At 70.3% G+C, this 56990-nt stretch carries 53 protein-coding genes and 5 pseudogenes (1 of these 58 running past the window's edge); 33 read left to right on the forward strand and 25 right to left on the reverse strand.

Going from position 1 to position 56990, the window contains the following annotated elements; all coding sequences use genetic code 11:
• Window positions 1–240: 240 nt before the first annotated feature.
• A complete protein-coding gene (locus AB0I79_RS39695; protein WP_357884832.1) occupies window positions 241–906 on the forward strand; it encodes a TrkA family potassium uptake protein in 666 nt (221 codons plus the stop codon).
• Window positions 907–1126: 220 nt separating this feature from the next.
• Here AB0I79_RS39695 and AB0I79_RS39700 read toward each other — a convergent pair.
• Window positions 1127–1321: pseudogene (locus tag AB0I79_RS39700) on the reverse strand (potassium transporter TrkG); the annotation flags it as partial.
• 143 nt (window positions 1322–1464) lie between these two features.
• Between AB0I79_RS39700 and AB0I79_RS39705 the strand changes: the two are divergent.
• Together AB0I79_RS39705 and AB0I79_RS39710 are read left to right on the forward strand one after the other, a co-directional pair.
• Entirely contained in the window at window positions 1465–2913 is a 1449-nt protein-coding gene (locus AB0I79_RS39705; RefSeq protein WP_357884834.1) for an FAD-dependent oxidoreductase, read from the forward strand.
• Complete coding sequence (locus AB0I79_RS39710) at window positions 2910–3518, forward strand: TetR/AcrR family transcriptional regulator (RefSeq protein WP_357884836.1); 609 nt, start codon at window positions 2910–2912, stop codon at window positions 3516–3518. The genes AB0I79_RS39705 and AB0I79_RS39710 overlap by 4 nt, the downstream gene beginning before the upstream one ends.
• 21 nt (window positions 3519–3539) lie before the next feature.
• Here AB0I79_RS39710 and AB0I79_RS39715 read toward each other — a convergent pair whose 3' ends face one another.
• On the reverse strand, window positions 3540–4217 hold the full coding sequence (locus tag AB0I79_RS39715; RefSeq protein WP_357884838.1) for a DUF998 domain-containing protein: 678 nt from the start codon (window positions 4215–4217) through the stop codon (window positions 3540–3542).
• Window positions 4218–4343: 126 nt separating this feature from the next.
• On the opposite strand from AB0I79_RS39715, the gene AB0I79_RS39720 reads away from it, so the two are divergent.
• Window positions 4344–4796, forward strand: a complete 453-nt coding sequence (locus AB0I79_RS39720; protein WP_357884840.1) for a transcriptional regulator — start codon at window positions 4344–4346, stop codon at window positions 4794–4796.
• Complete coding sequence (locus AB0I79_RS39725) at window positions 4793–6001, forward strand: FAD-dependent monooxygenase (protein ID WP_357884842.1); 1209 nt, start codon at window positions 4793–4795, stop codon at window positions 5999–6001. Before AB0I79_RS39720 ends, AB0I79_RS39725 begins: the two co-directional genes overlap by 4 nt.
• A 97-nt stretch (window positions 6002–6098) precedes the next feature.
• Here the strand turns inward: AB0I79_RS39725 and AB0I79_RS39730 are convergent, their stop codons facing one another.
• The 6 genes and pseudogenes from AB0I79_RS39730 to AB0I79_RS39755 form a co-directional block, all read right to left on the reverse strand.
• Window positions 6099–6989, reverse strand: a complete 891-nt coding sequence (locus tag AB0I79_RS39730) for an alpha/beta hydrolase (protein ID WP_357884844.1) — start codon at window positions 6987–6989, stop codon at window positions 6099–6101.
• 32 nt (window positions 6990–7021) lie between these two features.
• On the reverse strand, window positions 7022–8287 hold the full coding sequence (locus AB0I79_RS39735) for a cation:proton antiporter (protein WP_357884846.1): 1266 nt from the start codon (window positions 8285–8287) through the stop codon (window positions 7022–7024).
• The gene (locus tag AB0I79_RS39740) at window positions 8277–9257 is read right to left on the reverse strand and encodes a hypothetical protein (protein WP_357884848.1); all 981 of its coding nucleotides are present in this window, start codon (window positions 9255–9257) and stop codon (window positions 8277–8279) included. The genes AB0I79_RS39735 and AB0I79_RS39740 overlap by 11 nt, the downstream gene beginning before the upstream one ends.
• A gap of 124 nt (window positions 9258–9381) precedes the next feature.
• Window positions 9382–9861 carry a hypothetical protein gene (locus tag AB0I79_RS39745; protein ID WP_357884850.1) on the reverse strand — a complete coding sequence of 160 codons (480 nt, stop codon included), beginning with the start codon at window positions 9859–9861 and terminating at the stop codon, window positions 9382–9384.
• Window position 9862: 1 nt separating this feature from the next.
• A pseudogene (locus tag AB0I79_RS39750) lies at window positions 9863–10760 on the reverse strand (ABC transporter ATP-binding protein).
• Window positions 10753–11097 carry a hypothetical protein gene (locus AB0I79_RS39755; RefSeq protein ID WP_357884852.1) on the reverse strand — a complete coding sequence of 115 codons (345 nt, stop codon included), beginning with the start codon at window positions 11095–11097 and terminating at the stop codon, window positions 10753–10755. Before AB0I79_RS39755 ends, AB0I79_RS39750 begins: the two are co-directional and overlap by 8 nt.
• A gap of 61 nt (window positions 11098–11158) precedes the next feature.
• Here AB0I79_RS39755 and AB0I79_RS39760 point away from each other — a divergent pair, with 61 nt between their 5' ends.
• Both AB0I79_RS39760 and AB0I79_RS39765 read left to right on the forward strand, forming a co-directional pair.
• Entirely contained in the window at window positions 11159–11611 is a 453-nt protein-coding gene (locus AB0I79_RS39760; RefSeq protein WP_357884853.1) for a MarR family transcriptional regulator, read from the forward strand.
• Window positions 11608–12813 carry a glycosyltransferase gene (locus AB0I79_RS39765; protein ID WP_357884858.1) on the forward strand — a complete coding sequence of 402 codons (1206 nt, stop codon included), beginning with the start codon at window positions 11608–11610 and terminating at the stop codon, window positions 12811–12813. The genes AB0I79_RS39760 and AB0I79_RS39765 overlap by 4 nt, the downstream gene beginning before the upstream one ends.
• Window positions 12814–13002: 189 nt before the next feature.
• On the opposite strand, the gene AB0I79_RS39770 is transcribed toward AB0I79_RS39765, so the two are convergent.
• Window positions 13003–13185, reverse strand: coding sequence for a hypothetical protein (locus tag AB0I79_RS39770; RefSeq protein ID WP_357884860.1), 183 nt, complete (start codon window positions 13183–13185; stop codon window positions 13003–13005).
• Between the two features lie 587 nt (window positions 13186–13772).
• The gene (locus AB0I79_RS39775) at window positions 13773–14354 is read right to left on the reverse strand and encodes a class I SAM-dependent methyltransferase (protein ID WP_357884862.1); all 582 of its coding nucleotides are present in this window, start codon (window positions 14352–14354) and stop codon (window positions 13773–13775) included.
• A gap of 985 nt (window positions 14355–15339) precedes the next feature.
• On the opposite strand from AB0I79_RS39775, the gene AB0I79_RS39780 reads away from it, so the two are divergent.
• Together AB0I79_RS39780 and AB0I79_RS39785 are read left to right on the forward strand one after the other, a co-directional pair.
• On the forward strand, window positions 15340–15612 hold the full coding sequence (locus AB0I79_RS39780; RefSeq protein WP_357884864.1) for a hypothetical protein: 273 nt from the start codon (window positions 15340–15342) through the stop codon (window positions 15610–15612).
• A 777-nt stretch (window positions 15613–16389) separates the two neighbouring features.
• Window positions 16390–16623 carry an alkaline phosphatase D family protein gene (locus AB0I79_RS39785; RefSeq protein ID WP_357884866.1) on the forward strand — a complete coding sequence of 78 codons (234 nt, stop codon included), beginning with the start codon at window positions 16390–16392 and terminating at the stop codon, window positions 16621–16623.
• A 75-nt stretch (window positions 16624–16698) separates the two neighbouring features.
• Here the strand turns inward: AB0I79_RS39785 and AB0I79_RS39790 are convergent, their stop codons facing one another.
• Entirely contained in the window at window positions 16699–17097 is a 399-nt protein-coding gene (locus AB0I79_RS39790) for a DoxX family protein (protein WP_357884868.1), read from the reverse strand.
• A 237-nt stretch (window positions 17098–17334) separates the two neighbouring features.
• On the opposite strand from AB0I79_RS39790, the gene AB0I79_RS39795 reads away from it, so the two are divergent.
• From AB0I79_RS39795 to AB0I79_RS39805, 3 genes are all read left to right on the forward strand, one after another.
• The gene (locus AB0I79_RS39795) at window positions 17335–18096 is read left to right on the forward strand and encodes an SDR family NAD(P)-dependent oxidoreductase (RefSeq protein ID WP_357884870.1); all 762 of its coding nucleotides are present in this window, start codon (window positions 17335–17337) and stop codon (window positions 18094–18096) included.
• A 167-nt stretch (window positions 18097–18263) separates the two neighbouring features.
• The gene (locus tag AB0I79_RS39800) at window positions 18264–19490 is read left to right on the forward strand and encodes a cytochrome P450 (RefSeq protein WP_357884872.1); all 1227 of its coding nucleotides are present in this window, start codon (window positions 18264–18266) and stop codon (window positions 19488–19490) included.
• 276 nt (window positions 19491–19766) lie between these two features.
• Window positions 19767–20561, forward strand: coding sequence for an SDR family NAD(P)-dependent oxidoreductase (locus AB0I79_RS39805; RefSeq protein ID WP_357884874.1), 795 nt, complete (start codon window positions 19767–19769; stop codon window positions 20559–20561).
• Window positions 20562–20910: 349 nt separating this feature from the next.
• Here the strand turns inward: AB0I79_RS39805 and AB0I79_RS39810 are convergent, their stop codons facing one another.
• Complete coding sequence (locus AB0I79_RS39810; protein ID WP_357884876.1) at window positions 20911–21984, reverse strand: hypothetical protein; 1074 nt, start codon at window positions 21982–21984, stop codon at window positions 20911–20913.
• 509 nt (window positions 21985–22493) lie between these two features.
• Here AB0I79_RS39810 and AB0I79_RS39815 point away from each other — a divergent pair.
• The 3 genes from AB0I79_RS39815 to AB0I79_RS39825 all read left to right on the forward strand — a co-directional run bounded on the left by AB0I79_RS39815 (window position 22494) and on the right by AB0I79_RS39825 (window position 24610).
• The gene (locus AB0I79_RS39815) at window positions 22494–23015 is read left to right on the forward strand and encodes a hypothetical protein (protein WP_357884878.1); all 522 of its coding nucleotides are present in this window, start codon (window positions 22494–22496) and stop codon (window positions 23013–23015) included.
• 5 nt (window positions 23016–23020) lie between these two features.
• Window positions 23021–23764, forward strand: a complete 744-nt coding sequence (locus AB0I79_RS39820; protein WP_357884880.1) for a hypothetical protein — start codon at window positions 23021–23023, stop codon at window positions 23762–23764.
• Between the two features lie 330 nt (window positions 23765–24094).
• On the forward strand, window positions 24095–24610 hold the full coding sequence (locus tag AB0I79_RS39825; RefSeq protein ID WP_357884882.1) for a hypothetical protein: 516 nt from the start codon (window positions 24095–24097) through the stop codon (window positions 24608–24610).
• A gap of 418 nt (window positions 24611–25028) precedes the next feature.
• Here the strand turns inward: AB0I79_RS39825 and AB0I79_RS39830 are convergent, their stop codons facing one another.
• Entirely contained in the window at window positions 25029–25928 is a 900-nt protein-coding gene (locus AB0I79_RS39830) for a CHRD domain-containing protein (RefSeq protein WP_357884884.1), read from the reverse strand.
• Between the two features lie 440 nt (window positions 25929–26368).
• Window positions 26369–26827, reverse strand: a complete 459-nt coding sequence (locus AB0I79_RS39835) for a hypothetical protein (RefSeq protein ID WP_357884886.1) — start codon at window positions 26825–26827, stop codon at window positions 26369–26371.
• Between the two features lie 1081 nt (window positions 26828–27908).
• Between AB0I79_RS39835 and AB0I79_RS39840 the strand changes: the two genes are divergently transcribed.
• The 3 genes and pseudogenes from AB0I79_RS39840 (at window position 27909) to AB0I79_RS39850 (ending at window position 30655) form a co-directional block, all read left to right on the forward strand.
• Window positions 27909–28577, forward strand: a complete 669-nt coding sequence (locus AB0I79_RS39840; RefSeq protein ID WP_357884888.1) for a hypothetical protein — start codon at window positions 27909–27911, stop codon at window positions 28575–28577.
• A gap of 338 nt (window positions 28578–28915) precedes the next feature.
• Window positions 28916–29751, forward strand: a pseudogene (locus AB0I79_RS39845) (recombinase family protein).
• A gap of 103 nt (window positions 29752–29854) precedes the next feature.
• Window positions 29855–30655 carry an endonuclease/exonuclease/phosphatase family protein gene (locus AB0I79_RS39850; protein WP_357884890.1) on the forward strand — a complete coding sequence of 267 codons (801 nt, stop codon included), beginning with the start codon at window positions 29855–29857 and terminating at the stop codon, window positions 30653–30655.
• A 59-nt stretch (window positions 30656–30714) separates the two neighbouring features.
• Here AB0I79_RS39850 and AB0I79_RS39855 read toward each other — a convergent pair whose 3' ends face one another.
• Window positions 30715–31077, reverse strand: a complete 363-nt coding sequence (locus AB0I79_RS39855; protein WP_357884892.1) for a hypothetical protein — start codon at window positions 31075–31077, stop codon at window positions 30715–30717.
• A 217-nt stretch (window positions 31078–31294) separates the two neighbouring features.
• Here AB0I79_RS39855 and AB0I79_RS39860 point away from each other — a divergent pair, with 217 nt between their 5' ends.
• Window positions 31295–31843, forward strand: coding sequence for a hypothetical protein (locus AB0I79_RS39860; protein WP_357884894.1), 549 nt, complete (start codon window positions 31295–31297; stop codon window positions 31841–31843).
• 3 nt (window positions 31844–31846) lie between these two features.
• Complete coding sequence (locus AB0I79_RS39865; protein WP_357884895.1) at window positions 31847–31996, forward strand: hypothetical protein; 150 nt, start codon at window positions 31847–31849, stop codon at window positions 31994–31996.
• A gap of 158 nt (window positions 31997–32154) precedes the next feature.
• Here the strand turns inward: AB0I79_RS39865 and AB0I79_RS39870 are convergent, their stop codons facing one another.
• Together AB0I79_RS39870 and AB0I79_RS39875 are read right to left on the reverse strand one after the other, a co-directional pair.
• Complete coding sequence (locus tag AB0I79_RS39870; protein ID WP_357884897.1) at window positions 32155–33765, reverse strand: hypothetical protein; 1611 nt, start codon at window positions 33763–33765, stop codon at window positions 32155–32157.
• An 891-nt stretch (window positions 33766–34656) separates the two neighbouring features.
• On the reverse strand, window positions 34657–34968 hold the full coding sequence (locus tag AB0I79_RS39875; RefSeq protein WP_357884899.1) for a hypothetical protein: 312 nt from the start codon (window positions 34966–34968) through the stop codon (window positions 34657–34659).
• Between the two features lie 274 nt (window positions 34969–35242).
• Between AB0I79_RS39875 and AB0I79_RS39880 the strand changes: the two genes are divergently transcribed.
• The 6 genes and pseudogenes from AB0I79_RS39880 to AB0I79_RS39905 all read left to right on the forward strand — a co-directional run.
• Window positions 35243–35497 (forward strand): hypothetical protein, encoded by a 255-nt coding sequence (locus AB0I79_RS39880; RefSeq protein ID WP_357884901.1) that lies wholly within the window; start codon window positions 35243–35245, stop codon window positions 35495–35497.
• A 235-nt stretch (window positions 35498–35732) separates the two neighbouring features.
• Window positions 35733–36179, forward strand: a pseudogene (locus AB0I79_RS39885) (alpha/beta hydrolase); the annotation flags it as partial.
• A 77-nt stretch (window positions 36180–36256) separates the two neighbouring features.
• The gene (locus tag AB0I79_RS39890) at window positions 36257–36655 is read left to right on the forward strand and encodes a hypothetical protein (RefSeq protein WP_357885190.1); all 399 of its coding nucleotides are present in this window, start codon (window positions 36257–36259) and stop codon (window positions 36653–36655) included.
• 562 nt (window positions 36656–37217) lie between these two features.
• Entirely contained in the window at window positions 37218–37640 is a 423-nt protein-coding gene (locus AB0I79_RS39895) for a hypothetical protein (protein WP_357884903.1), read from the forward strand.
• On the forward strand, window positions 37633–41892 hold the full coding sequence (locus tag AB0I79_RS39900) for a caspase family protein (protein WP_357884905.1): 4260 nt from the start codon (window positions 37633–37635) through the stop codon (window positions 41890–41892). The genes AB0I79_RS39895 and AB0I79_RS39900 overlap by 8 nt, the downstream gene beginning before the upstream one ends.
• A gap of 197 nt (window positions 41893–42089) precedes the next feature.
• Window positions 42090–42205: pseudogene (locus AB0I79_RS39905) on the forward strand (Tn3 family transposase); the annotation flags it as partial.
• A gap of 237 nt (window positions 42206–42442) precedes the next feature.
• Here the strand turns inward: AB0I79_RS39905 and AB0I79_RS39910 are convergent.
• Complete coding sequence (locus AB0I79_RS39910) at window positions 42443–43042, reverse strand: TetR family transcriptional regulator C-terminal domain-containing protein (RefSeq protein ID WP_357884907.1); 600 nt, start codon at window positions 43040–43042, stop codon at window positions 42443–42445.
• 97 nt (window positions 43043–43139) lie between these two features.
• On the opposite strand from AB0I79_RS39910, the gene AB0I79_RS39915 reads away from it, so the two are divergent.
• The 4 genes from AB0I79_RS39915 (at window position 43140) to AB0I79_RS39930 (ending at window position 48969) form a co-directional block, all read left to right on the forward strand.
• Window positions 43140–44630 carry a carboxylesterase family protein gene (locus AB0I79_RS39915; protein WP_357884909.1) on the forward strand — a complete coding sequence of 497 codons (1491 nt, stop codon included), beginning with the start codon at window positions 43140–43142 and terminating at the stop codon, window positions 44628–44630.
• 792 nt (window positions 44631–45422) lie between these two features.
• Window positions 45423–45614, forward strand: coding sequence for a hypothetical protein (locus AB0I79_RS39920; RefSeq protein ID WP_357884911.1), 192 nt, complete (start codon window positions 45423–45425; stop codon window positions 45612–45614).
• 431 nt (window positions 45615–46045) lie between these two features.
• Window positions 46046–47002 (forward strand): SDR family oxidoreductase, encoded by a 957-nt coding sequence (locus AB0I79_RS39925; protein WP_357884913.1) that lies wholly within the window; start codon window positions 46046–46048, stop codon window positions 47000–47002.
• Between the two features lie 1364 nt (window positions 47003–48366).
• Complete coding sequence (locus tag AB0I79_RS39930) at window positions 48367–48969, forward strand: TetR family transcriptional regulator (RefSeq protein WP_357884915.1); 603 nt, start codon at window positions 48367–48369, stop codon at window positions 48967–48969.
• Window positions 48970–49032: 63 nt separating this feature from the next.
• Here the strand turns inward: AB0I79_RS39930 and AB0I79_RS39935 are convergent, their stop codons facing one another.
• The 6 genes from AB0I79_RS39935 to AB0I79_RS39960 form a co-directional block, all read right to left on the reverse strand.
• Window positions 49033–49155, reverse strand: coding sequence for a hypothetical protein (locus tag AB0I79_RS39935; RefSeq protein ID WP_357884917.1), 123 nt, complete (start codon window positions 49153–49155; stop codon window positions 49033–49035).
• A gap of 182 nt (window positions 49156–49337) precedes the next feature.
• Window positions 49338–50957, reverse strand: coding sequence for a tannase/feruloyl esterase family alpha/beta hydrolase (locus AB0I79_RS39940; RefSeq protein WP_357884919.1), 1620 nt, complete (start codon window positions 50955–50957; stop codon window positions 49338–49340).
• Between the two features lie 649 nt (window positions 50958–51606).
• On the reverse strand, window positions 51607–51768 hold the full coding sequence (locus tag AB0I79_RS39945) for a hypothetical protein (RefSeq protein WP_357884921.1): 162 nt from the start codon (window positions 51766–51768) through the stop codon (window positions 51607–51609).
• Between the two features lie 65 nt (window positions 51769–51833).
• Window positions 51834–52418 carry a GAF and ANTAR domain-containing protein gene (locus tag AB0I79_RS39950; RefSeq protein ID WP_357884923.1) on the reverse strand — a complete coding sequence of 195 codons (585 nt, stop codon included), beginning with the start codon at window positions 52416–52418 and terminating at the stop codon, window positions 51834–51836.
• 20 nt (window positions 52419–52438) lie between these two features.
• Window positions 52439–52603 carry a hypothetical protein gene (locus AB0I79_RS39955; protein ID WP_357884925.1) on the reverse strand — a complete coding sequence of 55 codons (165 nt, stop codon included), beginning with the start codon at window positions 52601–52603 and terminating at the stop codon, window positions 52439–52441.
• A 555-nt stretch (window positions 52604–53158) separates the two neighbouring features.
• Window positions 53159–53581 (reverse strand): hypothetical protein, encoded by a 423-nt coding sequence (locus AB0I79_RS39960; protein ID WP_357884927.1) that lies wholly within the window; start codon window positions 53579–53581, stop codon window positions 53159–53161.
• A gap of 404 nt (window positions 53582–53985) precedes the next feature.
• Here AB0I79_RS39960 and AB0I79_RS39965 point away from each other — a divergent pair, with 404 nt between their 5' ends.
• Window positions 53986–54279 carry a hypothetical protein gene (locus AB0I79_RS39965; protein WP_357884929.1) on the forward strand — a complete coding sequence of 98 codons (294 nt, stop codon included), beginning with the start codon at window positions 53986–53988 and terminating at the stop codon, window positions 54277–54279.
• Between the two features lie 5 nt (window positions 54280–54284).
• Here AB0I79_RS39965 and AB0I79_RS39970 read toward each other — a convergent pair whose 3' ends face one another.
• Window positions 54285–54545: a hypothetical protein gene (locus AB0I79_RS39970; RefSeq protein WP_357884931.1), complete on the reverse strand. Its 261-nt coding sequence runs from the start codon at window positions 54543–54545 to the stop codon at window positions 54285–54287.
• 204 nt (window positions 54546–54749) lie between these two features.
• On the opposite strand from AB0I79_RS39970, the gene AB0I79_RS39975 reads away from it, so the two are divergent.
• Together AB0I79_RS39975 and AB0I79_RS39980 are read left to right on the forward strand one after the other, a co-directional pair.
• Complete coding sequence (locus AB0I79_RS39975; protein ID WP_357884933.1) at window positions 54750–56315, forward strand: serine hydrolase domain-containing protein; 1566 nt, start codon at window positions 54750–54752, stop codon at window positions 56313–56315.
• A gap of 132 nt (window positions 56316–56447) precedes the next feature.
• On the forward strand, window positions 56448–56990 hold the 5' portion of the coding sequence (locus AB0I79_RS39980) for a MerR family transcriptional regulator (protein ID WP_357884935.1). 240 nt of this gene lie beyond the right edge of the window; 543 of the gene's 783 nt are visible here — the first part of the coding sequence; its start codon is at window positions 56448–56450; its stop codon lies off the right edge, out of view.

Raw genomic sequence — 56990 nt, forward strand, 5'->3', positions numbered from 1 at the left:
TCGGAGCCGCGGCCAACGTGGTCGTCCTGGGCATCGCCGCCCGCAACGGCACCCCGATCAGCTTCTGGCAGTTCACCAGGTACGGCCTGGTCGTGACCGTGGTGACGATCGCCCTGTGCACGCCGTACCTGTGGCTGCGCTATCTGTGAGGCCGTGTTCCCCGGGACTCCGGCACTCGATCCCGGTTGATACCGGCGCTGGTTCTACCGCCCAGCTCGCCACCGAAGGAGCGTGAGATCGTTGACTGACATCGAGCAGCACGACACGGTCGTGGTCATCGGACTGGGCCGCTTCGGCAGCGCGCTCGCCTTGGAGTTGACCCGGCGCGGCACCGAGGTACTCGCCATCGATCATCGGCCCAAGCTCGTGCAGAGCTATACCGGGCAGATCACCCAGGTCGCCGTCGCCGACTCCACCGACCTGGACGCGTTACGACAGCTCGGGGTTCCCGACTTCCGCCGCGCGGTGTGCGCCATCGGCAGCGACATCCAGGCCAGCATCCTCACCGCCTCGCTCCTGGTGGAGCTTGAGATCGACGACATCTGGGCGAAGGCCGTCAGCAAGCAGCACGGTGAGATCCTTCGCCGTATCGGCGTCCGGCATGTCGTCTTCCCCGAACACGACATGGGCGAGCGTGTTGCTCGGCTGGTCAGCGGCCGGTTGCTCGATTACATGGAGGTCGACGAGAACTTCGCGATGGCCAAGATCCGTCCTCCCCGGGACTTCGTCGGCATCGCGCTCGGCGACTCCCGTCTGCGCAGCAAATACGGCCTCACGGTCGTGGCGGTCAAACGTACGGACGAGGGTTTCACCTATGCCACCGCGGACACCGAGCTGACCTACGACGACATGATCATCATCTCCGGCCAGCCCGACCGCATCGAACGCTTCGCCGAACTGCCCTGACCTCTCGATTCTGCTGCTTGCCGATCAGGCCGGCCGAGCCGCTGCCTCCGCTCAGCGAAGACGCCCCTGCCATGCGGCGCGACACGTCCCGCCAAAAGCGATCATGGACATCGGCGGGGGACCCTGATGGGCGAGGCCGGGCTCGGCGTACTGCCATCTGCCGAGCGCGCGAAGCAGGCTCTCCTCCGGGCCCGGTCGCCACGGGAAGGACGTGCTCACCTCACCCGACGATGACCCGCTCCTCGGGTAGCTGGTAGCGGCGGGTACGGTCCTTCAACGCCAGGGCAGAGCCCAGGGTCACAGGTCCCGTCCTGCCGATGAACATGAGCAGCACCAGCAGTATCCGGCCGGCCGGTGTGGTGTCGGCGGTGATGCCGGTGGACAGGCCGACCGTCCCGAACGCTGAGACGGCCTCTACGGGGGATGACGGGATTCTTGCGTCCTCTTACGACTTCTTGATGGCGAGGCATTGAGGTTTTGCTGCAGTCGCTGGACGCTTCAGCAGTCTGCGAGCTAAATTGTTTACGAGACCGTACCGTAAACAATATGGAGCGCACCGTGAAGCCTGACGTTCTCATCGCAGGGGCTGGGCCGGTGGGACTGTCCTTGGCGTGCGCGCTGCTCCAGAATGGCGTCTCCGTACGGGTGATCGACAGGGCTCCAGTCCCGGCCACCACGTCCCGGGCCAACTTCGTGCACGCGCGCGGCTCGGAGGTGCTCGACCGGCTGGACGCGCTCACCGGCCTGCCCGAGGAATCGGTTCGGGCGATGACCATCACCACCTACGCCGGCGACCGCCCGATGATGCGCATCCGGTTCGGCGACCCCGGCCTGCACACTGCCGCTCCCCCGATGGTGATCTCCCAGGCCCGCGTCGAGGCGCGGCTGCGCGACCGGCTGGCCGAGCTGGGTGGGCGGCCGGAATGGGGCTCCGCCCTGGTGAGCGTCGACCAGAACGCCGACGGTGTCACCGCGGTGCTGGGCGACGGCCGCACCGTGCCGACGCGCTGGCTGGTCGGCTGCGACGGGACCGGCAGCACCGTACGCAAGCTCGCCGGCATCGGCTTTCCCGGCGTCAAGGTCAGCGAACGCTTTCTGCTGGTTGACGCCACCCTGGACACCACGCTCGACCGCTCCGGCACCAGCGGCTGGGTGCACCCGGAAGGCATGCTGGGCGCCATGCCCATGCCTGGCGACCAGTGGCGGCTGCTCGCCTACGACCCCGCCTTCCGCCACGACAAGCCCACCGAGGAACAGATCGTCGAGCGGATGCGCCGTATCCTGCCCGAACGTACCAGCGGGATCGGCGGCCGGCTGCTGGAGGCGTCCTGGGCGTCGTTGTTCAGCGTGCACCGCCGCCTGGCCGACACCTACCGTCAGGGCCGGATCCTGCTGGCCGGGGACGCCGCGCACGCGCACGCCCCGTTCGGCGGGCAGGGCATGCTCACCGGCATCGGCGACGCGGAGAACCTCGCCTGGAAGCTGGCCCTCGTCATCGGCGGGCTGGCGGGCGAGCGGCTCCTGGACACCTACGAGGCCGAGCGCCGCCCGCTGGCCACGCAGGTCCTGCGCGGCAGCACCGCCGCCACCAGGATGAACATCGCCTCCGGGCCCGTCGGCCGGTTCCTGCGCGACCGCGTCATGGTGCCGGTGTTCAACCTGCCCGTGCTGCAGCGCTGGGCCACCTACACCACCTCCCAGCTGTGGGTCAGCTACCGGCGGGGCCCGCTCGGCGGGCGCGGTGGCCGGCCGTGGCCCGGCGACCGCATCCCCGACCTGGCCTGCGAGCGCCCCGACGGCACTCGCACCCGGCTGCATGCCGAGCTGCGCGGCCGCTGGGTAGCCGTAGGCGACCGCGAGCTGTTCGAGGCCGCCCGCCGGCGGCTCGGCGAGCACGTCGTCCACCTCCGCCCGGTGGAGGTGCTGCCCGCTATGCTCGTACGCCCGGACGCCCACCTGGCCTGCAAGGGCGACCCCACCGGCTGGCTGGACGGAGCACTCGCTTGACCGACCGCCGAGGACGCGGACGCCCCCGCGATCCCGAGACCGACGCCTCGATCCTGCGCGCCGCGCTGGAGCTGTTCATCGAGCGCGGCGTCGAGGGCACCAGCATGGAGCAGATCGCCAAGCGGGCCGGCGTGGGCAAGCTCACCGTCTACCGCCGCTGGAGCACCAAGGAGGACCTGATCGCCCAGGCGGTCGAGCAGACGGTCAGCGCCGACCTCGTCCCCTCCCCCGGCGACATCAAGGAACTCGACCCCCAGCAGCTCGTCGAAGGCGTCATCGAGGCGGCGGCGGAGATGACCGCGAGCCCGGCTTTCCGCGCTCTGGTCGCCCGGATGATGGGTTCGGCAGTCAGCCATCCCGAGCTGATGGCCGTCTACTGGAAGCATCACGTCCTGCCGCGCCGGGAGCTGGCCGCTGCCCTCCTGCGGCGCGCCCAGCAGGAGGGCACCGTGGCCGCCGACGCCGACCTCGACGTGCTGATCGACATGATGGCCGGCGCGGTGACCTGGCGCGTCCTGCAGCCGAACCCGCCGGACGCCACCGGGATGCTGGACTTCCTCAAGGCCGTCTACCGGCAGGTGGGGCTGTACCCGCCGGTACCGTGATCGTGGTCGCGGCCCGGTTCGTCAGCCGGTCCTGCCGGCCGCAGCAGTATTCACCACGTGGCGGCGCATCAGATGCACGCCGACGGCGACGATCCAGCCGAAGCCGGTCAGCAGGGAGAGATGTTCGAGCAGACCCGCGGGAGCCGGCTGCCAGATTCCGAGCGTGTCGAGGCGGTAGGCGATGCCGGCGGCGGAGGCGAAGACGATGACGAGGGCACCGGCCAGCCGGGAGCGGACCATCCATCGGCGGCTTGTCTCACCCAGCCGCCCGGCCAGTGTGAACGCGGCGCCGCTGAGCCCGGCGAAGAGCAGGAAGCCGGCCACCTGGTGGATGCGGCCGCTTGCGGTGACGGTGTTCGCCTGCCCGGGCGGGTAGCCCAGAGCCGGGTCGGTGGGCACCAGCCCGGCCACGACGAGCCCCGCAGCCGCGGTGGCGAGCAGGATCGGCCCCCACGTGGCGCCGCGCCCCCGCCGCAGAACGTGCCGCACCCCGAGGGCGAAGGCGGCCAGCAGCAGTCCGCCCAGCACGAAGTTGGTCGTCTGCAGCCAGGCTCGCTCGCCGGCGCCAAGTTGGCTGGCGCCGTGGTGCCACAGGCTGTAGCCGGGCCGGGTGGCACCGTCCGCCCAGAGCAGGGCCGGCACCAGCACCCCGGCAACGATGCCACTGCCGAGCAGCGCCGCGAGAGCACGAGAGGTCATCGGGAAGTCCTCCACTTCTCCGCGCCGACCGGCGACGCGGGCCGACCAGGCTTCCCGGCTCACCTCTGATGTGATACAGCTATTTTAGCTTATACTGAAATAGCTGCAAGAGGAGGCCTCGGCGGTATGACGGAACAGGATCCACTGCTGGAATGGGTGGAGCGGGTGGCCATGTACCTGGCCCGTGACGGGGTGCCGCCGATCGCCGGGCGGGTGCTCGGCTGGCTGATGGTGTGCGATCCGCCGGAGCAGTCCGCGGGGCAGATCAGCCAGGCCATCGGCGCCAGCCGCGCCTCGCTGACCTCCAACCTGCGGTTGTTGTCCAGCATGGGGTTCCTCACCTCGCGTACGCGGCCGGGCGAGCGCACCGTCTACTACCGGATGGCCGAGGACGCCTGGGTGGTCGTGGTGCGCAAGCAGATCGCCGGTCTCACCTCGTTCCTCGACATCACCCGCGAGGGCCTGGATCTGGTCGGCCCCGGCGACGACCGGGCCGGCCGCATCCGCCAGGCGCACACCACCTTCGAATGGATGGCCAAGGTGTTCCAGAACGCGCCACTTCCCGGAGAGGACGCATGACCGGGCACGCGATCGTGGTCGGCGGCGGCATCGGGGGCCTGGCCATGGCCGTCGCCCTGCGGCGGATCGGCTGGCAGGCCACCGTGCTGGAACGGGCCCCCGCGCTGGGTGAGATCGGCGCCGGCATGTCGCAGGCCCCGAACGCGCTGCGGGCCCTCGACGAGCTCGGCGTCGGCGTGCAGGCACGCGCCAGAGGGGTGCCCTCCTACTCGGCCGGCAACCTGCGCCTGCCCGATGGCCGCCACCTGCAGCGTGCCCGCCGGGGCGACGCGACGCCGCTGCTCGCCTTCCACCGCGCCGACCTGCACGGGCTGCTGCTGGAGGCGGTGCCCGCCGGTTGGGTCCGCACCGGTACGGAGGTCACCGGCCTGCGCCAGGACGACCGCGGCGTGACGGTCACCTGGGACGGCGGCCAGGCGAGCGCGGACCTGGTGATCGGCGCGGACGGCATCCGCAGCGCCGTACGCCGCGCATGGTGGCCGGACGCGCCGCCGCCCCGCTTCCTGGGCCGCACCGCCTGGCTCGGCGTCACGGACCCCAGCGGAATCCCTGGCGGTTCCGCGGCCTCGCCCGGCAACGACACGACGCCGCCCGACGGGCTGGACGGCAGCGTCACCATGGGCCCAGGAGGCTACTTCCTCATCCACCCGATCAGCCGCGGCCGCACCTACTGGGCCTTCGTCACGACCGCCGACCGGCCGGACCTGCGCTACGCGCAGGAGAAGGCGGAGGTGGCCGGCCGCCTGGCGGCCTGGCACCACCCCATCCCGGACCTGATCGCGGCCACCCCGGACGAGGCCGTGATCCACATCGACATCAGCGACCTGGACCCGCTGCCCACGTATGTCCGCGGCCGGGTGGCGCTGCTGGGCGACGCCGCCCACGCGATGAGCCCCGACCGCGGCCAGGGCGCCGGGCAGTCCATCGAGGACGCGGTCGTGCTCGCCGCCGCCCTCCACGCCGAGGCCGGTATAGACGCCGCACTGGCCCGCTACGACACCGAGCGACGGCCCCGTACCCAGGCCACCGCCCGCGGCGCCCGCGCGGACGGGCGCCGCACCACGTCCGCGGCGGCGCACCGGGCCCTGGTCACCATGATCCGGCTCATGCCCGCACCACTGTGGCGCAAGGGGATCGCGGCCGACGGCAACGCCACCTGGCGGTGGCGGCCACCGCGCCTGCCGGAGCCGACAACACACGCCTGATGTGGCCGGCCTTGCCACGGGATCAGATACTGCCGAGCCCGTGCTCAGCGCATCGAAGGCGCTACCTTCGCTGTGGTCGCCTCCTTCACGCCAGCCCTCACCCTGCCGCGAGGAAATCGACGATCCTCGCGGCAACGCGGGGATAGTCGGGGCCGAACCAGATCATGTGGCTGGCGGCCTGGCTGGTCACCAGTTCGGCTCTCGGCATCGCCGCAACCAGGCACTCGGCATGAGCGAAGGACACCGACCGGTCGTGGCGGGTCGCGATGACCAGTGCGGGCTGGCTGACCTGCGCGGCGCGGTCCGGCACGGGGAGCATGTCGGCGACGAAGCCGCGACCCGAGCGCGTCGAGCTGAACAGGCCGACGAGCAGGCTGCGTTCAGCGGTGGACAAATTTCGCAGCACCTGGCGTGCGGGCAGGACCGACAGATCATGGAGGAGCAGGCGTAACCCTGACGAGGGTGCCGCGCGGAGCAGGAGCCGCAGGATCGCCCAGGTGCCGGCCTCCACCCGGCCGTTGAACACCACCCGGCCGTTGAACACCGCCCGGCCGCCCAGCCGGGTCAGCCGGTCGGGCCAGGGCAGGAACCCGACCGCGCTTTGCAGGATGACCCGCTCGACCAGGTGGGGGTGGCGGGCGGCCATGCTCAGCGCGGTACGTCCGCCGGCCGAGATCCCCACGACCGCGGCGAGGCGGGCGACGCCCAGAACCTGGCACAGCTGGGCGGTGGCCTCGGCGAAGCCGGCCGCCGTGGTACCGGTGGTCAGTGGCGTTCGCCCATATCCGGGACGCGAGGGGACCAGCACCGTGCAGCCGGCGTCGGCGAAGACCTCCTCGCCCAACGACAGCCCCGCCCGCATGTGGCCGCCGTGGAACACCGCGACCGTCCTGGGCCCGTCTCCCTCCAGGCGATACTCCACCGGCCCCGACGGCAGGCCCACGACGACGGCGGCCCGCTCGGGATGAGCGTGGGAAGTGGACGCCACGGCGCCTCCTCTCGTCACGGGGATGGTCGTTCCTACCGGCGGATCTTGCGGGTGACGCTGCCGTACCAGGCCGGGACCTCCCGCTCGTCGTCGAACCAGCGGGCCACCACGATGTCGGTGGAGGAGTGCAGCAGGATCGACAGCACGATGGTCACGGCGACGAGCTGGAACACCGGCACGGCGGCGGCGATGCCGGAGCCCAGCACCAGCAGCCCGTAGACCACGGAGGCGAATCCCTTGGGCCCGAACCACGCCACGGCCGCCTGCTCGCGCACGCTCAGCCCCGAGCGCAGGAACGACAGCCAGATCGCGACGGGCCGGGCCACGATCAGCGCGAGTACCGCGAACAGCCACCCTTGCCAGCCGACCGAGCCGAGCAGGGCCGGGGTGATGAGCGCACCGAACACCAGCAGCGCGGCGAGCTTGAACACCTCGGCGATCAGCTCGCCGAAGTGCTCGAACGACTCGCGCTGGCGCGGCCCGAAGGTGGCCACGGTGATTCCGGCGGAGAACGCGGCCAGGAACAGGTTGCCGTGCGTGGCCTTGCCGACGGCCAGCACGAGCAGGCCGATGGCCAGGGCGTTGAGCGGCTCGTACGGGGTGGAGGCGGCGAACCAGCGGGTCTGCTCCAGCTTGATCGCCACCCAGGGGATGGCGACCCCGATGACGATGCCGAGCCCCAGCTCCAGGCCCAGCTCGCCCAGGTGCAGGTCGTCGGAGCCGGCCGCGACCGCGAGGAAGAGGATGACGAACGGCAGCGCCAGGCCGTCGTTGACGCCGGATTCGACGTTGAGCAGTTGCCGCAGCCGGGGCGGCACCTTCTCGTTGCCGACCAGCGCGGCGGCGAACACCGGGTCGGTGGGCGCGAGAATGGCGCCGATCAGCAGCGCCTCGATCCAGCCCAGCCCGAGCAGGTAGTGCGCCCCGACGGCGGTGATGGCCAGCGTCAGCGGCAGGCCCCAGCCGAGCGCCCGGCCGGGCAGCCGCCAGGCGCTGCGCAGCTCGGCCCAGCCGACCCGCATGCCGTCGGTGAACAACACGGTGAACAACGCCAGCTCGGCCAGCGTGGCCACCAGATCGTCGCCGGGCCGCAGCGAGACGACGCCGAGCACGCCGTCGCCCAGCACGAACCCGGCGACGAGAAACAGCGCGGCGGTGGACAGGATGGTGCGGTGGGCCAGGCTGGACAGCAGCACGGCCAGCAGGAGCACGCACGCGAACGCGGTCAGCAGGACGCCCATCAGGGGCGCCGCGTGGGGGTCGTCATGGAACGGCCTTCCGGTCGGATCAGCTTGCACGATCTTGCCGACCAGACTTCCCGGCGCACCGCGCCCACCCTAACAGGGGCGCTGCCAAGGCGACAGACGCATTCGTGACGGGCGCCCCACTACCAGACCACGGCGGCGGTGGCAGGTCCAGGGTCCGCCAGGGCCGAGTAGTGGACGTGGGCGAAGGGCGAGAGCCGGAGGCCGCGTCCGTGACCAGGCCGATCTCCCAGCCGAACTCCAGCGCGAACCCCGTCCCGACGGCGACCGCTCCGGCCCGGCCGAGCAACCCGTAGGCGCAGACCGTGACGCCGGTGACGACCCAGACGGTCGGCAGCAGCGGCAGAGTGAGCGCGAGCAGGCCGCCCACGTCGCCGGAGCCGAGCCCGCACAGGAGGCCGACGACGGTCAGCAGGGCGGCGGGCACGGCGAGGGCGATCAGCAGGTGCCCGGCGGCCCAGCGCAGCCGTCCGGTCGGCCCGGCCAGAACCGCCTCTGCGAGGCGGCCCGCCTCCTCCTGCCACAGTCTGGACACGGCCAGCACGGCGTACAGGGACACGGTGTACGCGCCGAACACGTAGATGATGAGCCCGTAGAACACGTGGGCCGGGTCGGCCTCGGCGCCCATGCGGGCCGCCCATGCCGCCAGCCCCGCGCTGCCGCCGAACTCCGCCACCGCCTCCCGCCCGCCGAAGCCGAGCGCCAGCCCGAACAGCACGGCCGCGACCAGCCACGCGATCGCCGCGGCCCGCTGCGTCCGCCAGGCGAGCGCCAGTGGCGTGCCCGACCACCCGGCCGCGGCGACCGACCCTGCCCGTTCGGGCAGCAGTCCGGCGCCCACGTCCCGCCGCCCGGCCAGCCGGTACGCCAGCGCGATCAGCACCACAGCCGAAGCCGCAGCCAGGACGAACACCCACCACCGCTCGCCGGCGAACGGCCGGGAGCGCAGCAGCCAGCCGGTCGGCACCGCCCACCCGAGCCAGGGCGCGGCCACGTCGGACACGCCCCGCAGCAGGTCAGGGCGAAGAACAGGCCGATCGCGCCGAGCCCGGCCGGACGTGCGCCCGGCGTCACCTGCACGGCCACTGCCGCCATCCCGGCGGCCGTCCATCCCCCGCAGGCCGCGATCAGGCCCCACGCGGCGAGCCGGCGACCGGCATGCCCGCGCCCGCCAGCACAGCGGTGATCAGCACGGCCACAAGCGCATCGGCCGCGAGGACCACCGCCAGCGCGGCGGTCAGCGGCGCGTGCCTGCCGACCGGCGCGGCACCGATCAGGTCGCGCCGACCGGCCTCCTCATCCGAACGGGTGCGGCGGACCAGGAACAGCACGCTGCCGAGGGCGGCGAAGATCATGGTGGCGGCTGCGCGCTGCCGGGCGGCGATGGCTCCCACGCTGAGGCCGTACGCCGGGCCCTGGATGAGGAGCACCGCGGGGTTGGCGGCGATCCGCCCGGCGTACTCGCGGCGTGCTCCCTCGGTGGGCATCAGGGTGCCGATCGTGCTGACGGTGCCGTACACGAAGGCTGCGATGAGCACCGCCCACAGGGCCAGCCAGATCCGATCGCGTCGCAGGATCAGCCGGATCAGCGCGCCCGTCCCCGCCATCTCAGGCCGCCGCGCTTGTCTCGTAGTGACGCAGGAACAGTACCTCCAGCGTGGGTGGCTGCGCGGTCAAGTCGCGGACGCCGAGGGGTGGCCAACCGGGCCAGCACCCCGGCCGGCCCGGCGCTGTCGACCTGGCAGCGCACCCGGCCGTCCGCCGTCGTCGTCAGCTGGTGCACGCCGGGCAGGGTGGCCAGCCCGTCGGGCGGCCCTGGCAGGGTGGCAGTGATGGAGGTACGGGTCAGATGCCGCAGCTCGGTCAGGGTGCCGGTCTCGACGGTACGTCCGGCGCGGATGATGGACACCCGGTCGCACAGCGCCTCCACCTCCGACAGGATGTGGCTGGACAGCAGCACCGTCCGGCCGCCGGCCTTGGCCTGCGCCACACAGTCGCGGAAGACGGCCTCCATCAGCGGGTCGAGTCCGGAGGTCGGCTCGTCCAGGAGCAGCAGCTCGGCGTCGCAGGCGAAGGCCGCGATCAGGGCGACCTTCTGCCGGTTGCCCTTGGAACAGGTGCGTGTCTTCTTGCCGGAATCGAGTGCGAACCGCTCGATCAGCTCCGCACGCCGCGTGGGGGCGACGCCGCCGCGCAGCCTGGCCAGCACGTCGATCACCTCTCCCCCGATCAGGTTCGGCCACAGCGTGACGTCGCCCGGCACGTAGGCGAGCCTGCGGTGCAGCTCGACGGCCTGCCGCCACGGGTCGCCGCCGAGCAGCCGGACGCGCCCGGCGTCGGCGCGCAACAGCCCGAGCAGGACGCGTAACGTGGTGGTCTTCCCGGCGCCGTTCGGGCCGAGGAAGCCGTGCACCTCGCCTGGAGTCACGGTGAGGTCCAGGCCGTCCAGGGCGCGGGTCCTTCCGTAGGTCTTGACCAGGCCGGTGATCTCGATCGGGTCAGTCATCGCCGTGCTCCTCGGTCAGGTGGCGCCCGGCCTCGGACCGGGCGAAGTCGCCCATGGCGGCGTACACCTCGGCCATGGCGGTGCCGATGGCGGTCGCGTGCTCGCGGGCCAGCACGTCCACGCCCATGCGGCGGCTCAGGTAGGGGTGCAGGACGATCGTGCCGGCGTGCATCGCGCTCATCACGGCGGCGGCGTCGCGCGCCTTGGCCGAGCCTTCGGGGAAGCGGTCGGGCCAGGTGGCGGTGAGGAACTCCTCGGTGACCCGCATCGCGCCCGCGAAGAACGCCTCCGCCGCCGGTGAGCCGTCCGCCAGGGCGATCTCAATATTGCTTCCCATCTAGATATTGCTATTGGCCGAACTGTTCGGACCTATCCGAACAAACCGATAGACTCGACGTGTGAGCGTTGATGAGTTCGTGGAGGACGCGGGGCTCTTCTACGAGCGGCTCGGGCTGAGCCGCACGTCGGGTCGCGTCATGGGGTGGTTGCTGACCGCCGACACCTCTGGCGCGGACGCGCCCGAGCTGGCCGAGGCGCTGGCCGTGGCCAAGAGCAGCATGAGCGTCGCGCTGCGGCAACTGGAGCAGGCGGGCCTGATCGAGAGGTTCCGGGTGCGCGGGGAACGGCGCGACCGCTACCGGCTGGCCGAGGACGTCTTCGCCCGCGCCTTCCGCGCGAAGATGACCGAGTTCGAGAGCTTCCGCGCCCTGGCCGAGCAGGGGCTGCGCGCGGTGGGCGACGATCCGGAGCGCCGGCGGCGGCTGGAGCTCATGCGCGACATGTACGCGTTCATGATGGACCGCTTCCCCCGCCTGCTGGACGAGTGGGACGAGCTCAAGGACCGGCGATGAGACCTTTACTGATCACCGTGGGGAGCCGCGGCGACGTCCAGCCGTACCTGGCCCTGGCCTGCGGGCTGCTGGCCGCCGGGCACCGGCCGCTCCTGGCGGCGCCCCGGCGCTTCGAGCCGCTCGCCACCGCCTGCGGGGTGGACTTCGCGCCGCTGAACGACGAGATGCTCGCGCTGCAGGACAAGGTTCAGGGGCAGGGCGTACGCACCGCCATCACCGCCGCCCGCACGGTCAAGCCGATGCTCCGCCGCCTGCTCGACGACCAGGCCGCACTCACCGCACACGAGGCCGACGTGGTCGTCCACCACCCCAAGTCCCTCGGCGGCCCCTACGTCGCCGAGAAGCTCGGCGTCCCGGCCTTGGCCGGCCTGCTGCTGCCGCTTTACCTGCCCACCGCCGCCTTCGCCTCCCCCATCCTGCCGGTACGGGTGCCGCGCGCGCTCAACCGGGCGAGTTGGCGCGTCTCCTCGGCCGTCGAGGCGCCCTACCGCGGCACGGTGCGGGATTGGCGGGTAGGGGCGCTGGGCCTGCGCGACGGGTTCCGCCCGGTGGCCGACCTGGTCGAGGCGGGCGGCGTCCTGCACGCCTGGAGCCCGCACCTGCTCCCGGCCCCTCCCGACTGGCCCGCCTCCGCTCACCCCATCGGCTTCTGGACCATGCCCGCCGCCAGCTGGACGCCGCCGGAACGGCTGGCCCGTTTCCTGGACGACGGCGACCCGCCCATCTACGTCGGCTTCGGCAGCTCCTCCAGCGGAGACCCGCAGACGCTGACCGCCACGGTGCTGGAGGCCGTCCGGCTGACCGGGCGCCGCGCCGTCCTGGCCACCGGCTGGGGTGCCCTGCGAGCGGGCACGGAGCCGGACGGCGTCCTGGTGATCGAGGAGGCCCCCCATGACTGGCTGCTCCCGCGTGTCTCCGTCGCCGTGCACCACGGCGGCATCGGCACGGTGGCCGCCGCACTGCGCGCCGGCGTCCCCCAGGTGGTCCGCCCGTTCCTGGGAGACCAGCCGTTCTGGGCCGGACGCCTGCACCATCTCGGCGTCGCGCCGCCACCCGTCACTGGCCGCCTCGCTTCCGGCCGGCTGGCCGCCGCGATCGAGGCGGCGACCGCCTGCGCCCCTGCGGCCCGCGCGCTCGCCGCGCCGGTCCGTGCCGAGGACGGCGTCGCAGCCGCCGTGAACCGCATCAGCGGCGCGATCTGAGACCGAGTCACGACCGAGCCTGGCTCCTGGGGCCATTCATGCCACGACCCACGACCCACGGGCTCGGCCTGGTCAAAGGTCAAGCCGGCGGAGCCGTACCACCACAAAGGCGAGCAGCCCGAGGGCGGCCAGCGCGAAGACGGCGTTGCCGATGAGGTCCACATGCGCGGGCGCCGGGAAACTCGGCGGCTACGGGAAGCCGTGCCAGGCGTAGGTGACCAGGCCGGCAGCGCCCAGGGCGAACCTGTGCCAGGGGCCCCAGCCCATGCGCCGGGACCAGCGCAGGATGAGCATCGTCATCGTGGCGTAGAGCGCGAGGTAGAAGCCGACCGTGATCCACGCGGGCACGACGGACTCCAGCCTGATCCCCACCAGGGCGAGCAGACCGGGGAGCCAGAACGCCAGCCCGGCCGCGATGGTGATTGGTCGGGCCGGCCGATATGGCCGGGAGGAGGGGGCGGCGGAATCGAACGGACAGTAACGCGGCGACGATCAGGACGACGGCCGTGACCAGCGTCCAGGTGATCTGAGCGGCCGACAGCGGGTAGAGGGGCCGGATCTGCCAGGGCGATGGGCACCGCGCCGCCGAGCAGGAACAGGACGGCTGACACGGTGAGGCCGGCCTTGCCGAGCCAGGGCGTGTGCCGATGCCCAGCGCCGGAATGAACCCGTGGTCGAGCAACCGCAACCCGACATGGTCGGGATCGAACAGCGACCGGGTGAGCAGGCCCTCCTCGATCACGGCATAGGCGAGCCCGAGCAGGATGATCCCCGGCCACCCCAGCCGCCAGGCGGGCGACCCCACCCACCACCGACCAACAGGAGGTGGCACACACCGAACTCATGACGGCATGGTCAAACCAGCAGAGCCTCACGCGAGAACCGAACTGCACCACTCCGCGGGACATAACCCAGCAGGGTGAGCTTGTCCTGATCGGTAAGGGTGAGGGCAACCGCCGTCAATCGTCGCCGAGAGCAGGCCTGGCCACTCCGAGGACATGCTCGAAGTGCCGGAAGGCGAACCGGTCGCAGCTCTCGATGACGAACCCTGCCCGCCCGAGGGCGGCCACGATGTCACGGGCTGGATGGCAGCCTCCCGCGGCTCGTGACCAGACCGGCGTGACCAGGCATTCCGCCAGCGTCATGAGCAGGTTCGCCGAGCGTTGATGCTCGTAGAACCGCAACTCGCCACCAGGCGCCAGCACGCGCCGCACCTCCCTCAGCGCGTCCTGCACGCGGGCGGCGCAGCACAGCACCAGCGAGCACACGACGGCGTCGCATGATCCGTCGGGTACGGGCAGGGCCCGCAGGTCGCCCTCGATGATCCGAACCGGGGTCGCCAGGCGTCCGGCGATGTCCTTTGCCGCCGCTCGCAGGAACGGATCCGCCTCGACCAGGACGATCTCCTCGACCGGGGCCGGGTAGCAGCTGAGCTTCACACCGTCGCCCGCCCCGATCTCCAGGACGCGCCCGCTCAGGCCGGCCAGAAGTTGTGTGCGCTGCGGCGTCGGGGCGAACCCCTTCCTCCGGTCGGCACGCACTCTGCGGGGGTGGTGGAACTGTTCCATACCACCGGTCAAGTGACGCTCGATATCCGGCGAATCCGCCAGACCGCCCGAATGCACTGCCATGTCTCCACTATCGGGCCGCGCGGCTCAAAAGGAACGGTATCCCTACACAATCCTGATGGGTTCGGCCCAATTCATACGCGTCGGCGAGACCGACGGCATGCCATGTCAATTCTCCTGCGACGTCCGGCGATGCTCATGACAACGACTCCAGGATCTTGACCGCGCGGCCCGTCCCGTCCTCGGCCTGGATGAGGCACCCCAGGCGATCGGCGGCCTGCGCCGAAGCCGGGTTGGTGATGGCCTGACGGATGGCTCCCCCTCGGCGGTGAGACGCCGCTGGGGTGAGGCGGCGGGGCGACGCCGGCACGCGTCGTGCAGGCGGCCCAGAACGGCCGGACCGATCTGCTGCGCCGCTCGGAGGTGCCTTCGAGACGATGACCGACGTCACCGCCCGGCATCCGGTCGACGCCACCCGATCGTGGAAACCGGCAGGTGGCCTCCGGATGGCGCACTCGAAGGCGAATCAGGTTCGACCAAGGCCGTCGGCCGGGGTCCGCGCAGGAGACCTGAGAACCACCACCGTGGCGCCGACTCGCTCACCTTGGGCGGTGTCGTTCGTAGCGAGATCACGCCGTCGCGTTGTGCGACGGCGTGCATGACGTCCGCCATGCCCCCACGCATGGCCGCGATCGTCACACCACGGCGGTAGCGGCACCCCCGGGGCCGCGCCGGCCACAAATCGTCCGCCCGTTCGCGGCCATGAGCCTGTCACGCACGGAGCGCCGGCTGCTGGCGGAGCTGGAATGCCGTCTTGTCAGAGAGGACCCAGCCCCTGACGCCATGCTCTCGGGCGTACTGGACCCCGACACGGAGCCGCTTCAGTGAGACCGTGTGGCGGCAGACCGTGATGTGCAGGCTCAGCGGCGCGACCATTCGGCTGTGGAGCGGGGATCAGGTGGCGGACGATCGCGGGCGTGATGCCGACCGCAGGCGAGCGGCGCAGGATGAGGACGACCGGCGGGTGCACGACCTGCTGTGGGCGGCCGAGCAGCGTGATGGCGCAGCCGCGGAGCGGCAACGCCGCCTGAGCGACCACGGTGGCGAGGTCGTGCACGAGATGCGGCTGCTGGACGGCGAGCGCAGGTTCGCGGTGGCCGAACGGGCGCAAGGCCGGCAGGACCGAGCCGAGCTTCGGAAGTTGCTGCAGGGATGCGTGATCAGCGGCTGACCGCTGATCGGGATCTGAGCCGGCAACAGGACGACGCGGCCGAGCTCGGCGCGGTGCTGCCCGCCACGACCTCGCTGACAGCGCTGGTGTACGGGCTCAGCACAGCCGCCACCCACGGCTGGTCCGCCCCGCTGACCCCGGCCACGCTCACCACCGGCCTCATCCTCGCGGCGACCTTCGTTACGCTCGAAGCACGCAGCCCCGACCCGCTGCTGCCACTGAGCATCGTGGCCCATCGCATCCGTAGCGGCGCCTACCTCGCGTTCATCCTGGTCATGCTCGGCATGTTCGCAAGGTTCCTGCTGGTATCGCTCTTCCTGCAATCCGTCGCCGGCTACACCGCGTTGCAGACCGGCCTGGCGTTCCTGCCCTTCGCCGGGGCGGTACTGATCGCCTCCACAGCGACCGGCCGCCTGGCGGGCCGTATCCGGTCCCGTCTGCTCCTGACCGCTGGGCTCCTGCTCGCAGCGGCAGGCATGGCTTGGCTGACCCAGCTCGAGGTCGGCAGCGGCTACCCCGGCCACTACCTGGGGCATCTGCTGCCCGCGCTGCTGCTGTTCGGCGCGGGGCTCGGCGCGATCTCACCGGTCGCCGCGAACCTGTCCACCTTTCCAGGTCGCCGACCGTGTGTTGTGCGCTTGTTTCGCCCCCATCGGCGCACACTCGCCGTCGTTACGCTGCTGGTGGGTCTGTCTTCCCTGGTGTCGGTGGCCGCCCCGGCGGCACGGCCGTCCAGCTCTACTGGCGCCTGCGCTGGGCGACCTCGCCGCCCTGCACGTGCTCGATACCCGGCAGTACCGCGACCCGCACCTGTGCGGCGCCGGCTACAGCAACTGCCCGCTCCCGGCCGGGGCCAGCCGCACCATGCTCGGCCTGGACCAAGAGCAATGGCTCCCAGACGGTTTCCGGCAGGCCTCGCTCGTCGTCGTGGCCGTCACCTGGTGGCGCGCGCCAGGAGTTGCGACACCAGCCGCCGCCCGGAACCCCGGCTCCCCACGAACACTCGCGTGATCATCACTCTCCATGGTCGACATTGCCCCTCCGCAGGACCGGTCCAGAAGATCGGGAACCGTGTGTCGCCGTCCATCACCCGGTGAAGGGCTCGAGGAAGAAGCGGCCCCACGCGATGAACGCCGCGATCGCGAGGTAGATCACGGTCATCAGCACGAACACGGATTCGCCGCGTCGAGCGTGGGTGATCACGGCGCCGACCATCAGCAGGATCCAGCAGACCGCGGTCACCGGCACCAGAACCGGTGCGATGCCGAGCGCGGCGGGCAGGATCAAGCCCGCCGCGGCCAGGAGCTCAAGGACGCCCAGGGTCTTGAGGAAGCCGACACCGGCGTCTGCGGTCCAGCCATAGGCGAGCGCCCTCTGATGGAACGCAGCCAGTTTGTCCTTGGGCACGAACGTCTTCTGGATGCCGCTGCTCAGCGCCAGCACGGCAAGGAACCCAGCAGCGATCCACAGCGTGAGGTTCATCATCTACTCCTTGATCGAGGATTGCGTGCACCCTCAAGACGAGACAGCGACCCGGCCAGTGACAGGTCCCCGAATCCTCGCGCGTCCTGGCTTCAGCGGGATCCCCGGCGGGGCCGTATGTCGTGCCGACCGCAGCGACCCTGACCTGGCGACTGGCCGTCCGGGGGATACAGCTTTCCCGCGCGTGTGAGGACGCTCACACCGCGTCACAGCCCTTGGGGGGATCTCGTCTCAGAGGGCATGACCAACTCGGAACAGACCTCGGTGCTGATCACCGGAGGCAACAAGGGGCTTGGCTTCGAGGCGGCCCGGAGGCTCGGCGAACAGGGCTGGACCATCTTCCTCGGCTCGCGCGACGAAGGGCGAGGACGGGCAGCCGCCCGCAAGCTGACCGACGGCGGCGCGAACGTGGTCATGGTCCCGCTGGACGTGTCCTCGGACGAGTCGGTGACCGACGCCGTCCGGCTCGTCCGCGAGCACACCGATCGGCTGGATGTGCTGATCAACAACGCCGGCACGCCAGGAAAGGGCATCACGCCGGCAGACGCGACGGCCGACGAAATTCATTCCGTCTACGACACCAACGTGTACGGACCGGTCAGGGTCACGCACGCGTTCCTGCCCCTGCTGGAGGCGGCGGACCATCCGCGGGTGGTGATGGTGTCCAGCGGTGGCGGTTCCTTCGCGGTCGTGACCGATCCGGAGCACCCCGTCTCGAAAATGCACGAGCTCGCCTACACCTCGTCCAAGGCGGCGCTGAACATGATCACCGTCCGGTACGCCCAGGCGATCCCGCAGGTCAAGTTCAACTGCATCACTCCCGGAGAAGTCGCCAACCACAAATTCACCGCCACCGACATGAACAACCACACCGGCTGGCTGACGGGCACCGAGGGCACCGAGGGCACCGAGGGCACCGATCCGATCGTCAAACTCGCGCTGAGCGACGCCGACGGACCGACCGGGACCTTCACCGATCGGCTTGGCCCCGTTGCCTGGTGACCACCGCGCATCCCTCGGCTTGTGCCGGCGAGCCCGCAAAGGCCGAGGTGACACCTCTCGCAGCCATCGCTGTCCTCACGAGGGCGGCGGTCGGCGCGGCGCGCGTATCAACGCCGACCTTGAAGGACCGCAACAACTCAGCCAGATCCGTTACTGGGAGGTCATTCATGACGAAGAGCGTTGACAGCGAACTCTCCGACCTGGAACTACCGGTCGAGCGAGGCTGCCCGTTCACCCCGCCCGCCGCCTACGAGCGACTGCGCGAGAAGGCGCCGATCAACAGGATCCGCCTGGTCAACGGTGGCGAGGTGTGGTGGGTGTCCGGGCATGAGGAAGGCCGTGCCATTCTCGCCGACCGCCGCTTCTCCTCCGACAAGCGCAAGGACGGCTTCCCGCTGTTCAACGTCGATGCCGCCACCCTGCGGCAGCTCCGCAGCCAGCCGCCGCACATGCTCAGCATGGACGGCAACGAACACGCCGCTGCCCGCCGTCCGGTGATCGGCGAGTTCACCGTGAAGCGGCTGGCCGCGCTGCGCCCGCGGATCCAGGACATCGTCGACCACTTCATCGACGACATGCTCGCCACCGACCAGCGGCCGGTCGACCTGGTGCAGGCGCTGTCCTTGCCGGTGCCGTCCCTGGTGATCTGCGAACTGCTCGGCGCGCCGTACACCGACCATGACTTCTTCCAGGGCCGCACTGCCGTGGCGGTGCGCCGGGCCTCCTCGCCGGAGGAACGTCAGCGGGCCTTCGCCGAACTGCGCGCCTACCTCGACGACCTGGTCACCCGCAAGGAGTCCGAACCCGGCGACGACCTGTTCAGCCGGCAGATCGCCCGGCAACGCCAGGAGGGCACCCTTGATCACGCGGGTCTGGTGAGCCTGGCCTTCCTGCTGTTGACCGCCGGGCACGAGACCACGGCGAACATGATCTCGCTCGGTGTGGTCGGGCTGCTCTCCCATCCGGAGCAACTGGCCCTGATCAAGGCCGACCCGGGCAGGACGCCCATGGCCGTGGAGGAACTGCTGCGCTACTTCTCCATCACCGACACGGTCTCCTCCCGGCTGGCCACTGACGACGTGGAGATCGCCGGGGTGAGGATCAAGGCCGGCCAGGGCGTCATCGTCTCGGGCCTGTCGGCCAACTGGGACCCGGCGGTGTTTGTGCATCCGGCCGACCTGGATGTCGAGCGCGGAGTCCGCCACCACCTCGCCTTCGGATTCGGCCCGCACCAGTGCCTGGGCCAGAACCTGGCCAGGATGGAACTGCAGATCGTCTTCGACACGTTGTTCCGCCGCATCCCCACCCTGCAGCTCGCCTCACCGGTCCAGGACCTGCCGTTCAAGACCGACGCCGTCATCTACGGCGTTCACGAACTCCCGGTCACCTGGTGAGGACATGATGCGGATGAAGCCGACATGACACCGGGGTCTGCGCCGGCTTCGGCCAGTGCCTTCCGAGCCGGCCGTGTTCGCCCAAGACGACGACGGCATCGTGGTCCTGCTGACCGACCACCCCACGGCGAGACCACGGCGCAGGGGGCGCGGCGCCGTCAGCACCGACTTGGTTGGTGATCTTGGGGTTCTGCCGCCCGTGTTGGAGATCTCCGACGTCGCTGGCGTCGTGTTCGACCAGATGACTCGATCCAGAATCAGGAAAGGAAGCAATTGATGACCATGACGGAGAAAGCAATGGGGTCGTTGGCCGGGAAGGTCGCGGTCGTGACCGGAGCGGGGTCCGGTATCGGCGCGGCGACCGCGGCGACGCTGGCGGCTCTGGGAGCCCGGGTGTGCTGTGCCGGCCGTACGCTCGAGAATGTCGAGCGGACGGCCGGGGAGATCGTGGCCGCTGGTGGCGAGGCGTTCGCGATGCGGGTTGACGTGGCATCGCCTGAGGACAACGATGCGATGGTGCGCGAGACGGTCGCCCGTTACGGCGCCGTGCACATCGCACACCTCAACGCCGCGACGGGGCACTGGGCCGGTGTGCTGGACTACCCGCTGGAGGAGTGGGACCGCACCATGGCGGTGAACCTGCGTGGTGTGCTGCTCGGTTTGCAGGCGGCGGGCCGGGCGATGCGCGACGCGAGTGGCGGCTCGGTCGTGGTCACCTCGTCGGCTGCCGGGCTCACCGGTGTTCGGATGTCAGCGGCGTACGCGGCGTCGAAGCACGGGGTGCTCGGATTGGTCAAGTCGGCTGCCCTGGAACTGGGGCCGGTCGGTATCCGGGTCAACGCCATCTGCCCGGGATACATCGCCAGCAACGATCTCACCCGGAAGATGGGCGAAGAGCTCGACGTCGCCAGCCGATTTCCGCTGGGCCGGCCGGGGCGCAGCGAGGAGGTCGCCAACCTGGTCGCGTTCCTGGCCGGTGAGAGCGCGTCGTTCATCACGGGCAGCGTGTTCACCATCGATGGCGGCTGGCTGGCCGGCGGCATCGACCTCGGTGGCGATGCCGAGCAATAGACGATCAGCGACGACTGAATGGCTGCCATTGCCGACACGTCCTCCCTGACCTCATGGAATCGGCCGAACAGGGCACCCCCATCGCCGACGCCGCCGCTGATGAGGTCGAACGTCGTTCCTGTCCACGAGGCGACGTCGAACCCGGTTCTCCCTGCCGGTAACGGGCCGGGACCTACCACACCGGCCGTTTCACCACGGTGCCACGGCTGGCCAAGCGACCGCGGGTCCCGGCCGCCCGTCATGCCCTTGGCGATGGTGCGTTCCTACGCGGCACTGGTCAGGGCGGCCAGCCACACCAAGGCGGAGCTGCTTGCCTCGGGGATCTTCTTGGCGATCCAAGGGAATGACACTAGGACGCCAGCAGGTCGAGGGCGAAGCCGTACAGGAAGATGAAGAACGCCAGCCAACGCAGTGGGTGCGCGGGCCGCTCGCGGTCGAGAAGTTGTGCCAGCGACTCCGCCACCACGCGTTGCGGAAGATAGAGCGCGTGCAACCAGCGCTCGTAGAGCTTGCCTTCCCCGAGCGAGAGCCCGACTGTTCCGGCTATGGCGATTGCGGCCAGGGTGAGGGTGTACCAGTCGCCAGGGTCCAGCGCGAAGCGGATCCCCAGCACCAGGGCACCAAGGAGAAGTACGGCGGGGCCCACCGCCTTGCCTGCCAGCGCGCGCCGCCGGCGAGCCTTCTCCACCTGCATGCGCTCGGAATCGGACAGCTGGTCCATCACCACTTTCCACGCCATGGCTTCCAGTTGGCGTTCATGTTCGGGCGTGATGGGCTTACCGGCGATCTCGCCTTTGAACCAGGCATGGAGTACGTGGTAGTCGAGGTCGCTGAGGGGCAGGTGGTCGGGCACGTGAGTTGCTGGCGGGTCGACGAGTTCGGGGTCGCCAGTCGTCGTGTGCTGATGGCCCAGGGCGTACGCGCCCAGCATCACCCGCCGGGTCACCACATGGCTCGTCAGCCAGTCGGCCGCGCGCAGGTATGCAGACACGCCTGTCCGGCGGTCGATCTTGGGATCGATGCCCCGTTGCCGTAGCCCAGCACGCGCGCCGATCGCGCGCAGCCGGTTGGGGTCCGCCAGGTCGATCAGTACGACAAGTGCCGCGATGAACTGCAGCACCTTGCCGATTCTCCCCCACCAGGCCATCGTGGTGAACCCCAGCTGGAGCTCCTCGGTACTTCCGCCAGTGACCCACTGCTCGACCACCTCGGGCAGCCCGTTGAGCAGTGCCAAGACGATGCTCGCCAGTCCCACGCCTGAATACAGCAGCCGACGCCGCCACTTACGCGCGGGAGCCCTCAGCCGCCGTCCCCACACGGACCAGAGCCAGAAGGCGAGCACCACAGCAGCCGCTGCTACCACGGTCCAAGCCAAGCGGCGGCTCTCCAAGGTCGTCAGCGTCAAGAAGCCGATGGCGACCACGAGAGCGATGGTTATTCGCACGATCACAGAGAAGCGCGCCGGGAGCGCGCCGTCCACTGATTCGCCGGCCCCGCGAGTGCACCCTGGACGGTCTGGCCGCCGCCCGCGCCCGGCACGCTCGCGGCGAGTCCATCACGGCAAGGGGATACGAAGACTGACGCGAGAACCACCTCGGCGCCGAACAAGCACTCAAAGACAGCGGCCTGCTCCCCGGGGTTCGACGCAATTCGGGGTTCCTGGAGGTAGCGGCGGGGTGATGCTGCAGGTCACCGCCTTGGGCCCTGGGTTTCTGGCCGGTTTCGCCTAGAGACGCGATTTTCTGGATTTGTCGGCGCTGGCCTGGGTCGTGCTCGTATGGTCTGGAGTCGTGTACGTGAAGACGACGAAGCGGGAGAACAAGTCCGGGACGGTCCGGTATCTGCATCTGGCCCATAACGAGTGGGATCCGGTGAAGGGACGGGCGGTCCCTCGGGTGCTGTTCACCTTCGGCCGTGAGGACGAGTTGGATCGTGAGGCGGTCCGGCGACTGGTCGCGTCTCTATCGGCTGCTTGAACCCGGTGAGGTGCTGGCCGCCACGGCTGCCGCGGACCTGGAGTTCACGTCCTCGGTGCCGTTCGGCGGCACCCATGTTCTCGATCACCTGTGGCAGCGTCTGAACATCACCACGATCACGACGAAGCTCGGTCCACGGGGCCGGGGTCGTCCCCGTGACCTCGCAGCGACGGAGCGGACGCTGTTCGCCTTGGTCGCCAACCGGGCGATGGACTGGCTGCACGGGGTGAGGAACGAGCTGGAGAAGCAGGTGTTCGACGAGGTCGCGAACCTGCTGAACCTCGAGGTCGACCTGCTGCTTTTCGACACCACCAGCACCTGCTTCGAGCTGGAGGAGGCCGACGAGCCGATCGCCCGGGACGAACACGGGCAGCCAGACCCCGAGGGCGACGGCCGGGAGCGGGACGACAAGCGAGATGTGGGTTCCGGACCTACGGCAAGTCCAAGGACTCACGTGACGATCTACCGCAGATCGTGATCGGCATGGCCGTCACCAGGGACGGGATCCCGGTCCGCTGCTGGTGCTGGCCCGGCAACACCGCAGACCAGAAGCTGATCCGTCAGGTCAAGGACGATATGCGGGACTGGACCCTGTCGAAGATCGTGTGGGTGACCGGCCGGGGGTTCTCTTCCGAACGCAACCGCCGCTACCTGCGGCAAGGCGACCACCAGTACATCATCGGGGAGAAACTCCGCTCCGGATCGGCGGAGGTGAAGGCGGCCCTGTCCCGGCAGGGCCGCTACCAGGACGTCGCGGGGAACATGCGGATCAAGGAGGTGCGAATCAGTGACACCGAACGATTTGTCATCTGCCACAACCCCGAAGCCGCCGAGCGCGATGCGCACATGCGTGAGCAGCTCATCGCCCAGCTGAACGAGCTGATCGACGGCACCGACAGCCTGTCGGAGTTCAAGCGGGGCGAGCTGCGCGGGAAGATCGCCGGCAAGCCCGGCCGCAACCGCTACCTCCGGACAACGCCGGCCGGGAAACTGCGGATCGACACCGCCAAGGCCGAGGCCGAGGCCGAGGCCGAGGAGAACCTCGACGGCAAGTACCTGCTGCGCTGCAGCGACCCTCACCTGTCGGCCGAGGACATCGCCCTGGGAAACAAGCAGCTTCTCGAGGTCGAGCGGGGCTGGCGCGACATGAAACAGATCATCGACCTGCGGCCGGTCTATCACCGGCTCGAAGAACGGACGCTGACCAGCCAGAACATCCCCGCCTAGAGAAACGCCTCCAAGCACGATCAACCACGCCTGCCCAGGTCAGACCCCCGAAACCGAGCCTCCAGCCCACCGAATTAAGTCGAACGCGGGCTTGGACGAAGGCGGTGCGTGACCTGGAGTCGACGGGATGGGCGCGAGGTCTCTGGCCTTATCCGCATGCGCGCCTACGATCTTTGACAGAGCGATGAGCACGACAACACGCGCTACAGGTTCGGGAAGCACAGGCGGCCGCTGCGAAGCGACGGGACCGCATTGACGACCAGGCCCAGCTCGCCACCAGGCGGCAAGCTCCTTCCTCTTGCACTCTCTCGCGCACGAATCGAGGATCGGATGACGAAGATCGTTCCCCTGACTGTCGTACTCACGCTCGCGCTGGTCGGTTGCGGCGGGCAACTCCGGCCCTTGAGCACGCAATCGCCCACATCCCGTACGACCGGCCCAACGCCCGCCGGCTCCACGTCTTCCGGCCAGGTCGCTTCCCCGGGCCACGAGCTTACGCGCTCCATCTGCGAGCGGCTGGACTTCCTGGTGTCCACCCAGCAGGTGGACGAGTTACGAGCCATTGGCGACTTGGACAACCAAGGGCGCACGCTCCGACTGAGGGTTGCGCAGAGCTACGTCGACTTCACGGAGCGGCTTTCCCTGCTCGCGGGGCAGGCGGAGGGAGAACTGCGCGACGCCCTGGCGGACTGGGCGCTGGCCGGCAGCGAGGTGGCGTTGCACGTAGCCAAGAAGCCTGGCCGGGACATTGTCCTTGACTACGGTCCCCCGCTGAAACGGCTGACCGCGGCCCAGAAAGCGACCGAGAAGATCTGCGGGCGCAAGATCCCGAACACTGGGAAGTAGAATTGCCCAGCGCGTAGCAGTTGTAGGTGGTTCCGGTTGCAGGACAGCGAACGCCCAGCTCAGCCAGTGTCACCACTGCAAAAGAGCTACACCCGTCTAGATTCGCCCCCAGCGTCGGCCTGACCATCCACCTTTGAACAGGGGGGATGTCTGCCTTGCTCGCCGAGATCCTTTGCCTGGCACGGGTTTACTCGCGGACTGGCAGCTGCGGCCAACCTACCTGCCTTACGTGTCTGACACTCATCCAAGCGGCTGACCAGCTAGTTCGCTTGGCGACCCCAGATAAGCGCTGCTACGCCGGCGATGCTGACTGGACACAACACGGCGGCGTCCCTTCGGGAAGGAACGCCCTGGCAGCGTGCTCGATCGATCGGGGCCTGAGCCTGGCCTAAGAGTGCCACGACAAGTGTGAACGGTCTCACCAGTCGCCCCGGTACAGCTGGCCACGTACCGCGCCCCCCGGGAACTTGGCGTTGTGCAGGTTGGCGTACCAGTTCCCGGGGTTGTTCCAGATGCGGCGGGAGACGGCGGCCGATGTCGGAGCGCTGCCCGCCAGCCCGTTGACGCTGGCCGGCAGGCCGCCCTTGGCCTCGAAGAACGGCACCACGACGGGCCCGTTCCTGCCCTTCGGCGCGCGGTGGATGTGCGCGGCCGTCGGGGCGCTGATCTTCTTCCAGGCGGCGGCGAACCACACCAGCCGACCCTCCGGCTGCACCAGCCAGGCGGCGCGCCCGTTGCCGTCGCCGACCTTCGTGCCGGGGGCCGGGATCTCCTGCCGCCCGTCGGCCCGCGCGGTGAGCGTGTGGCCGAAGCCGTGGGCCAGCACCGACTCCATGGACACCGGCCGGACGCGGTGCAGCTGAGCGCGTACGGCGCCGCCGCCGAACTCGGCGTTGTGCAGGTTGGCGTACCAGTTCTGCGGAGCGTTGAGTATGCGGCCGAGCAGGGCGCGGTCCTTGACGACGACCGTGCCCTTGACGGCGTGCAACTGGGCGGGCAACGCCGTGGCGAAGAACGGGATCTTGACCTCGCCGTTCTCGCCCGCCGCGCCCCGGTGGATGTGAAACCCGCTGGGCGCCTTCACGTTCTGCCATCGCACCGCGTAGTCCACCCGCTGCCCGTGGACGCGGAACACGGCCAGCGCGCTCCCGTCCTGGTCGCCGACCTTCGTGCCGGGGGCGGGGACCTCGTTCGCGCCCGTGAGGGAGGCGGCCAGGTACACGGGGGTGCTCGACGACGCGGCGACGGGGGTGACAGAGGTGGCGATCATGGCCGTGGCGACGGCCAGACCGGGAACAGCGAGGGTGCGCTTCTTCATGGCCGGCCCTTTCGTCTGCCTCATCGGTGAGGCCGAATTGCTTGCTCCTGGGAGGTACGGGCGGCGTCACGAGTCAGGTTCACCATCAGCCGCACCGGCCTTCCGGAGGCTCAGCGGGAGGCGACCGCGACGTCCCCGGCCTGCGAAGCGGGTTGAGCGAGGACGGCGAAGGGGCCTGCAGGGCCTTGACGGCGTGATCGGCGTGGACGGGCTTGGTTTCTTCGGCACGATCACTGCCCGCAACGTGCGCGGCGCCCAGGGCAGCTGCGGCCGCCGTGCAGGACCTGACCGGCCACCAGGTGACCGGCTGGGACCAGGACGAGCCGCAAGCCGCAAGCGCCATCATCAACCACAGCCGCACGCCGGTGCCGTCAGCACGCTCTCTTTCCGCCCGGTCGCGACCAGCCTTACCTCCAGGCGTGATCACCGCTGCGACGAGCTCAGCTCATCGTGATCGTGCTGATGGAGGAGCCAGGCGGCAGGTCGCGGACTTGTTCGTGGATCTGACCGGCGATGTTCAGCCCAACCACGAAGTCGATCACTCCCAGGTTGTCCGCGCTCACCTCGCCCCCGAGGACCGGTGGGCGCGTGAAGTCATACACCTGTCCGGCCCCCGGACTCAGTCCTCGCTGCGCGGCCGCCAGCGCGAGGCTCGCCAGCAGATATCGCTCCTGGCCATCAACGGTGTTCAGTTCCGCCTGCACCGCATCGGCATCCTCCCAGGACCGAGTGAGGCTGCCCTCCATCGCATCAAGCCACCAGAAGCCGTCCTCCGCCCGGAAGATCACGTCCCCGAACAGGGAGGCGAGCACCGGTACCTTGCCCTCCAGCCCGATCCAATGCCACGACTCCAGACCCTGCTCGAACTGTTCCGGAGTGAAAACCTTCGTCAGTTCCATCCCGGTATCCAACCGCATGATCGGTCGGGGCGAGACCGCTGGTGACGCGCCGGCATCCATTGCGCCAGACCGGCAGTCCTGAACAGCTCACCCATCCAGTGCGATCTTGACAAGTGCAGAGAAGGAACCGGAACCAGCGCGGCAGGTCCATCCCGTACGAGCGCTGCGTCGTCGCCGGCCGTCCCATTGCCTGCAGATCGCTCAGGTACACCGCGAGCGGCCCAACTACCTCCCCAGCCGAATCAACCAGTCGGTAGGGCTCCCACACATCGCCCATCTCGGCCAACGCACCCACCCGCGGCACGAGCACGCTGCGAGATCCCGTTCGGAATCGTCCCTTTCGATCATGAGCCGGGACCCTAGACGTCCCCAGCAGTGCCTGTCTTCTGAACTGGACAAACGCCCTCGTTAGTTCAGTCAACAGGTACACGAGCGCCGCCTGCAGGATCCGCAAGCACAACACGCTCATCTCCAGTTCCTCACGCCGGTTGGTGGCGATGTCGCCTGGGAAGCGCGTCGAACTCGGAGCGTGTCAGAGCACTTGTCGCCGCTTGTCGTCTGCTGAGCGCCGTTTGATCGTTCCGGCGAAGCGATTCCACCCAGCAAGCCTGGTCATGACGGACATTGTGCGATCCAAAGGCCCTAGGCCCACCAGAGAAGCCCCGCGGGGCTCGGAGAAGTACGTCCGGGAGCGGTGCGGGGCGCCGAAGCAACCGTCATGATCACCGGAACGGGCCAAGGTATCTGGACGCCGGAGACGGCCTTCAACCAACGATCTCCGACCGACGATCTCCGATCAAGATCGGATTCGCATTCCTCCACGGGTTCAAGATGCGCCCGCTGCGCGGCCGCACTGCTCATAGGCGGCACGCCCGCCCGGTGACGAGAGCCCGCTCTCGTCACCGGGTCTGCACCATCCGGCCTGGACCTACCCGCTGGTCCTGGGCCAGTACTCGTCGCCCATCGGCGCGACCCCACTGCCCTTGGGCCAGTACTCGTCGCCCATCGGCGCGACCCCACTGCCCTTGGGCCAGTACTCGTCGCGCAACCGGGCGAGAGCCGTGAGGTGTGGAACGCGGCGGTGACCGGACCGTCGTTCCTGCTGTCCGGCGGCAGCCGCACCGGGGATCGGCTGACCTTCTCCGGGGTGGGGATGCTCGCCGCTGGAGGCCCGAATAGTACGGGTATGGACAGCGCCGCCACCGGCACCGTCACGCTCGCCAGGAACGGCAGCCCCCTCGCCACGGGCGCGTTCGCGAACTGCCGGCTCAACGACCAGAAAGGGTGCGGGCTCCAGGCCGACCTGCCCGCCGGGGCCGCCGACTACACGCTGACGGCGTCCGTGCGGCGCGAGGTCCCGTACTCGACGCTCACCACCGGCACGGAGTCGGTGTGGCGGTTCCGGTCGAAGACCACGGCGAAGGAGCAGCCGCTGCCGCTCATGGCGGTCCGGTACGCGCCCGAAGAGCTGGACGACCACAACCGCGCCAAACCCGGCAGCAGCACTCGCGTGCCGCTGTGGGTGGAGCGCAATCCCGGCGCCGCGAAGGCGTCGGTCACGTCGATGCGGCTGGAGATGTCCACCGGCACCGGCTGGCGGCAGGTGCCGGTCGTACGCGATGGCACGCGGTGGACGGCCGTGCTGCCGAACCCGGGCCAGGCCGGGTTCGTGTCGCTGCGGGCGACGGTGTCCGACTCGTCGGGCGCGGGGGTGACCCAGACGATCACTCGTGCGTACGCCGTCGGCTGACGTGGATCGGCGGGTGACGCAGACGTACGCGGTCGGCTGACGGAGTTCGGCCGGGTGGACGACACCCACCCGGCCGACTCTTCTGCCGGGCGCTGAGCGTGACCGCAACCTGGGTGGCGTGGGCCGTTCTCGGCCTCCTGCGCCGTCCCGGCTGGCTCGCCCTGCCGGACCGGCAGGGGCAAGGTGGCCGTCCAGTACCACACCGCCCTTTTCCGGCTCGGCTCGTGCCCGCGCTCGCCAAGGCGCTCACCGTGGCCACCCCGGCCGTCCGCAAGCCGGGCACGCTCTGGATCGAACTGCCCCGCCCTGCCGCACCCGGGGCCGAACCGGCCGGGCACGTGCGGATCGGGTACGCCCGCGCCTCCACCGTCCGTCAGTCCCTGGCCACCCAGCTCGACGCGCTCCAGGCCGCTGGCGTCACCCGCGTCTTCGCAGAGAAGATCTCCACCCGCGCCACCACCCGGCCCGAGCTCGACAAGGCCGTCGCCTTGGCCCGCGAGCTCCGCTCGGCGGGTGTCGCGGTCACGCTCGTGGTACACGAGCACAAGCGGCTCGGCCGCGCCTCGACCTGGCCGCCCTGGCCGAGCAGCTGCGCGCCGCCGGCATCGGTCTGGAGTTCCTCACCGGCGAGCTGCGGGGCAGCCACGACCCCGCCGGCGCCGTGTTCACCGTGCTCGCCGCACTGTCGGGGATGGAGCGGGAGTACATCCGTGACCGCACCCTGGAAGGTCACGAATCGGCCCGCAGCCGCGGCAAGACCATCGGCGGCGCCGCCGTCACCGACGACGCCATGCTGTCCATGGCCCTGCACCTGCGCGAGCAGAACCTCAGCCTGCGCGACATCCCCGCCCGCCTCGTCATCACCAAAGGCAAGGAGGGCCGCCACCCCTCGGCGGCCACCGTCCTGCGCATGCCGCGTGAACACGATGGTGACGCGGCGCCGGCGTCCACCACCGGCTGGCCAAGCTCGCGAGCCGTCGTACCCGCCGCCGTACCGACGGCTTACATCGACGTTTCCGCTGGTCAGGCAGATGTGTTGGACGTTCGGCGGATGCTACGGCAAGGCCGGACCGTGGCCTGCACCGATCCCTGGGGACGAGGACCGCGAGGGCTCCTGCTGCGAGCGCTTCGACTGCGTGGGCTACGAGTGCCGCAGCAACCGTGGCATTCGTGAGAACGGCCGTGGCTACGACTGTGGGTGACGACCGCGTGAGAGGGCGGTGAACACTCTCCGCCCGCTCTGTCCGGTTTGACGATCACACCAGCACAATGTCGCCGTGATCCGATTTCTCCTGATGCACCTGCGTGTCCTGCTCGTTGGCTGCCTGGCAGCGGCCGGGCTGCTGTCGTTCTCCGGCGGCGCCGCCGTGGCCGCCACGCAGCCCCCGGCAGGACGGCCGCCGTACTCGCTGCTCCAGATGAACCTCTGCCTCAGCGGCTACGCCGGTTGCTACGGCAAGACGCAGTACCCGAAGATCCTCGACGAGACGGTGGAGCGCATCCAGGCCAACGACGTCAACGCGGTCACCCTCAACGAGGCGTGCAGCGGCGACGTGGCACAGATCGCCGAGCGCACCGGCTACCACTACCGCTTCGCCACCGTCATCTACAACGGCGCGCCGCTGGCCTGCAAGACGCCGAGCGGGCGCGGCGAGTTCGGCAACGCCGTGCTCACCAAGGAGGCGATCCGCGCCGCCGAGGACGCGCCTTACTCCGTGTTCAGCGGCGTCGAGCAGCGGCGCTGGCTCTGCGTGACGACCGCCCGCGGCGTGGACGTGTGCACCAGCCACCTGTCCACCGACGGCGAGGCCCCCGGCTCCGCCAACTCCGCCCAGTGTGCCGAGCTCGCCCAGGTGCTCGCCTCCCGCGCGGGCCGGCCGGTCGTCTTCGCCGGGGACGTCAACCGCCGCACGTCGTGCGCGTCCGAGGGCCTGTGGACGCTGACCGACGCGACCGCGAGCCAGGCTCCCGGCATCCAGCACGCCTACGGGAACCTCACGGGGCCGGAGCTGGAGATCGAGCGGACCACGTACACCGATCACGACGCACTCGTGATCCGCGGCGGCCTGCCGAAGTAACGCCTCACCTGCGAGACCTGGCCAGGACCGACAGAGGCGCCGTCCCGGTCACGATGGCCTCATCGCCCGGGCGGGGGCGGGCGTGCAGGTGCTGATGCAGCAGGTGCTGGTAGGTCCGGTAGAGCGGGGTGGCCGAGGTCTGGCGGGCCAGCGCCTGGGCGGCGCCTTCTCGGGGTCGGCGGCGTGCAGCAGCAGCGCTGCAGTTCGCTAACGCCGTCGAACGCCGCCTCCAGGCCGCCGGTGTAGGGGGCGAGCAGCGCGCGGGCGTGCTCGGCAGCCCGGGCGTGCTCCAGGCCGAGCCGCACCGCGGCGGTGGCGGTCACACCGGCCTCCAGCATGGCGGGGCCGCGGTCCATCAGCACCAGTTCGCGCCGGGGGGCGGGCGTGCCGTTATCTGGAGTGCCGAGAAGGAAGGCGACCATTTCCTGACCACACATGGCGGCACGCGGGTAATTCGCAGACCCATGCCTGTTCACCTGTCGTGCAGGAGGGAAACCAACCCCGAACGGCAGCTGACAGCACGGAAACGCGAACCCAGCGGGCCGGTCGAGGCCACCGTCGGCCAGCACTCGGAAGAACCGGTCGCTTTGGCGCAGCCGCGCGGGCAGCAGGACGCTGATCACGGCCGCCGACACGGCGGTGCCCGCCACCCTGCTGGGCCCGCATCGAGGACGCGCTGGCCGTCATCCCGTCCGCCCGGCCCGCCCGCTCACGGCCGGCCAGCTCACCACCCGGCTGGCCCGCGCCACCCGGCTCTTCGACCGAGGCGAGCTGGCTCGGCTGGTGGCCGCCCTGCCGGACCTGCTGGCCGTCGCGCACAAGAGCGTCGAGCAGCGGCCCACGCCCGATGCCTTCATCTGGGCCGCCGCCTGCTACGGCCTGGCCACCGAGGCCCTGTCCAAGGCGGGACGGCACGCCAGCAGCCGGCTCGCCGCCGACCGCGCCATCATGCTCGCCCGCCTGTCCGGCTCGCCCACCAGCATCGCCCTGGCATCACGCCGCCTGGACGTGGTGCTGCGCCATGAGAGCAAGCACACGCTCGCCGACCAGGTGGCGCTGGAGGCCGCCGGCCACCTGGAAGCGACCGGTCTCACCCGCGCGCCGGAGCTCGCGGTATACGGCAGGTGCTCTGTTCGGCCGCCTACACCGCCGCGCAACACGGCGACCGGGCCCGCGCGCTGGAGCTGATCCGTGACGCCGCCGCCGCGGTGCGACGGCTGCCCCACCCGCGCCAGCCGCACCCGATGCACCTGGGGCGGCGGCGACCGCAACAACCCCTGCCCCGACGACCCCGAGTACACCGTTACCGACAAGTCCCGGCACCCGCCGGTCCTGCTGTGAGACTCACCTCCCCCGCTACCTCGCTTCTCGGCCCCCGCGCTGAATCAAGGCCAGGGCGGCAGCGCTGGTCCGACGGGCGGCCATCGACCCCGAGACCTGCCGCCGACTGTGGGAGATGTCCGAACGCCTGACCAGCGTCCGGTTCGCCCTTCCGCCGCTCACGGCTTCACCTTGAGCCTCTTCTTCGACGCGCCCGGGAACACGATGACCAGGTGCTCCTCCCCTGTCTCGCCGAGCCGCACGTAGACCCGGAGCCGGTAGCGGCCCTTGCCCGCGATCGCCAGGTTCGGCATCGGGGCGCCCGCGCCCACCTCGCCATCGCCCATCTCCGGCACGCTGAGCCGGCCGCTGCGGCTGACGATCGGCACCTCGTTGACCAGCTCCCACCCGGCCGTCCGCAGTGGCGGTGCCGTACGGAAGGCCTTCACGGTGAGGCACAGATCGGACACGTCCTCGACGTGCCCGACGAGCACCGTGCTGCCGGCCACCCCGATGGGTGAGCCGTCGTCGTCGTAGAGCTCGTCCACCGCCCGGTCCATCGCGCCTTCGGCCGCTTCGTCCTCGGGGTCCTGGACCACATAGCCGTGATCACCGTCGACGAACAGGAAGTAGTTGGCCGTGGCCTGCACGACACCCTTCCGCCGAGGCCACGGGTCGCGGCACTTCGCGTTCGCCTCGGCGATGTAGGAGTCGTTCGCCGCCTCCTTCGCCGCGGTCGACCGCAACAGCTCGGGACGGGTCGCTGCGATGATCTCCGGGCAGACGTAGACGAGTTCCCGCGGGTCCGCGCCCCAGGCGGGCCGCTCGCTTCCGGCCCGCTTCAGAATCGCCTCCTGCTCCTCGCGGTCCTTCGCCCGGCACAGCGACCGTCCGTACGCGAGAACCCCCTGGTCCGACAGGCTGTCCGGGAACATGGGGGGCACCCCGCCAGCCATGTTCCGAGCCAGGCACAGGAACATGGCGTCGCGTTCCTCGGGCTTCAGGTCGCCGAAACTGGGCCGGTCATAACACTCCGTCGACCAGCCGGAGTAGGAGAGGTGCGCGGACTCCTCCGGGTGGATCTGTGTGATGACCGGCAGCACGGCCACGGTCGCCACCGCGACCCGGAGCGCGCGCTGCCGCCCGGGCCGGAGGTCGGTCAAGCGCTCCTCAGTGGGCAGTTCACGGGCGGTCGCCGCCATCCACACGAGGCTGACGAGTTGTACCGCGTCCATCACGACCCACACCACCGTGTGGCCGCCGGAGATGCTCTCAAGGAGAATGTTGAGCGGGAGCGCCAGCGCGAGCACGCCCACCGACAACCATCCGGCGGTCAGCGTGCCGCGGCTCCACCGGCCGTCACGCCACTGCCCCATGACCGTGATGACGATCGCCGCCGGCCCACTCAGCATCAGGAACAGCCCGACGCCGCCGCTCAGTGGAAGCTCCAGAAGGTCCAGCTGGTCGAGCAGATCGTTGGCCATCCCGGCCAGCTCGATCGCGAACAGCACGCCGGCCGCCGCGCGCAACAAGCCGGACCGCCATCGGATGACGAACAGGTAGAGGACGTCGATCGCGGCGAACAGCACGAGCTCGAACGCCAGATCAACCCCACCGGGGAACAGCGCGATCGGATACCAGAGGAAGAGGGTATACGCCACCGCCAGATAAAGCAGCCAACGCAACGCCGTCGCCTGGCGGTTCATCGGTCCCGGCACGGGCGCGCGCAGGATCAGCCACAGGAGCGCGGCCTTCACCAGAGCGGACACGAACATCGCGACAGTCGTCACAACGTCGAACCTGTCGTGTTCGGCGAACCCCGCATAATTCGGCGGTGTCCACGTGGCGGCCACCCAGAGCCAGGCGTCACCAAGCACCAGGCCCGTGACCGCCGCCACGACAATCAGACCGACTATTACGGCCCTGACAATCCGCCATAACCCACCCGGAAGCATGGGACGCGATCTTAGCGCCGCCCACCGACAGGCCGCGATTTCCTGATCGCCTCTGCCGGTTGGCATCTCGACACCGGGAATGCGGTTATCAAATCAACAGGGCGTCGCACCCGCCAGAGCGTTTGTGAGTCTCACCGAGCGTACGCAGGAAGTGGACCGCCCGATGGTCCCTCTCTCGCGGGGCGGCCCGTAGAGATCCCAGACCCGCGGCTCGGCCTCCCGCACCCGCACATGGCCGTCTCCGCCCACCACGGCAACGTACATGTGGTGGCGTGAGCAGCCGGATCCGGGGCGCGGATCTGAATCCCAGCACCGCGCTGCGGTCTTTCAGAGCCAGGGAACATGCCTTACGTGCCTGACGAGATCATCCGACTCTGACCTGCGGGAAGAGGCCAAGAACCCAAGATAACCATCGGCCCGCCAGCGCGACTTTTCGTTCGTAGGCTGCTCAACCCCCGACTCCGGCTGGGAGGGCGAGCAGCCGCCCCAGGTGGAGGCGTGGCGTAACCGCTGGACCCTCGACACCCTGCAACTGCGCTACGGCCGCTGGTACCCCTTCACCCGGCGCGAGGGTGAAGGGTGGCCCGCCGGAACGCGACCCCTCCGCGCTGCTCGGCTGAGGCGCTGTCCCGGCAGCGCGGCCGGTGGCGGAGGCGACGCCGTGGAACGTCACCTCCGGCCGTGTGGACCTGCCCGCTTCCCGCCGCCACCGCGACATGGTGGTGCTCAGAAGTCGTAGACGAAGTACGATCCGACGCGGAGGATGTCATCGCGGTACACGGTGCCGAGGTACTGCCCCGGATCGCAGTTGTCATCTCTGTACACGTCGACATGCGAACGCTCGAGGTCGTTCCGTATGTATCTGACGTCGCTGCCCGGGTAATCACGGCAGCCATGGGGCGGGTTGACGATGGGCGCCCCGCTGATCCTCGACGTCCCTCTCCCGGCGTGGGCGGGAACCGCTGTCGCGGCCACCACCACGAACGCCACAGTCAAGGCACCGCCGGCTCGGACCATGCGTTTCACCTGCGCGAACATTCGCACCTCCATCAGAGTCGCCACTTGCAGTAAACAGTCACCTACAGATGTCCACAGTTGTGCGACCCGGGTCGTCAGGAGGCGACCGAGATGACGTGACGGACCAAGGCGCGATCGTCGATCAGTTCCAGCATGCAGTCGGCCAGATCAGCGCGCGTGGTGCTCAGGCCTCCGCGCACCGCGAGATCCCTGGCCGTCCGGTAACGGTTGGTACGCCCGGCAGACGGGCCGACCGCATGGAGACCTTCCCAAGCTCGGCGAACTGGAAGAGTCCGTGCCTGATCTGAACCGCCCGGCCACGGTCGCCGAGGAGTTCGGCAACCGCCAGATGCTGCACCTGATGCGGCTGCGCCTGCTCGGGACATTCCTCCGCATGCTGGACGCGGAGGTCGCCGCGGGTAACCTGACGCTGGCCGTCCGCGAGCAACGGCGCCTGCTCGCCGAGCAGTTCGAGACGTGGTACGGCCAGGCCGAGGCGGTCCGCCCGGCCTGCCGATCGAGTTGCGCAAACTGGTCGCCATCCAGCTGAGTGCCGCTTTGGCCGCAGCCTTCCACCTGGCAGAAGGGGCGGCATGATGATGAGCGGACTGCCGTGCCTGTCGATCGGCGCCGGACCGCCGCTGATCGTCCTTCTCTTCACGCCAGAGGCTGCCATCCCGACCGGCCTGGGACGCCGCTACCTCATGCGGACGGTGGGGCCCTTCACCGAGCACTTCACCGTTCACGTCCTCACCCGCCGGCCCGGGCTGCCACCGACCACGACCATGGCCGAGCTGGCCGCCCACTACGCCGGAGCGATCGAGACGACCTTTTCCGAGTCGGTGAACGTGCTCGGCATGTCCACCGGAGGCTCGCTGGCTCTCCAGCTCGCCGCCGACCACCCCCGCCTGGTCGCTCGCCTGGTCCTGGCCGGAACGGCGGGCACGCTCGGGCCGATCGGCAAACGTGCCCAGCGTGCCTACGTCGACCGGGCACGACGCGGACAACGCCCGAGCCCCGCCCTGGCCGAACTGGTGACCGAGTCGACGATCGGCCGAGCCCTCGTCAAGGCTCTGGGCTGGGTAGCCGACGGCCGCAAGGACCACACCGACGCCGCCACCATGCTCAACGCCGAAGACGACTACGACCTGCGCGGGCGACTGCACGACATCAAGGCTCCCACGTTGCTGATCCAAGGCGAGGACGACCTGGTCTACCCGCTGGAACTGGCCCGCCGGACCGCTCGCGGCATCCCCGGCGCGCGCCTGATCAGCTACCCCCGCACAAGTCACGCCGGGAACTGGCGGCGATGCTGGACAGCCTGGCACCCGCGCAGTGGGACGCGCCGACCTTGTGCGCCGGAAGGCGCGTACGAGAGGTCGCGGCTCACATGTCGATGGGAGCCTGGGTGCGCCCAAGGGCACCGCCGTGCAGGTGGGGCGATGCAGCGGCGACAAGCGCCAGCAGTTCACCTTCCCCGTGGTCAAGGAGGGCGTGTGGGACACGGTCATCCAGATCAGATGGAAGCACCTGCGCAACCTGTGCCTGCACCACAATGTGCGGCGTCCGTGGGAGATCTCCGCGGCGACGTGCGGCCATTCCGGCAGTGACCAGCACTGGGTCATGGTGCGCCGATGACAGCCCGCCTGGCCCGGCGGCGGTGACGGCCAGGACCTCCCACAGCTGCGGCGGGCCACCACCCCGATGAATCCCTGGTGCGCCCGGTCACTCGTACGGTCCGGTGTCCCGGATGCCGCGCGGTGATCGCGTTCGAGGCCAACGCCGAGGGAACGCGGGTGCTGGCCGCGATGAAGGTCGTGCCGGACGGGCCGGCCTGCCGCTCGCGCCCCCATGCGGTCATGGGGCTGCCGCTGCGCTGATCGACCCGCTGGTGGGCACGGGAGGGGCCCGCCATGTACCCGCGACGTCACCGGTCGCCTGAGGGCGGATCCCACCACAACAGGCCGAAGCATGCTTCTTGTGGCCGCCGGGAGCATCTCCCTTCGGTCGTGGCTCATGGTCAGTTTGCTGCAAGTGTCGCAGTCATGCCTGCGCGTTGGAGATGGCTGGTGCGCCCTCGCCCGGAGGAGTTCGGCCACCGATCGCATCGGCGCCTCCGCGCACACCCGGCGCGCCTACCGCGGCGACCTGATCGCCTTCGCCGCCCACCACGGCGAGGAGATCAGGATCCGCTTCCGGGCGGGTAGCGCCGGGACCGGCCGGAGCGATACCCAGTTGGCGATCGCCGTACCGGCTCGCGGAGGGGTGGCATGGGAAGCGGTTCGAACGAGACCTTGGGCGCCGGCCTGGGCGTGCTGGCGGTGGACGACGCGCCGGGCCAGGTACGGGAGCTGCACGCGTGGTTGTCCGAGGATCCCCTGGTCCGCCGCTGGGTGCGCCTGGTCGAACGCGAGCCCCCTCCGGGAGCGCTGGGCCCGATGGCCGAGGCGGTGCAGGTGGTGACCGGCTCACCCGGCGTGGTGGCGGCCGTGGCCGGCGTTCTGATCGCCTGGCTGCGCTACCGCACCAGCGACGTGACGGTCAAGGTGCGCAGGACGGACGACGACACCGAGGTCGAGGTCAGCGCCCAACGCGTCAGGACGCTGAACGCCGAGCAGACCCGGGCCCTGGCCGCGCAGATCGAGGCCGCACTCAAGGACGGGTCGCCGCCCGCGGAGGGCCCGCGTGAGTGACCTGCCGGGGTTGCTGTCCGGCCCGGGGGTGCGGGCGCTGCTGGTGGGGTCGAGCCGGCATGTTCCCGGAGCGCTGGCGGGCGACGTGCCCGCGGCGGCCACGAGCGCGCGGGATCTCGCCGACGCCCTGGTCAAGGCCACCGGGCTGGCCCGCGAGCACGTGACCTGCCTGCTGGATCCGCCCGATCCCTCCCATCTGGCGGCGGAGATCGACGCCCTGGCCGGACGGGCGAGCGAGGTGCTGCTGTTCTGGTACGCCGGCCATGGGCTGATCGGACCGGACAACCGGCTGTACCTGGCCACGCGGGCGAGCGTGGACCTGGGACGGGGGCCGCCACGCAACCAGGCGCTGCCGTACGCCGAGGCGCGCGAGCTGCTGTCCAGGAGCCGGGCCGGGCTCAGCATCGTGATCCTGGACTGCTGCTGGGCGGGCCGCGCCGCGGGCTGGCCGGACAGCTATCTGCTGACCGCGACCAGCATGGACGAGACCGCCTGGTCGCTGCCCGGCGAGCGGCACACGGCGTTCACCGGGGCGCTGATCCGCCTGCTGTCCGAGGGGGATCCCGCGGGGCCGCCGCTGCTGTCCCTGGACGACGTGCACGCCGCTCTCAACCGGGATCTGCGGGCGCGCGGCCTGCCGCTGTCGCGCAGGCAGGCCGCCGACGCCACCGGGCGCCGTCCCTTCGTGGTCAACGTCGCCTACCGGCTTCCCGCGGGACGCCCGCTGCCCGCGCCGGCGGGGCAGGACGGCAGCCGCAGCCCGTACCTGGGACTGCACTCCTACGGGGAGGAGGACGCGGCGCTGTTCTTCGGCCGCGCGGAGCTCACGCGCACGCTGGAGGAGCGCGTGCGCCGCTCCGGCGGGGAGCCGCTGCTGGTCGCCGGCCCTTCGGGGGCGGGGAAGTCGTCGGTGCTGCGGGCCGGGCTGATCCCGGCTCTGGGCGTGCGCCGCTGCCTGCTGCTCACGCCGTCCGCGGCCCCGGCGGCGCGCCTGCGGGAGGCGATCGAGGCCGTCGCCGACGTCCCGGAACGGGCGGAACCGGCGGAGCAAGCGGGACGGGCAGAACAGGCAGGGTGGGCAGGACAGGCGGAGCGGGACGCCACGTGGCAGGACCTGGTGGAGGCCCTGCCCGGGGACGCGGTGATCGTGGTGGACCAGTTCGAGGAGGTGTTCACCGAATGCACCGACCAGGCGCAGCGGGCGGCGTTCATCGCCGCGCTGGCCGCGGCGGCGCGTCGCGCCGCGGTCGTGATCGGCGTGCGCGCCGACTTCTTCGGTCACTGCACCTCCTTCCCCGAGCTCACCCACGCGCTGGAGCACCCGGTCGTGGTCGGCCCGCTCAGCCGCGAGCAACTGCGCGAGGCGATCGAGCAGCCCGCCGGGCTGGCGGGCCTGGCCCTCGAAGAAGGGCTGGTGGAGCTGCTGCTGGAGGACCTGGGAGCCGGGCTGGGCGGCCCGCCGCTGCCGTTGCTCTCGCACGCGCTGCTGGCCACCTGGCAACGCCGCGAGAACGGCGTGCTGACTCTGGGCGGGTACCGGGCCACCGGCGGCATCGGCCAGGCGCTGGCCCGTACCGCCGATCAGATCCTGGACGGGCTGGGCGAGGACGGGCAGCGGCTCGCCCGCCGGATGCTGCTGCGGCTGGTGCACCTGGGCGAGAACACCGGCGACACCCGCAGGACCGCGCCGCTGTCCGACGTGCTGCCGGCCGGTGAGGAGCACGACCTGGCTCGTGCGGTGCTGGACGCCTTCACCCGCGCCCGCCTCGTCACGGTCGACAGGGACCGGGCGGAGATCGTCCACGAAGCGCTGATCCGGGCCTGGCCCCGGCTGCGCGCCTGGCTCCAGGCCGACCGCGCCGACCTGCTGGCGCTGCAGCAGCTCGCGCAGGACGCCACCCGCTGGGACGCCCACCACCGCCAGGCCGGCTACCTCTACAGCGGCGCCCGCCTGGCCGCCATCGCTCCCGCGCGGCGGCGCTGGGAGGCCGACCCCGCCCAGCACGCCGCGCTCGGGGAGGTCGCCCGCGACTTCCTGCGAGCCGGCGACCAGGCCGTGCGGCGGCTGGCGCGGCGGCGGCGGGCGACGTTCGTCACGCTGGTGGCCCTCGTGATCACGTCGCTGGCGGGCGCCGGGACCGCCGTCCTCGCGGCCCGCGACGCCGATGCGCAGCAGCGGCTGACCGAGATCCAGAGCCATGAGGCCCTGTCACGTCAGCTCGCCACGCAGAGCGAGCGCGTCCTGACCCGCGATCCCGTCCAGGCGCAGGCGCTCGCCGCCACCGCCTGGCACTTCGCGCCCACCGACGACGCCCGCCGCGCCCTGCTCAGCGCGTCGAGCACACCCGGCAAGGGCTCGCTCATCGGGCACGGCGGGGCCGTCGAAGGGGTGGCGTTCAGTCCGGACGGCCGGACCGTGGCCAGTTCCGGTCAGGACGGCACGATCCGGCTGTGGGAGGTGGCCACCCGGCGCCAGATCGGCGCGCCGCTCACCAGCCGGAAGACGGAGATCGACGCGGTGGCGTTCAGCCCGGACGGCCGCATTCTCGCCGCCGCCGCCGACGACGCCACGGTACGCCTGTGGGACGTGGCCACGCGCCGCCCGCTCGGCGGGCCGCTGAAGAGCCGGGGCGACCTCAGCACGCTGGTGTTCAGCCCGGACGGGCGCACCCTGGCCGGCTCCGGTTATGCCGGGAAGGGCGTGCAATTGTGGGACGTGGCCACGCGCCGCCAGATCCGCCTCCTCGCGGGACAGGGCTACGGGATGGGGTCGGTGGCGTTCAGTCCCGATGGCCGCAGGCTCGCCACCACCAGCGACGATGCCGTGACGTTGTGGGACGCGGCGACCGGGGGCAAGATCGGCATCGTCAGCTTCGAGAAGGAGATCCGATCGGTGGCGTTCAGCTTGGACGGCCGCACGCTGGCCGGGGCGGGTAGCGGCACGGAGGTGGAGTTGTGGGACGTCGCCACCCTCCGGAGCAAAGGCTCCATAAGCAGCGGACACGACCCCCATCACGTGGCCTTCAGCCCCGACGGCCGGGTCCTGGCCACCACCGGGGGTGACGGGACCAAGCTGTGGGACGTGGCCACCCGGCGCCAGATCGGCGCCACGCTCGGCGGCCACACGGACGAGGTCGTCTCGATGGCCTTCAGCCGCGACGGCCGGATGGTGGCCACCGCGAGTCTCGACAAGACGATCCGCCTGTGGAACGTGTCCATCTTCCGCGAGTTCGGGGCTCCGCTCGCCGCCGGGACGGACGAACTCATGTCGGCGGGGTTCAGCGCCGATGGCCGCACCCTGGTCACGACGGACGAGAACGACAAGGTGCGCTTGTGGGAGGTGGCCGCCGGCCGCCCGATCGGCGCCCCGTTCACCGGCCGCCTGGCGGCGCCGGCCCCGGACGGCCGCACGCTGGCCGTGGTCACCGGGGACGGCACGGTGCAGTTGTGGGAGGTGGATGGACACCGGCGTCTCGGCGAGGCCCTCACCGCCGATCGCTCGTACGTCGATGACCTGCTGTTCAGCCGGGACGGCCGGGCCCTGCTCACGCTCGGCCGGGAGGGGACGAGGCTGTGGGAGGTGGCGACGCGCCGCCCGATCGGCGTCCCGATGGAGACGGAGGGGACGCCGTACCCGGTGGCGGCGTTGAGTCCTGACGGCCGTCTCCTGGCCGCCGCGACCGAGTTCGACGGCAATGTCGTGGGACTGTGGGACGCGGGCGCCCAGCGCCGCATCGCGGCCCTCACCGGTCATGCGGGGGCGATCATGGCGCTGGCGTTCAGCCCCGACGGCCGCATCCTGGCCAGCGCCGGGGATGCCGTGGACAGGACGATCAGGTTGTGGGACGTGGCGACCCGCCGCCAGATCGGCACGCCGATGACCGGACATGACGGGGGCGCCACCTCGTTGACCTTCAGCCCCGACGGGCGGTTCCTGGCCAGCGGCGGCAACCGGGACAGGTCGATCCGCCTGTGGGACGTGGTGACCCACCAGCCGATCGGCACCGCGATCACCGGCCGTGAGGCGCGTGTCGCGGCGATGGCGTTCAGCCCGGACGGCCGCACGCTGGTCAGCGCCGGAGGTGGCGTCGAGGCGGCCATGCGGCGCTGGGACGTCGCCCTTCCCGCGGACCGTGACCTGTTCGCCTCCGTCTGCGTCGCGGCCGGCAGGTCGATGACGGCGCAGGAGTGGCAGGAGTTCAGCCTGCCCGCACCGCATCGGCGGGCGTGTTCCGCCGTGCTCGGCCGGTGAAGCAACCGTGCTAGGCCGGTGAAGCGACGAAGCGGTGGAGTCGCGTCGCTCAGGTCGGGCGGGGGGCGGGCGGACGTGCGCAGGGCCAGCTCCGCCGCGCCTAACGCCTCGACCGGGCCGCCGTCCCGAAGGCCCGGCACGTAAACCACCTCGCGTCCAGGGCGGCCGACGAAGGCTACCGACGGATGGTCGGCACCCAGCTGAACGTGCAGGAGGCCCGCCACCGGCTGGCGCGGAAGTCGCCTCCGGCAACCGGGGCCGGCTGTGCCAGCGCTACCGCGAAGGTTTGGAGGATCAGCTGGGCAGTCTGGGGGCTGGCGTTCAGGAGGCTGCGCGAACATGGAGTTGGTGAGGGTCAGTCGGTGGTTGACCGCCACGGTGCATGGGGCCTCGGTACGGCGGACGTCGGCGCGGACGCTCGGGGCGTAGATGGGACGGCCGTTGCCGGGCGCGGTGCCGAGGTAGAGGTGGCCGGTCAGATGGCACCAGGCCGGGGAGCGGCCGGACTAGAGCTGATCTTGTCCCCACCTGACCCGTGTCCGGGGGCAGGTCACGTGCTCCTGAACAGCCGGTCCAGCTGCACGTCGATCGCGGCGAGCGCGTCCTGGGGCTCGATCACGTCGAGTTCGATCAGGGAGGTGAAGCCGGTGAGGGCGAGGAGCAGGTTGGTCTCGGTCGCCGGGTCGCGGCCGGAGTCGATGTGCCCGTCGGCGATCGCCTGGCGGACCACCTGCTCGACAAGGGCCCGCCCTTGGACGAGGCCGCGGCGCGCCTGCTCGTGCACGGCCTCGTCGTGCAGCGCCTCCAGGACGTAGGCGGCGCTCATCCGGCTGGTCGCGCGGGCGTCGGCATGCAGGGGGAGCATTTCCGCGAGCGTCAGTCGCAGCACGTCACGGGGGTGCGGACGGTCACCGAGCTTTTCGAGCCCCTGGTGTACGCGCACCGAGGTCTGCTCGGACGCGAAGTCCATGGCGAAGGAGAGCATGGCGGTCCGGGAGGCGAAGTAGTGCTGCAGCTGCCCGAGTGACATGCCCGCCTCCTGCGCCACCACGCGCATCGTCAGCTGTGTGACGCCGCGCTGCTCCACCACCCGCCACAGTGCGCGGGCGATCGCTTCGCGGCGTCCGCGGTGATCCACCTGTTTCGGCATCGCCGGCCCCTCCCTCGTACCCCGGGACTGTTCCAATACAGTTGACATAATACACCTGACCCATAATCCTGGGGTCCACTCGAGGGAAGGAATCGTCATGTCCGAACAGCCAAAGGTACGGACCACGGAAGGCGTGGTGCAGGGGCGCCGGCGGCAGGGGCACGCGGTGTTCCGCGGCATCCCCTACGCCCAGCCCCCGGTCGGAGCGCTCCGCTTCGCCGCGCCCGCGCCGCCGCACCGCTGGGAGGGGACGAGGCAGGCGGTCGAGTTCGGCCCCGTGGCGCCGCTGTCCCTGCCGATCGACGTGCCCCCGCAGGGCACCGACTGGCTGACGCTCAACGTCGGCACTCCGGATCCCGGCGCGGCGGGACTGCCGGTGCTGGTGTGGATCCCCGTGGGCGGCTACCTCTCGGCGGCGTCGAGCGACCCGATGTACGACCCGGCAGCGCTGGCCGAGGCGGGAGTCGTCGTGGTGACCATCAACTGCCGCGTGGGCGCGGAGGGATTCGCGTTCCTCGACGACGTGCCGCCCAACCGCGGATTCCTCGACCAGATCGCGGCGCTGGAGTGGGTGCAGCGCAACATCGCCGCCTTCGGAGGCGACCCCGGCCGGGTCACCGTGGGCGGGGTGTCCGCCGGGGCGGGCTCGGTCGCCGCCCTGCTGACGATGAAGTCCGCGCGCGGCCTGTTCCGGCGGGCCATCGCCCATTCGGTGCCGGGGCTGCACAGCACCCCCGCGCTGGCACGGCAGGTAACCGCCGCGTTCGCGGACCGGCTCGGCGCGGCGGCCCCCACCGCCGAGGCCTTGCGCGACATCGACCCATGGCACCTGGCCGCCGAGCTCACCTCCTTCAACGCCGGCCTCCACGCGCACCGGGAGAGCTGGGGACGCCTCACGGAGGCCGGAACCGCGCTGTGCCCCGTCGTCGACGGCGAGGTCCTCCCGGAAACGCCCTGGCCCGCGCTGACCGGCGCGCGCGCGAGCGGGACCGAACTGCTCGTCGGCCACACCCGGGACGAATTCCGGTACTTCAGCGTCATGAGCGGACGGTACGGCACCTTCACCGAGGCGGACGCCCACGCAGCCCTGGAACTGCTCGCCCCGCGGCCGGACGGCGCGCGGGCCTACCGTGCCGCGTTCCCGCAGGCAGGCCCGGAGGAGCTGGTGGAGACGGTGTACTCCGACGCCCTCTTCCGCATGCCGTCACAGAAGCTCGCCGAGGCGAACGCCGCAGCCGGCGGCACCTCGTACCTGTTCGAACTGTGCTGGGTTGCCCCGGCCCTCGGCGGCATCCTGGGCGCCTGCCACAGCCTCGACGTGCCCCTCGCGTTCGGCACGCTGGACAGCCCCGTCGGCACCCAGCTCATCGGCGAGAAGCCCACTCCCGAGGCCGTCGCGCTCTCCCGCGAGCTCCAGGAGGCATGGGTCCGCTTCGTCACCACCGGCGACGCGGGCTGGTCCGCCCACCGGCCCGGCGGGCACCTCACCCGCGTCCTGGACACCGAGTCGAAGACTCTGCCCTACCCCGAACAGGCATCCCGCCAGATCTGGGAAGGCCACTCCCCCGCCCCCTTCGATCTCCCGTAATGGTCCGGGTCGGCTCCTACGGCTGCGACGCCGCCACTCACCTGCCCATCGGGACAGCGCGAATCGGCGTACAACCAGGCACCACCCGGCCCGCTTGGCAGCGGCTCCAGATCGGTGACCGGCAGGTAGGCGATGTCCGGCCGTGCCCAGCAGCGGGTGACGTGGGCGGGGAAGAGCACCACGAGCCCGTCCATGCCGGCGAGGGCATGATCCCTTCCGCGTCTCGCACCACGGGGCCGCGCTCGATCTGACGGCCCCATCGGGTGAAGCGCGGGGCGTCGCCTCGGTGACGCCGGTCTCTCACCCCCAGGGCAGCGGAGTGCCGACATCGGGCGCGGCCGAGATGTCCCGGCCGCCGGCTGGTTCGACGAGGGCGGAGGGGGCGGTGAGGTCGCGGAAGATGGCGGTGCCGGGCCGCCACGAGCGTCAGCAGTACGGAGAGCACCTCGGTGCCGAGCGGCACCCCGAGGGAGAACGTCTGGTTCCAGGACAGGCCCGTGGCGTCGAGACCGCTGGTGAACGGATGTGTGAACCCGGCCTGGGCCTCTGTCAGCAGCCTGTTCATGATCGGGGCCAGACCACGTACGAGAGAAAGGGGCAGCGTCCCCTCCCACTCGGAGAAGTTCCTGGTGAGTGGGTACGGCAGCGGTGGCCAGGCCGGTCGGATGTGGCCAGCTGCATGACCCGCTGCCGCGTCATCGACTCGCAGAGCCGAGCGCGACGGCACGGCGGCGATCTCGGTCACCGTCACCAGCTCACCCGGCTTCGCGAGCGCCGCCGATGAACATGCGGATGAGCGACAGCAGCGGCCACCCGATCGCCCGAGTCGACGTGGTACGCGCCGTTCACTCCGGCATCACGCTCGACGATGCCTACCAGTGGCTGGAGGCGGACGGCGAGGAGTTCCACCGCTGGCTCGACGGCCAGGCCAGCCATGCCCGCGAGCAACTGGACACACCCTGCCCCGTCGGGAGGAGCTGCTGACCCCGGATCCGCGAGCTTGGCGGCGCGCTCCCGCGGTACTCGGACTTCACGCTGGCGGGCGACAGAATCTTCTACCTGGCGCGCGAACCGGGCGCCAGCCGGTGCCGGATGCTTGCGCACATCACCGGGGAAATTTCCCGCTGATGGAATCTCTCCGCGGAAGGGGCGCCTGGCCTGGTCGAACGGTCAGGACCGGAGTATGGGGAGGAGCCTGCCACGTGTGGCCATCAGCCCAACGCGCAGACCTCGACGGCCGGCAGTCGATGGTTGCCCGAGCCGGCCAGGCGGCCGGGAGCCGCCGGCGTGTGGCCGGTGCCGGGCGACGACGAGGCGGGTGTTGTGAGGTGGACCAGGCGTTGATGGCCGCCCCGGTACGTGCGAGGGTGGTCAGCGACGGAGAGGGTCGAGCGATGAGATCGTTCACGGGAAAGATGGCCGTCGTCACCGGAGGCGGCGCCGGGATGGGACGCGAACTGGTCGTTCAGTTGGCCGCCGAAGGCTGTTCGGTCGCCGCGTGCGACGTCGACGAGGCCGGGCTGGCCGTCACCGCCGAGCGAGCCGCCAAAGCCGCACCCGGCGGCGGCGATGTGCGGGTCACCACCCACCACTGCGACGTGTCGGACGAGGCTCAGGTGACGAGGTTGCGCGACGAGGTGGTCGAGCGGCACCGGACCGGCCACATCAACCTGCTGTTCAACAACGCCGGCATCGGCGGCGGCAGCAGCTTCGTCACCAGCCCGCGAGCCGAGTGGGAGCGTACGTTCGGCGTCTGCTGGGGCGGGGTGTACAACTGCACGCGTGCGTTCATGCCGCTCCTGATCGCCAGTGATGAGGGGTGCCTAGTTAACACCAGCAGTGTCAACGGGTTCTGGGCGGCCGGCCCCGGTGTGCCGATGAGCGCGTACAGTGCCGCCAAGTTCGCCGTGAAGGGCTTCTCCGAGGCGATGCTGACGGACCTGCGGATCAACGCGCCGCACGTACGGGTCGCGCTGGTGATGCCGGGGCACGTCGGCACGGAGATCGTGATCAACTCCCGCCGGATCCACGGCCACTCCGAGCCTGACGACATGACCGCCGAGGAGCTCGCGGAGGCCCGCGTGCTCGCCGCCGCCGTCGCGGGCGTTCCCGCCGACCGGTTGAGTGATGAGGAGGTTCGGGCTGCGGTCAAGAGCATGGGTGAGTGGTTTCGCGACACCGCGCCGCTGTCGGCCGCCGACGCCGCGACCGTCATCCTTGATGGCGTACGCGCTGGCACGTGGCGCATCCTGGTCGGTGATGACGCCCGCGCGCTCGACGCGGCGATGCGTGCCGACCCGCTGGACCTGTACCGGCCCGACAGCCCGACCCTGGCGGCCGTGTTTCCCGACATGCGCCGTCGCGAGGAGTGACTCGGATTCGGCAAGCCGGTCACCCGGCGGTGCCGGGGATTCCGGCCTCGTTGCCACGCTGAGGCCTCCTGTAGTCCCGGGGAAATGTGGTCGGATCTCCCTGACCTGCGCTGATGTCGTTCCTCGGGACGGGAGGTCGCTGTTCGCTCACGGTGTGGGGCCATGAGCGAGGAGAGGCCGGAGTTCGGGGTACGGCCAGGGCCGCCGGCCGCTGTGGGGAGAGCCGGATCGCGACGCCGAGCGGGTCCGTGACATCCTGCGTGGTGCCGGGCTGGTGGAGTTCGGCGACACCAGGCCCGGGTTCGTGGTCGAGGGTGGCCGGGCGAGTACGCCCTTCCTGATGGCATACGCCGGTCCGGCCGAGATGCGGCCGTGGAAGTGGCCGCCTACAACCGAGCCCTGACTGGGGCGGGACTGCGGGTTGAGCCCGATGCCGATGATGATCAGACGCTGCGGGTGTGGTTGCCTGCATGAGCGCGGTGGCCCTTGGGCCAGCGGGATGGTCAGCGGGAGCGGCGGCGCTGGACGGGGTCGGCTTCGGCGGTGATGCGGGCGAAGGTCTCCTCGCCCAGGCGCACATAGCGGCCGAGGCTGGCCAGGTGCTGGTGGCGGCTCTTGGCCTGGAGTTCGGGCGCGGTGCCGTCCGGCTTACGCGAGATGTTGCAGCGCCGAATGAGAACTTCTCCTTCAACGCCGCCGCCAGCTGCGCATCCAGCAGACGATCAAAGACTCACCCTCCATCGTTCCCGCGCTGAGCCGCTCCCGGACCCCCGCCATGCTGGATCGCCGAATGCTCCTCACAGACACGCCAATGGCAGACCAGCATCCTCGCCGCCGACCCCGCCATCGAGCGAACCCAATACCTGCCCGGCGTCGGACACCGCATGTGGAACGGCCTCGACGACAACAACGAGCGCGCCGCCGCCGTCATCACAGCGTTCCTCCAGGGCCGGCCGTCGCCCCTGCCCAATGACCCAACCCGCGCGGGCATCTCCGCCTTCCTCCGCGACCACAGGTGAGGCTCGCAGCGGGCCGATGCCATCCCACCGGAGGTCCGCTCACGCCGCAGTGAGACCGAGCCGACTCTCCATGTCCAACCGGAACCGGCCGTAGGGGTTCACCTGGGCCCAGAACAGCGGGCCCGTCCCCGTTCCGATCCGGGCACGAGGCCATCGCGTACCTGCCATTCCTGCCACGGTGGCAGCACGACATCGAACGGACACACGGAAGGACGACCAGCGCGATGGCCGACGAATCACCCCCAACCCGGACGGCGCCGGACCGCCACTACGCAGCGCGCCGCGACACCGAGCCGGTGCCCCGCTGGCGCGTGGTGCCACCACGGCACTTGGTACGCTGGAGCGATGCCCACCGAAGGCCTCTGGAGCCGTACCCGGCACGCCGTGCACGACGAGATCAGCGCCGTCGCCATGAGCCTGTTCCTGGAGCGAGGTTTCGAAGCCACGACGATCGATGAGATCGTCGCCGCCGCGGGCATCTCACGCCGTTCCTTCTTCCGTTACTTCGGCACCAAGGAAGACGTCGCCCTGCGGCACCTCGCCGCCGACGGCGCCGTCCTGCGTGCCGCCCTGGAGCAGCGTCCGGCCGACGAGGACGCCTGGACCGCGCTGCTGCGGGCGTTCCTCGGCCTGGAGCAGACGTCGGCGCCCAAGGAACAGCTGCTCAAGATCTCCGCGATGATGTACGGCACGCCGTCTCTGCGGGCCCGTAGCGCCGAGAAGCACCGCCAGTGGCAGGACGAGCTGCTTCCCGAGGTCCGCCGCCGCCTCGTGTCGGCCGGCGGGGGCCCGCACGCCGACGTTCAGGCGCGAGCCGTCGTCGCCGCGGCCATCGCCTGCATGGACACCGCCGGGGAGGCGTGGACCCACGCCAACGGCGAGACCCCGCTCGGCGAGTTCCTGATCGCGGCCTTCACCGCCGTCGCTCCCGTCATGACCGGGGCGTGACCGGGCGTGCGAGAGTCCTCCGAGCGCGTGGCCGGAGGACTCTCGGCTTGTGTGCGCGGCGGGTTACAAGGGGCTGCCGGTAAGGTTGGCGGGTCGCGCGCCACCGACGAGGCCGCCCAGGAAGTTGTCGTCGAGCAGGTTGTTGCTGCTGAGGAGGCCTCCGACGGCTGCGATGCCTCTGAGCATGTGGGCTCCCTTTGTACTGATCGGGGTTGATGGTTCCTGATCTGTCATTGCCGAAGCACCTGGTGACGACGTAGCCCCTGACTACAATGAGTTACCAGCGACGGTAGGGCGGCTGCTCTCCACCCCCACCTGCCGCCCCGCCACTGCGCACCCCCTCCCGGGGCCTTCCGGGCCGGCGGTCATCAGCGCGTGGCACACGTGAAAGAAGCCGCGCTGTCGACGTCACCGGAGCCTTCGTACTTGGGCCAGCCAGGAAACATGCACAGCGGCCTGGTCCGGCCGGGCACCCCGGAATCGTCGGTCGCGACGAGGTTGTTCGCGGGATCGATGCCTTTCTCGACCCAGTTCTCGATGGCCGCCAGCTGATCCCACTCCGGCTGGAAAGACGACGAGGGGCCGTGCTGCGCGCCCGGGATCTCGTAATAGCGAACGAACGAGTCCACCCGCGACGGCCCCATGGTGGCCTGGATCCGCGCGTAATAGTGTTCCGTCGTTCTGGCCGCCGGTTCGGCGCTGCCCGTCCAGAGCAGCAGCTTGCCCTTTCTGTTCAGGAAGCCCGACAGATCGGTGACATTGGAGAAGAGCGCCGAGTGGGCCGCGATACGCGAGGCCATCCCGCTTCCGCTCGTCATGTCCATCGCCAGCGTGTTGAAGTTCGGGTCTCCCACGATCATGTGACGGATGACGCCGTCGGCGAGCGCCAGGGGCATTTGCGGGGTCGGCGGGAAAGCGGGCGCGGCCGAGCCGTAGACGCCGACCTGCGTCAGCAGCGCCTTCTGCGGGAAGTCGGGCACGCCACCGCCATGGTCGGCAATGTAGACCGGATAGCCGAGGACACTGGTTTCGCCCGTGCCGATGACGTACGACAAGGGCTTGGGCTCGTTCATCCGCTTCAGCGCCGCGAGCTGGACGCCGGACAGGCAGGTGTCGCCCCTGTCCTGGCCCTTGGGGCAGCGCAGGACAGCGGGGTCGAACCGGACCTCGCAGGAGCGGACGTTGCTGATGACGCCGTCCTTCGCGCCGTCGAGCGGGTCGCACACCTTCATCACCCTGGTGTAGAGAGTGTGCCGCTCGGCCTCGTTCAGCCATGCCCCGGGCTCCGCCACCGCCTGGGCGGCATGGAGCATGTTGAGCGCCACCCCGGTGACATTCCAGCCCGCCGCGCCGGCGACCACACCGTCCCAATCGGCCGGCCAGCGCTGCGCGACGGCCAGCGCTTCGCCACCACCCTTGGAATAGCCGATGAAATAGGATGTGCCGGGCCCGCGGCCGTAGCGGGAGGTGATGAGCGACACCGCGACGTCACGCGTCTTCTTCAGCGCGTCGCCGGCATAGTTCTTGAGAGCCTCATGATTGGCGCCGAAAGCGGCGGGCGGTTCCCCCTCTTCGGGCTGGTGCCCGGAGTCGCTGGAGAAGACCGCATACCCTCGGCTCAGCGGCAGCGGCATCTTCTGGGCGCCCCAGAGATTCGACGCGTTCGTGAGCGGTGGGACGAATCCATTCAGGCCGGCGCCACCGAGCATCACGGCCTTGCCGTTCCACTCTTCCGGCAACGCCACCTGGAATTTGATGTTCGGCGCGACCGGGTCGACCGGTTTGATGTCTCCCGAGACCAGGCAATGGGCGCCATAAGCCTGGTTCCCCGCGCCACCGGCATTCGCGGCGACCGCCGAAGAAATGGTGGCGCCGCCGGTCGGAAGAGCGATGGCCCCGGCCGCGATCGTCATTCCGTTCAGGCCGGAACAGCTCTCGGCCGCCGACGCTTCCGCCTCGTAGGCACCGGCGCCGACCGCCGTGAGCATGAGCGTGAGCGTGAGCGCCGCGTTGAAAGTGGTGGACCATCTTTTGCGCCTAAAGAAAGAGGACATACATCTCCCGTCCAGCCTTGGATCGCTACAGGACCGTGTGGCACGTCCACCAGGTGGAGCGGCCATCGCACGCCTCAGCGCGCCCTCCACCCCGCTGGCTCAACCTCTCCTGCGCTGCTGAGGGGTGGGTTCTTTCACATGACGGACACTATATGTCAGTTGGGCACTGAGTGCCAGACAGGCCCGGTGAGACTGCCTCATGCGCGCGCCCGCACGAGCGGCCGCTGACCAGTAACAGGCAGAACTAGACCAGGAGTCCAAAGCGGGCGAGCGGCCGTCCCGGCCGTTTCCAGTGCCGCACATCTTTCAGGAGGGGTGGGCCGGCGCATAAGGACTGGCCCCCGGGGGCGACACCGTGGCCTTCGCCACGCACGTCCGGCACATCGTCCCCTGGGCCGAGGGGAAGCAAGGCTGGCGCCGGCACCGTCCCGTCGCCGCCTGTGCCGGCCAACACCTCGGAGCCGACCGCCCCGGCGCCGCTTGCGCCGCGTTCCTGCGCGACAATCCCAAGGCCGCCTTGCAATGGCGGCACGAGTCCGATCTACGCCGCTTCGAACAGCGCTACACCTTCTCGCCCACGTCGTCACAGTAGCCGAGCCGACGCCGGGATCGAGGTCAGCAGTCCGTTGGCGTCCGACAGCCAGTCGCAGATTGCCTGGCTCTGGGTGCCACGGAACGCCACGATGATCATCCGGCCGCTGGCGGCGATGTGGGGTTCCTCCGTGTGGCGCGGCGGCACTCTCACCGACGACAACTCTCATGATGGCGGGGCCCGCCAGGCCCTCCCCCCAGCGCATGTCATTTCTGTCGTCACGCCGGCGTTCCAGGGGCGGCGAAGGGCGGCGGTTCGGGTGGCCGGCCGGTGACGGCGGTGATGATGTCGGCGGCGACGTCGTGCGGTTTGCGGTTGCGGTTCTGCGAGGCCAGGCGCAGGACCTCGAAGGCGTGGGAGGCGGTGCAGCGGCGCTGGCCCATGATGATGCCCAGCGCCTGGTCGATGATCGCGCGGCTGGTCAGCGACTGGCGCAGGTCGTCGGTCAGTTCGACGTGCTGGGCGGTGGTCAGCCCGGTCTGCAGCAGCACCCCGGCGTGCTCGGCGGTGGCCGCGATGGCCTGGCGGGCGGCCGGGCCGATGGCGGCGTCGGTGATGGCGTAGACGTTCAGCGCACCCATCAGTTCCTCGCCGCCGCGCAGGGGATGGGAGTAGATGCCGTGCACGCCGTGGGCGAGCATCTGGGCCGGGTAGTCGCCCCAGCGATGCTCGCTGGGCATGTCGGTGACGGTGATGATCTCGCCGGTGCGCATCGCCTCCAGGCAGGGGCCGCCGTGGCCGTTGTTGTACTGGGCCTCGTCGATCATCATGGCGTGCGCGCTGGTGGAGGCCACGGTCAGCACGCGACCAACGCGCCGCAGGGTTACCCCGACAGCGAGGCGCCGGGGGTGGAACGGGCGGCCACATCGGCCAGGCGGCCCAGCGCCTGCTCCACGTTGGCGGTCGGCAGCAGCAGCGCGGTCAGCTCGCGCAGATACGGGGGCATGGGGACGGGGGCGGGCTGGGCGGGTACGGGCTGGTCGGCCATGAGACGGCACACCCCCACGTGAGGGGGTCCCCTTTCTGGGCGCAGGCGTCGCTGTCGCGCCATGTCCGGCAACCGGACCGCCCTCACCGGAGGAAATCCTCAGGCGGCCGGCACGGGCGCGCACCTCGTTGCGCGACTCCACCCGCCGAAAGCGGCGGCGACCAGATCAACAAACACGCTGCTCAAGCAGGGCCACCTTGACCCTACGCGCCCTTGGCAACCCGAACTCGCAATCGCTACGGCCTGCCCTTGACCACAGCCGCCGGTTGCGGATGCTGCACCCGCAGCTCACCCTCATCTGGGGCGACAGCGCCTACGTCGACAGCAGGTCCGGGCACAGTCGCCAGGCGCAGCGTCGCCTGCTCACCCTTCCGGTCGTACGCCGCCACGGCTCACCGGCGCCATCCCGCGAAGCGACGACCTGACATCTGCGAGGATGCGGTAAGGAAGATTTCCCGTTCCAAAGCTCGTCCTGGGCGGGTCCATGAGCAGATCTCCGTCGCCGCGACAAGGGGGTTTCATGCCGTTGCCGTCCATGGCGGAGGAGCACACGTATCACCCGGTGATCGCCGAGGTGCTGACCCGGGCCGATGGGCAGCTCGACCGGCGTGAGCCGGCCAAGCTCATGCTCGCTTCGTGAACTGCGCGCGTACCCACAGGTAGCCGAGCAACGAGAGCCCGGCGCACCCGGCGATGGCCATGATGACCTGGCCCGCCGACGGCGGGCCAGGTCAGCAGGCCGCGCAGGGTCTCGATGAGCGGGGTGAACGACGATGGAGCCGATGGCCGCACCCCCGGCCCCTGCTTGCCCGCCGGCACGAGCCCGATGATGATCCCGATGGCCACGAGCCTCCCGAGCATGACGTCGTAGCGGGCCAGCGGGCCCCGCACTGTGTGGCGGAAGCCGATGCCGTCCAGGACGATCTGGTCCCCGTACGCCTTACGCGACGTCGCGGCCGCGATCACTGAACCGTTCATGGTCGTTACGGTCGCGGACCGCTCTGATGCCCAGCCGATGTCACGCTGACACGACCGCTGACGCGGCCGGCCGGCGCAGCGTTCCGGCCGGCCAGACCGCCCGACTTCCCGGCTCCCGTGCCCGATGCAGGGCAGCAACTGCGCGGCCGCGCCTACACCCACACCTCCGGCAATGCGATGGGCAGCCGTGGACGGGCCGTATATGCAATAACCCCTGAGTTCCCCTGACCATCTTCGGCCTCTCTAGCCGCAGGACCTGGGCTTATCTGCTGGTGTTCCTTCTTTTGGTGTTGGTGAGATTTCAGGGTTTCTGAAGGCCTATCACCCTGGTCGTTCGTCTTGCTGTGATGGTGAAGGCGAGGTGGCCGGAGTCAGCGCCGACAGTGGTGAAGGATCTTCTGCGGGTGGCCCGTGCCCCGGTCACCGTCGAGGGCCTGGAGGCGCTGGAGACCGACGTTCTGGCCGGGTACGTACCGACCCGGGCGGCTGGAGAGAGTGTCTGGGACGCCTGCACTGCCCGGCTGCTGCCGCGCTTGCTCGCGGGACGCACCCGCGGGCCGATGTTCGTCACCCACCGCCGCTCCGGTCCGGGCAAGATGCTCCCGGCCCGGGACGTCTGCCCGGACACCGGCCTGGCCTGCCTCTCCTACGGCCAGGCCCGACCAGCACTCCGCGGTGACGCCGCTTGCCTGGGATAGCTGTGTCAGTACGGTTTGAAGTCGGGGTAGTAAGCCGCGGCTGCGGTGGCGGTGTCGATGTTCCGCGGGAACAGCGCGGCTTCGTAGGCGCGGATGGCCGCGTCGATGTCCTCGGGCTGTCCGGCGATGGCGTTGCCGAGCTGGCCGGCGTCGAACAGCGCCCAGTTCGCTCCTTCGCCGTCCGGAGGTGCCAGGTGGGCGGCGTCTCCGATGAGCGTGACCCCGGGTACATGCTCCCAGCGGTGCCCGATCGGCAGCCCGTACAAGGGGCGGAAAACCGGCGGGATGTCGCTGTCGGCGACCAGCGACTGCCGCCCGGCGGGGGACGGCGTCCTGCTCCCAAAGCTGTCTCGAACCTCAAGGCAACTGTGATCTAGATCACGGTTGAGGTTGACCTTAGGTCAGGGTGGAAGCTCGGCGCAGCGGCGCGACGCCGACCCGGACATAACAACTTCGAAGGGCAAACCACCATGACGATCACCCTTTCCGATCAGGACAAGAGCACCCTGCGGATTGCCGCGTACGGCGCCGTGTCGCTGATGGCCGCCGCCGGTGCCGCCGGCAAGCCTCACAAGATCGCCACCAATGGCAGCATCGCCCTGGGCTCGGCCACCGGCCTGGTCGGCCACGTGCTCGCCGAGCACCCCAGCGGCAGGGACCTGGCCGGCACGTCGGTGGCCGAGATCGCCGACCGCGTGCTGCCGGCTCTGACCGCGGCCATCAACCTCCTGAAGCAGCAGGATCCGGCCGAGGCCGGCAACTTCCGCAGCACCGTCCTCGTCGCTGTCGAGACCGCCCAGATGCACCAGGGCCGGCCGAGTCCCGCCACGGCCGAGATGGCCCGCAAGATCACCGAAGCCCTCGACACCGCCAGGGTGGCCGTTGCGGACAGCGGGGCCGTGCCGGAAGCTGCGGCCGGGCAGGATCGCCCGGAGCTGCAGAAGGCGATCGAGGAGATCGTAAAGTCCGGTTTCGTCGGGGTGTCGCTGCGGGTGAACGATGAGCGGGGCGCGTGGGCCGGCAGCGCCGGGGCGGCCGAGCTGGGCGGGACCGCCAAGCCGCCGGTCAACGGGCATGCCCGGATCGGCAGCAACACCAAGACCTTCACCGCGACCCTGGTGCTGCAGCTGGTGGCCGAGGGCAAGATCGAGCTGGACACCACGGCGGCCGACTACCTGCCCGAGTTCGGGCTGGACCGGCGGATCACGGTGCGGATGCTGTTGCAGCACACCAGCGGGCTGTTCAACTTCACCGGCGAGGTCTACGACGACGGGTCGATCGTGCACGGGATCCCCGTGCCCTACGGCACCACGGGCAAGGAGTGGGTGGACAACCGGTTCCACACCTACCGGCCCGAGGAGCTGGTACGACTGGCGCTGTCCAAGCCGGCCCGGTTCGAGCCGGGGACGGGCTGGAGCTATTCCAACACCAACTACGTGCTGGCCCGGCTGCTGATCGAGAAGGTCACCGGCCGCTCGCTGGCCGAGGAGATGCAGCAACGGATCCTGGGGCCGCTCGGGCTGTCGGGCACGGTGGTGCCGGATGCCTCGCCGGAGATCCCTGAGCCACACACCCACATCTACTACCGCTACGAGGATGCCGGCCGGCAGAAGACGATCGACATCACCCGCCACAACCCCTCCTGGGTCTCCACCGGCGGTGACATGATCTCGACCAGCCAGGACCTCCACACGTTCATCACTGCGCTGATAGGCGGCAAGCTCCTGCCGACCCCACTGCTGGCCGAGATGTGCACCCCACGCGCCACGGGCATCCCGAACTTCGAGTACGGGCTGGGAGTGATCGTCCAGAAAACGGATTGCGGCGGCACCGTCATCACCCACAACGGCGGCACGGTCGGCTCCACGACGCTGATGTACAGCACACCCGACGGCAGCAAAACCATGACCGCCGTACTGAACTGGGTGGACGACGCCGACATGTCCATGGCGACAACGGTCCAGAACGCCCAGCAAAGGCTCGTCAACGAGGTGTTCTGCGGCGAGCAGGCCGATCCGGCTCAGCCGGCGGACTGAACTCCTGTGACCCGTACGCCTCCAGAGGCGACCCCTTCCGGTCGTGCATCAGGGAGAACGTGAATGGGGGGCCACCTGCTCGGCTGGGGTCTGCCTTGTCGCCGAACTCGAGCACAAGGCAGGATTCAGCCGATGAACGGAGTCACGATCGGGCAGGCGGCGGCCTTCGTCGGCGTCACGGTGAAGACGGTGCGGCACTACCACAAGCTCGGCCTGGTGCAGGAGCCGGAGCGCGACAGCTCCGGCTACCGCAGGTACGGATCGGCCGAGCTGCTGCGGCTGGTGCAGGTCAGGACGCTGGCCGCCGCCGGGGTGCCGCTGGCCGACATCGGGCCCCTGCTCGACGCCGACGCCCCCCAGTTCGCCGCCGCGCTCGCCGACGTCGAGCGGCAGCTCACCGAACGCATCGAGGAGCTGACCGCGCGCCGTGACACGCTGCACCGGCTCGCCGACGGAGACCGGACCCTGCTGCCCGACCGCGCCGTGGCGCTGCTGAAGCGGATGTCCGGCCTCGGCGTCCCCGCGGAGCAGGTGGCGGCCACCAGGGAGGGCTGGGTGCTGGCCAGGGCCCTGGTCCCCGAGGGCTTCGACGACTTCCTCACCCATGTCGAGCACGCCCTCGACGACCCCCACTTCGTCGCGTTGAGCAAGCACGCAATCCAAGCCACGGCATGG

Origin of the sequence: Nonomuraea sp. NPDC050202, assembly GCF_040656115.1 — a bacterium.
In the GTDB taxonomy this organism is placed as follows: domain Bacteria; phylum Actinomycetota; class Actinomycetes; order Streptosporangiales; family Streptosporangiaceae; genus Nonomuraea.

Excerpts from the sequence above, each read along its gene's own strand:
- AB0I79_RS39755 (WP_357884852.1), bottom strand. The coding sequence starts at position 11,097 with ATGGGAAGCAATATTGAGATCGCCCTGGCGGACGGCTCACCGGCGGCG.
- AB0I79_RS39820 (WP_357884880.1), top strand. The coding sequence starts at position 23,021 with ATGGCCGTCACCAGGGACGGGATCCCGGTCCGCTGCTGGTGCTGGCCC.
- AB0I79_RS39790 (WP_357884868.1), bottom strand. The coding sequence starts at position 17,097 with ATGATGAACCTCACGCTGTGGATCGCTGCTGGGTTCCTTGCCGTGCTG.
- AB0I79_RS39795 (WP_357884870.1), top strand. The coding sequence starts at position 17,335 with ATGACCAACTCGGAACAGACCTCGGTGCTGATCACCGGAGGCAACAAG.
- AB0I79_RS39940 (WP_357884919.1), bottom strand. The coding sequence starts at position 50,957 with ATGCTCACGGCGGTCGGCGCCGGTGCCTACGAGGCGGAAGCGTCGGCG.
- AB0I79_RS39895 (WP_357884903.1), top strand. The coding sequence starts at position 37,218 with ATGGGAAGCGGTTCGAACGAGACCTTGGGCGCCGGCCTGGGCGTGCTG.
- AB0I79_RS39830 (WP_357884884.1), bottom strand. The coding sequence starts at position 25,928 with ATGAAGAAGCGCACCCTCGCTGTTCCCGGTCTGGCCGTCGCCACGGCC.
- AB0I79_RS39875 (WP_357884899.1), bottom strand. The coding sequence starts at position 34,968 with ATGTTCGCGCAGGTGAAACGCATGGTCCGAGCCGGCGGTGCCTTGACT.
- AB0I79_RS39975 (WP_357884933.1), top strand. The coding sequence starts at position 54,750 with ATGACGATCACCCTTTCCGATCAGGACAAGAGCACCCTGCGGATTGCC.
- AB0I79_RS39765 (WP_357884858.1), top strand. The coding sequence starts at position 11,608 with ATGAGACCTTTACTGATCACCGTGGGGAGCCGCGGCGACGTCCAGCCG.
- AB0I79_RS39715 (WP_357884838.1), bottom strand. The coding sequence starts at position 4,217 with ATGACCTCTCGTGCTCTCGCGGCGCTGCTCGGCAGTGGCATCGTTGCC.
- AB0I79_RS39955 (WP_357884925.1), bottom strand. The coding sequence starts at position 52,603 with ATGGCCGACCAGCCCGTACCCGCCCAGCCCGCCCCCGTCCCCATGCCC.
- AB0I79_RS39925 (WP_357884913.1), top strand. The coding sequence starts at position 46,046 with ATGGCCGTCGTCACCGGAGGCGGCGCCGGGATGGGACGCGAACTGGTC.
- AB0I79_RS39835 (WP_357884886.1), bottom strand. The coding sequence starts at position 26,827 with ATGGAACTGACGAAGGTTTTCACTCCGGAACAGTTCGAGCAGGGTCTG.
- AB0I79_RS39825 (WP_357884882.1), top strand. The coding sequence starts at position 24,095 with ATGACGAAGATCGTTCCCCTGACTGTCGTACTCACGCTCGCGCTGGTC.
- AB0I79_RS39960 (WP_357884927.1), bottom strand. The coding sequence starts at position 53,581 with ATGAACGGTTCAGTGATCGCGGCCGCGACGTCGCGTAAGGCGTACGGG.
- AB0I79_RS39855 (WP_357884892.1), bottom strand. The coding sequence starts at position 31,077 with ATGGTCGCCTTCCTTCTCGGCACTCCAGATAACGGCACGCCCGCCCCC.
- AB0I79_RS39930 (WP_357884915.1), top strand. The coding sequence starts at position 48,367 with ATGCCCACCGAAGGCCTCTGGAGCCGTACCCGGCACGCCGTGCACGAC.
- AB0I79_RS39915 (WP_357884909.1), top strand. The coding sequence starts at position 43,140 with ATGTCCGAACAGCCAAAGGTACGGACCACGGAAGGCGTGGTGCAGGGG.
- AB0I79_RS39725 (WP_357884842.1), top strand. The coding sequence starts at position 4,793 with ATGACCGGGCACGCGATCGTGGTCGGCGGCGGCATCGGGGGCCTGGCC.
- AB0I79_RS39920 (WP_357884911.1), top strand. The coding sequence starts at position 45,423 with ATGAGCGACAGCAGCGGCCACCCGATCGCCCGAGTCGACGTGGTACGC.
- AB0I79_RS39910 (WP_357884907.1), bottom strand. The coding sequence starts at position 43,042 with ATGCCGAAACAGGTGGATCACCGCGGACGCCGCGAAGCGATCGCCCGC.
- AB0I79_RS39935 (WP_357884917.1), bottom strand. The coding sequence starts at position 49,155 with ATGCTCAGAGGCATCGCAGCCGTCGGAGGCCTCCTCAGCAGCAACAAC.
- AB0I79_RS39800 (WP_357884872.1), top strand. The coding sequence starts at position 18,264 with ATGACGAAGAGCGTTGACAGCGAACTCTCCGACCTGGAACTACCGGTC.
- AB0I79_RS39720 (WP_357884840.1), top strand. The coding sequence starts at position 4,344 with ATGACGGAACAGGATCCACTGCTGGAATGGGTGGAGCGGGTGGCCATG.
- AB0I79_RS39745 (WP_357884850.1), bottom strand. The coding sequence starts at position 9,861 with ATGGCGGGGACGGGCGCGCTGATCCGGCTGATCCTGCGACGCGATCGG.
- AB0I79_RS39805 (WP_357884874.1), top strand. The coding sequence starts at position 19,767 with ATGACCATGACGGAGAAAGCAATGGGGTCGTTGGCCGGGAAGGTCGCG.
- AB0I79_RS39890 (WP_357885190.1), top strand. The coding sequence starts at position 36,257 with ATGCTGGACAGCCTGGCACCCGCGCAGTGGGACGCGCCGACCTTGTGC.